The organism is Oscillospiraceae bacterium (assembly GCA_035380125.1).
GTDB lineage: Bacteria > Bacillota > Clostridia > Oscillospirales > JAKOTC01 > DAOPZJ01.
Genome location: DAOSWV010000024.1, coordinates 1 through 50236, shown reverse-complemented (window position 1 = coordinate 50236; position 50236 = coordinate 1). Strand labels below are relative to the sequence as shown.

Sequence of the window (50236 nt, the reverse complement as noted above, 5' to 3'; positions counted from 1 at the left end):
CATTCGCTACTCTTTTTTTCCTCCTCCCTTTTGTAACACATCAATTGTAATCCTATAACACAAACGCCGCAAATTGCAAAAAAATACTTGCAAAAGGGGCAGGGGTATGGTATAATGGCTCAATGTTGAAGGGGGAGGCGTTCTCCCGGGAAGTCGGATTCAAGACGAAAACCATCCCGAAAAAACGCTCAAACATTGCAAATGATGAAAGGGAGTCAAATATAATGGCAAACATCAAGTCCGCCCAAAAGAGAGTTGTGTCCAACCAGAAGAAAGCCGTCGTTAACAAGGCGGCCAAGTCGGCACTGAAAACCGAAATTAAAAAGGGCAAGCTCGCGATTGAAAGCGGCGCTGCAGATATGGACGTCACAGTTAAGAACACCATCAAAGCCGTCGACAAAGCCGCGGCAAAAGGCCTTATTGCCAAGAACACCGCCGCCCGCCGCAAGAGCGCGTTGATGAAAAAGGAAAACGCTGCAAAAGCTGCAACCAAGTAATCGGGCGGGATTTAGTTGAACAAAAAACAGACGGCTTTCGGCCGTCTGTTTTTATATTCGTATCAAATTTAAAGAACTTTGGCAAGGAAGTTTTTTAAACGGGGATTCTTGGGATTTGTAAAGAATTCATTCGGCGGGGCCTGTTCGAGTATTTCACCGCCGTCCATAAACAGGACGCGGGTGCCGACCTCACGCGCAAAACCCATCTCGTGGGTCACGACGATCATTGTCATGCCGTCTTCGGCCAGTTCGCGCATGACCTCAAGCACCTCGCCGACCATCTCCGGGTCAAGCGCCGAGGTGGGTTCGTCGAACAGCATCACTTCGGGATTCATCGCCAGTGCCCGCACAATGGCAATACGCTGCTTCTGACCGCCCGAGAGCATGGAGGGGTAGTCGTTTGCTTTTTCGCTCAAACCAACGCGAGCGAGCAGCCGTTGGGCATTCTCTTTGGCTTCGGCCTTCGTTTGGATTTTAAGCTTGACGGGCGCCAACGTAATGTTGTCGAGAATGGTCAGGTGAGGGAAGAGGTTGAAATGCTGAAAAACCATACCCATCTTCTGACGCAGTTTGTTGATCTCACGGGAGGTATAAATCAGTTTTTCGCCTTTGTAAAAGATTTCGCCGGAAGTCGGTTCCTCCAGCATATTCAGGCAGCGCAGAAAAGTTGATTTCCCCGAACCGGACGGTCCGATCACGACGACTTTCTCACCGGCTTTGATCGTCTCGGTAATGTTGTTCAATACGAGATTGTCACCGAATTTTTTCGAGAGATTCCTAACGTCGATCACTTCTGGCCAACCTCCTTTCAAGGGCTCTCAGGCCTAAAGTCAGAATCCAAACGACTATAAAATAGATCACGGCCACGATAATCAGCGCAAAAAACGGCTCGTAAGTACGGCTGCGGACGATATCGCCCGCTTTTGTGAGGTCGATGATCGGAATATAACCGGCGATGGAGGTCTCTTTAATGACCGTAATAAACTCATTGCCGAGCGCCGGCAGGATGTTTTTCACGGCTTGGGGTAAAATGATGTGGAGCATTGTCTGGAGTCTTGTCAGCCCTAAAGAGCGTCCGGCTTCCATCTGTCCGCGGTCGACTGCCATAATGCCTGCGCGCACGATCTCAGCGACATAAGCGCCGGAATTGATACCGAACGCGAGTACCGCCACAACGATGGTGCTTTCCACGTTTTTTAAAATGATGTAATACATAATCATCAGCTGAACGACGACCGGCGTACCGCGGATGATCGCAATATAGACCGTAAAAATTTTATTCAGCCATTTGATTTTGGAGTGTTTTTCGGTGGCGTTTACTTTGACAACGGCTACGATAACACCGATGATAATTCCCAGTATAACCGCCAGTGCGGCGATTTTAAGGGTGTTACCGAGACCGTTGATAAAGAATTTGTAGCGGTCATCGGTGATAAAAGTCTTTTCGAAATTGCGGACCATGTTTGCCGCCCATTCGGCGACGTCCGTGTTCCACCACTCGGTCAGACGCTGTATTAAATTGGCCGGAATGGCTGCATACATATACTTCACTCTTTCTGATACGACCGGCAGGAGGGATTATCTCCCTCCTGCCGATCGTACATTTAGGTGGGGTTGTTAAGCAGCGAATAAACCGCTGCTCTCAAGATACAGATTATGCCGCAGAATCCGCGGAATACTGGATCATCCAATTGGCGATGGAACCGTTGTTGATGAGTTCGGTGAGGACTTCGTCGACAAGCGCTTTCAGCGCGGTGTTTTCTTTTGCGATGGCGATGGCGTAGTTCTCTGCATCAAAGGTGCCGTCGGCATAATTCAACGGGATGGCCTTCAGACCTTCGTTGGAGTTGACGATGTTCATTGCGGTATCCTTGTCGATGACAACGGCGTCGATCTTGCCGTTTTTGAGATCAACAGTCGCTTCCAGTGCGTTCTTATACTGAATAAGCGAAGCGCCGGAATCCTTCAGACAACCGTTGGCGATAGCGTCGTCGATGGCATAGTCACCGGTTGTGGACAGCTGGACACCGATTTTGGCGCCGGCCAGGGTCTCAAAGTTGGTGGTGATGGTATCATCGGCGAGCAGAACGATGTACTGCTGGGTCTGGACATATTCGACCGAGAAGTTGACGGACTCTTTGCGCTCATCGGTGACCGAGAAGCCGGAGATGCCCAGATCGCATTTGCCCTCTTTGACGGCGGCGATGATGTTGTTGAATTCGACGTCGCTGACTTTCAGCTCGACGCCCAGTTTGGCGGCGATGGCCTTTGCGATTTCGATGTCAACGCCGGTGATTTCCGTGCCGCTGTAATATTCATACGGTGCGAATGCGGCATTGGTGTAGACCGTAAGATAGCCCTTAGCCTTAATCGCATCGATTTCAGTCAGGGCGATTTCTTCGGAGCTGACTGCGGAGCTTTCTTCGGAACTGACGGCAGAACCGGCTTCGGAACTTTCTTCGCTTACGACAGAAGAAGCTTCAGAGGACTCGGGAACGCTGCTTTCAACCGAGTCAACAGAGCTGGTTTCGGAAGGGGTGGATTCGACAGAAGACGGGGTAGATGTAACCGACGAGGCCTCGGAAGAAGTTCCGGTGCCTGCACAACCCGCGAAACCGATGGTCGCGAGAATGAGGGTCAAAAAGATTGCGAGAAACTTTTTCATGATGTAATTTCCTTTCGAAATTCGTGCAGATTTTGCCGTTGTCTTGCGGCAAACTTCATCGATAGGCGATGATGAAGGTAGTTTACACTATTTTGAATAAAAATGCAATAGCTTTTGAATAAAAATTCGAATATAACTACAAATATACTATTTTAAGCATATAAATCCAATGTAAAACTTATAAATATACATTTCAAGGGGCGCGAAAGCGTATAAATTTACATTATCGTTGCGCTTGACATATCCGGCAGGAATTATATAATAAATGTAACCGTAAAACGGTAAGGAGATTTATCGAAATGAGTTTTGTATTATCATGCTTTGCGGATGAGATCGACAGCGATCTCTCGGTACAGATTCGGGAGATGAAACGAAACGGCATCGGGCATCTGGAATTGAGGGGTGTTGACGGTAAAAATGTCGCCGATCTCACCGGGCCGGAACTGCGCGAGATCAAAAAGCGTCTGGATATCGCAGATATTCGGGTGTCTGCCATCGGTTCGCCGATCGGGAAAATCGGAATCAACGACGATTTTACACCGCACATGGCGGCTTTTGAGCGGATGCTTGAAGCCGCAAAGATTATGGGCGCGCGTTATATCCGGATTTTCAGTTTCTATATGCCCAAAGGGGAAGACCCGCAAAAATACCTTGAACCCGTCTGTGAACGGCTGGAACAGTTCAAGCGGAAGGCAAAACCGTTGAATCTGGTGCTGCTGCATGAAAACGAAAAGGGGATTTTCGGAGACATCGCTCCGCGGTGCAGACAGCTGATGGACCGTCTGAGCGACGAGAATTTCAAGATGACCTTCGACCCGGCCAACTTCGTACAGTGCGGCCAGCCGGTCATGGAGGCGTACCGGCTGCTCGTTGATTTCGTCGAATACGTCCATATCAAAGACGCCAAATTCTCCGACGGAAGTGTTGTTCCGGCGGGATACGGCGACGGCGAAATCGAAGTTTTGCTTAAAACGCTTTATGAGAAAAGCTATGACGGCTTTTTGTCGCTGGAGCCGCATCTGGGAGAATTCAAAGGCTTTTCCGCATTGGAACAGGACGATAAGAAACTGAGCTTTGACAGTAGCATGAACGCCGCCGGGCGTTTCGAACTCGCGGTCAATTGCCTCAGAGACGTGTTGAAAAAAGTAGAAGCGTAAGGAAGTATCAATTCATGGAAAAGAAGATCAAACTCTGCGTAACGGGCTATGGCAACATCGGAACCTTACACTGCAAACGCATCACCGACGGCGTCACACGCGGCGTCGAACTTGTCGCGATCTGCGACAACAATCCCGCAAAAATTGAAGCCGCGCGCAAGCTGTACGGCGAGAGCGTAAAATACTTCGACAGCGCCGAACAGGCCATCGCCTCAGGGGTCTGTGACAGTATGCTGGTGGCTACGCCGCATTATGCCCACCCCGAAATTACGATCAAAGCGCTCGAAGGCGGTTTGAACGTGTTGTGCGAAAAGCCGATCGGCGTTTATACCTCCGCAGTGCGGAAGATGAACGAGGCGGCGCAAAAGAGCGGCAAGGTGTTCGGTATCATGTATAACCAGCGCACCAATCCGCTGTATCAAAAATTGCGTAAAATGATCATGGACGGCGAACTCGGGGAGATCCGCCGCGTGATTTGGATCATCACCAATTGGTACCGCTCCCAGAGCTATTACGATTCGGGCGGATGGCGTGCGACATGGGCAGGAGAGGGCGGCGGCGTGCTGCTCAATCAAGACCCGCATCAGCTCGATCTTTGGCAATGGCTTTGCGGGATGCCCAAACGCATTCATGCACACGCCTATAACGGCAGACACCGCAATATCGAGGTGGAAAATGACGTGACGGCGTTTGCGGAATACGAAAACGGTGCGACCGGTCTGTTCGTGACCTCGACTTTCGAGACCCCGGGCACCAACCGACTCGAAATTTCAGCAGATAACGGCAAGGTCGTCTTGGAAAACGACAAGCTGATTTTTACGAAAAACAAGGTCAGCGAGACCGAATGGAATCAGACCTGCAAAACCGGTTTCGGCGAACCGGAACATGAGGTGATCGAGATCACGGCGCCCGAGGTTGAGGAGTGCCATCTAGGACACGCCGGTATCCTGACCGATTTCGCATCGGCGATTTTGAATGGTACGCCGCTATTGGCACCGGGCATCGAGGGCATCAGAGGTCTTTCCATTTCAAATTCGATTCATCTGTCGGCATGGACGGGTGAGTGGGTCGAACCGGAGCATATCGACGAAAAACGCTTTGAGATGCTGCTTGCGGAGAAGATCAATGATTCGACCGTAACCAAAGACAGCAGCGGCGTCACCCTGAACGCCGAAGGAACTTTTTAATAAGTAGGGAATGGTCTTGACCATTCCGAATGAAAAAAGATACAAAAATTCGTCCGCCGAAAGCAGTTTCGGCGGGCGAATTTTTAGTATTTAATCATTCTTTTTCTTTGCTCTCTTTCAATGCTGCCATATAACCTGCGGCGATGATGCCTGTCGGTAATGCAATAATTGCAATTCCGATAAATGAAGATAACATGCTGACGATTTTTCCAAATGCACTGATGGGATAAATATCTCCATAACCGACGGTTGTCAATGTCACAACTGCCCAATATACAGCATCGAAAAAAGTGTTAAAACTCTGTGGTTCTACTGAAAACATTACTAAAGCACAAATAATAATATATCCAACTGCCAAACCGGCGACGGTGCAAAGCGGTTTCTTTTCATTATGTATTACTTTTTTAATGATCTCAAAACTTTTAGAATACCTCAGTACCTTCAATGACCGGAACACTTTCAAGGATTTTGCGAGACGGAGTAATCTGAATAATTTGAATCCGGAACCCAGAATGGTGAGCGAGGGTAGAATTGAGAGTAAATCAATAACAGCAAATGGAGTAATGGGATAATATATAAAAGCATATTTTCCATGCTTTATGAATTTTAAATCAGCTGTTCCCCATCGAAGCAGATAGTCAATAATAAAAATCACAACAGTGATTCGGTCAATCCAGATAAAAATATTGTATGTTTCATGAAAACAGAGTGGTAAGATACTCGCGACGATGGCAATCAACATAAAAGCATCGTAAATGCTGCTTATCTTATCATTTTCACCTGCAACTTCGATGATTTCAAATATCCTCTTGCGCATATCTTTCACCCTTTGCCCATTTTTTTACATGATATCATATATTCTGATAAAAAGGAAGCGCCCGCCTAAACGGCGGGCGGATTATACTTAAATATTATTACTCATCCTGCGCAGCGGGATTGGTCAGATTCGGTTCCTGAAGCCCCTCCGGTTTTTCAGGGGTTTCGTAAACAGCATTATAGATGCGCTTGACATGTTTTCCGCCCGGAAGCATCACAAGGAACACCGCCGCTAAATTGGTCATATACCCGATCATGATGATTGCCCGAGCCGAGAAATAGTCGCCGAGTGCGCCGGAGACGAGCTGCCCCACGATCATGCCGAACGAAAGCAGCATCTGAAACGATCCGTTGAACCGGCCTCGGTAGTCGTTTGGAATATAACTCTGAGTCGCCGAGATGCGGATGTTGAACGAGGTGACCGACAGCAGGCCGGACAGAAACATTAACGCGATCATCACTCCGACCGGCGTGAACAGATAACCGCCCTCGAGCACACAGGTCGTGATATAGACCGTCAGGGCGATGGCGAATTTCCGCTTTGGCGGCAGCTTCATCTTGTAGTGGAGGAATCCACCCACCAGCCGTCCCATTAGGTTTGCACCCATCACAAAAGTGTAGGCCATAACGTCCAGCCCGGGCGTGGTCTTAAAATAGGGCAGGGCAAGCGCACCGGTGGAATAGGAGAGGTTTGCGATCAGAAAATAGGCGGTGATGACCAAAAGCCCTTTTTCCGAACGTATGTAATCAACGCCGGCTTTGAATTCATTAAAATAATATTTCGCGGTGAATTTCTGCGTACGGTGCTGAACATGTGTTTCGGGGGCCTTGATGAATACCTCCATAATGGCTGCAATCAAAAAGGTGGCGGCGTTGAACAAAAACAGCGGCGCGATATTGCCGAGTTTCTGGTAGGCAAATGCGGCTACCGGCACCATGACTGCGGCAAGCGGGTAGATGATGCTCGAAATCGAATAGGCCTTGGAGTAGTGTTCTTTTCCGATCAACTTGGGGTACAAGCTGTCGTAAGCGGTCTGATAGACACTGTCGATGGAACCGATTAAAACGGCCAGCGCCAAAAACGGCCAGAAGCTGAAGATGTTAAAATGCAGCAGGAAAAACAGCCCCAAATACAGAGCTGCCGACAAGAAGTCGAGTGTATAGATGACCTTGGCACGCGGGAAATTGTCCAAATACGGGCCGGCCACCATCGGCATGATGATTTTCGGCAGGTTGTAGGCCACCATGAACAGCGAGTATAAAAAGATCGATTGGGTGTAGTCCAGCACCAACAGACCGATGGCAAAGCCGCTGATGGCGTTGCCCAGCATCGAGATCACCGTTCCGACAGTGATGATCGTAAAGTTTTTATTCCAGAGCTTTGAAGTGCTCAATCTTTAACATCCTTTATGCTTTATTAATGCGCTTCTTACACTCGTCAGCTCCCAGCACCTGCATAATGGTATACAGATCGGGGGTCTGACTGCGGTTTGTAATGGCAATTCGGATCATCGCCGCCACGTCGGAGAGCGGGCCTTTATAGGCGTCCGGATTGGCTTTGTAGAGTTTGGTGTCGGAGGCATAGCCGATCTTGTCAGCGACCTGCTTGACTTTGGAGAACCAAATATCGCGGTCATCCGTATCATCAAACAATAAGGCATATGCGGCAAGCGCAGCCTTAAAGTCGTCGGCGGAAAGCGTTCCGAGGTCATAGCCGTCCTTGATATCGGCATAAAAGTCCTCATTGATGAAATAGCCGAAATAACTGCGTACCATGCTCCAGTTGGCGATGTCCTTGCGGGGTTTGGGCACTTCTCGGTCAATATTAAAAATTTCGCGCCAATGCTTCGGGTCGCTTCCGGCGATTTCCGCCATCTCGGGATTGAATAGCTTGGCCCAGGCGAGATAACGCGAGAGCACTTTCTCGGCGGAAAGCAGCGATATGTAATTCTTACACACGTCGTCGAGCTTGTTCCGATCGAACACCGCGCCTGAAACCGACATATTCTTGGCGCTGAATTTATAATCGTCAATCGGTGATTTGGGGTTGGCGCGCCGCCAGTCCTCAAAGCCGGAATTGGCGATTGTGTTCAGATATTCGAGCACGGCGTCTTTGTCATAGCCCATCTCGTGGTAAAAAATCAAACCGAACTCGGGGTCTTTGCGCTTGGAGAGCTTGCGCTTATTTCCGTCGTCGATGATGCTGAGCGGTGCGACATGGGTATAGCGGGGTTGTTTATAACCGAGCGCACGGAACATTTCAACGTGGATCGGTGCAGAAGCGATCCACTCATCACCGCGCACCACATCGGTCACCCGCATAAAGTGGTCGTCGACCGCGTGGGCAAAGTGGTAGGTCGGGATACCGTCGGATTTGAGCAGCACCACATCCATGATATTCTGCGGAAATTCCATCGTTCCGCGAATGTTGTCGGTGATGCGGTCGACCTTTTTGGCATCTCCGCTGCTGCGCAGACGGATGACATAATCTTTGCCCTCGGCGAGATTCTTTTCGACTTCTTCGAGCGTCAGATTGCGGCACTCAGCCCACTCGCCGAAATAACCCGGCGCGGGTACGTTCGCTGCCTTCTGCTTTTCGCGAATGACATTGAGCTCTTCGGCGGAGCAGAAGCACGGATAAGCCAGTCCCTGCTCAATCAGCCATTTGGCACAGGACTGATAGAGAGCCTTGCGTTTGCTCTGGGTGTAGGGGCCGTAATCCCCTTTTTCTTCGCCGTTAAGCGAGGGTCCTTCATCAAAGAAAATTCCGAATTCACCCAGCATTTTCACGATTTTAGCGACGCCGTCTTTCACCGTGCGTTTGGCGTCGGTGTCCTCGATGCGCAAAAAACAGACACCGCCGCTCTGGTGCGCAAGCCGCAGATCGACATTGCAGGTAAAAACGTTGCCGAGATGCGGCAAGCCGGTCGGACTGGGCGCAAACCGGGTTACTTTAGCCCCCTCGGGCAGCGTACGCAGGGGATATTGATTTTCCCAAACGGATAAGTCGCTGTTGACGTTGGGCATAACTAAATCCGCGAGTTTTTGATAATCCATTCGAATAACCGTCCTTTGCTGTTTATTGAGCCGTTTGACTCAGATCCATCCGCATGATGATATTCAGCGATAAAATCAGATCTTTGGTGTTGACCGAGGCGTAACCGCTGTGTTCAACCAACAGGGCACGCGCTCCCTGAGACTTGGCATAGCCGTATAAATATCCCTGACGCGTGCCGTATTCCTCGCTGACGTGCGCAAGGCCTAGATTTGCCGCAAACGCACGCCCGAGTTCGGCGTCGCCGTAAGATTCGTCATACCAGCCGTGAAAATCGATGAAGACGTCGGGGGAGAGTTCTTTCATCAGATTTCGGAGAGCAACCGTTTCCTGGGCTTTGAATTGCCCCTTGAGAAAATCGCGATTCATATCGATACCCTGGGACTGCCCACGCCCGAATTTTTCTCCGCCGTTGCGGTTCATGACGCCGTCGGGATTGACCATCGGCACGATGAACAATTCCGCATCCTCGAGATATTGGGGCTTGAGGCAATAGAAAAATGCGATCTGATAGGCCTGTTCGGCCAGATAAGCGCCGTCGCAGGAGGCCTCGCCCTCATAACCGTGAATCGCAAAGGTCAGCATGACTTTTTTGGTCGGCTCACGGTTTGGATTTTTGATATGATAATAGTAGAGCGGACGGCCCAGAACGCTTTCGCCGTATTGAATCAATTCCGGAACAATCGTATTCTCATCGCCGAACGAGGTGAAATAATCATCCAAGTTCTCGATCTCGGAGTAGAGCGTTTTTGTCAGCTCCAGCAGCGACTCATGCGGTGTGAAACGGCCTGCAACGGCGTAGACATCCTTTTCCTCGGTGGTGAATAAAAATATCTCGTCGGTCGTGTAGCCCTGATCGATCAGCGCTTCAACGTCGCTGTAGGTGAATCCCAGTGAGAGCATCATCTGCCGGGTTTCCCGGGTATAAATACCATCGAATCCCACCGTTTCCGGAATACCGAGTTCGGCGAAGAAATCCAATGGGACGGAGGAAATCTCCGAAGAGGGATGTGCATTCGCTGCAATGGAACTGGGAGCGGTGGTATCCGCACAGGCACAGCAAAAAAGTAGACAGGCCAGCAGCGGCGCAAGCAGTCGAGTGGATGTCATGTTGTCTATCTCCCGCGTTTTGTTATCTCAAAACCGACGTTTCTCGAAGATCTGGGGCGGCGGTTCAGGACTTATCTTTTGCGCTATCTTGGCCTTTTATGATGACATTCATATAATTATAAGGGATTTCGATGCCGTTTTCGGGGAAAACCCTGAGAATTTCCTTTCTCAGATCGCACAGCATGACGAATCCGGAACCCGGATCGGCCGACCAGATAAATCCGCGCAGTGCTACGCCGGAATCTTTAAATTCGACCACCCGCACGACCACGACCGATGCGTCTGCTTCGATTTCTTGGGGGCTTCTGGCGTCAATGCAGTTGGGGTGTGCGAGCGCAAGTTCCTGCAGTACGGAGACGGCTTTGTCAATATCGGCGGTATAGGCGACATCGACGTCGAGGTAATTGCAGACCCGCGTTTCGCCCAGCATCCGGTTTTCAAGTACGGAGCTGTTAGTCTTGGCGTTGGGTACGATGATCCGGTTATTTTGAAAAGTTTTAAGCACTGTGTGGTGCAGGGTGATGTCCTCCACGATACCGGTCACGTCGATATCCTTGATCGTGATGATGTCCCCAATCACAAACGGTTTAAAAATCGAGATAAACAGACCGTGGACGAGATTTGAAAAAGCCTCCTGCGAAGCCAGGCCGATGATCACTGCCAATACGCCGGAGGTTGCCAGCAGAGAGACAGTCAGCGTCTTCAGGGGGAGAATCTGGAACAATCCGCCTGTGACCGCAATAATATAAACCAGTGCGCGCAGCAGATGTCCCAGCAGCGGGTAGGTATTCTTTTTGCCGCGTTTTTCTTTTTCCTTTAAAATACGGTTGATAATATGCAGTAAGATCCAAGCTGCGATAAAGACGCAGATCCACACCAGCAGCGTCGTAAAGATGCCGCCCTCAAAAGTGGTATTTGTTTTTTCGTTGAAATCCAGAATCCACTGCCAGAAGTCTTTCACGATGGGCGCTCCTTTCTCTGAGATAGGTAAAACAATTTTTAGGTATTATTCCTTTTTTGGATGCGGTATTTGCCGGTGTCCGTGTTGTGTTGCACGGCAATATAGATTACCCAGCCGAGCAGTGCGCCGAGGGTATTGAGCCACAGATCGTCAATGTCGGTGCCTCGTTCAAGCGGGAATTGTGCCAGTTCGATGGCCAGCGAGGTCAATAAGCCGGATAATAGTGCTTTTAAAAACGAGGGTTTTCTCCACAGCAGACAGGCGAAAAAGCCAATGGGGACAAACACCAGGATATTTCCGACGATATTGATCAGAAAGAAATTGATTTTGCCGCGTTCGATGGTCTCGATTTCAACGAGCCGGAATACGTCGAATAATTTCAGATTCAGGCCGCCTCCGCCGGGTCGGTGGACGATCTCAAAACCGGTGGCCGTCAGGGTGATTTCAGACAGCACCGTCTGGGAGACCAATCCCACAAGGAACATCACGAAAATCACCATTAAAATTTCCCGGCACCGGGGACTGATCAGATTGCGTTTTTCCAATTGCTTTACGCGCAGCCAACGCCATAATAGGATGAACGGCAGAGAGATCAGCATATACGGAAGCATGTTCAGGAAATATCCAAATGCTGTAGCCATTGCCGTCCTCCGTGTGTGTTATTGGGGTTTGTAAGATGATTTCAGTGATACTGTGCGGATAAAGATGGGATCGTCTGAGAATTTTGTATCCCGGCAGAAGTATCCCTGCCGCACGAACTGGAACTTGTCACCGGGTTTCGCTTCATTCACACAGGCCTCGGCATATCCGTCGGTGGTGATTGAGGAATTGTGGTTGATCACGGATTGTTCGAGATCGGTGTTGTACTCGGTCTCGAGCAGACGATCCAACAGCCGGCATTTGATCGGGAAAGCGGTCTTGGCATCCACCCAATGGATGGTGCCCTTGACTTTGCGGTCGGCACCGGGCGTTCCGCTTTTTGTGTCGGGATCGTAGGTGCAGTTGATCTGAACAACTTTTCCGTTTGCATCTTTAACGCAGCCGGTGCATTTGATGATATATGCACCCATCAGCCGGACTTCATTTCCGGGAAAAAGGCGGTGAAACTTGGGCGGAGGAACCTCAAAAAAGTCCTCGTTTTCAATATATAGTTCCCTGCTGAAATGGACCGGGCGTGAGCCGAGTTCGGGTTTTTCCGGGTTATTCGCAATCTCAAACTGTTCGGTTTGACCTTCGGGATAATTGGTGATAACAAGTTTGAGCGGATTGGTCACCGCCATCACACGGCTGCATTTGAGTTTTAGGTCCTCACGGGTGCAGTAATCCAAAAAGTCAATCTCGATGACCGCTTGTGTCTTGGCTACGCCGGTTTTGATGCAGAATTCGCGCAGGGCTTCGGGGGTGACGCCTCTGCGGCGAAGACCCGACAGGGTGGGCATACGGGGATCGTCCCAGCCGTCGACAACACCTGTTTCAACGAGTTGGCGCAAATACCGCTTTGACATGACAGTATATGTCACGTTGTATTTGGAAAATTCGATCTGACGCGGCGGCTGGTCAATAAAACCGGTTTTTAGCAGCGACCACTCATAGAGCGGCCTGTGGTCTTCAAACTCAAGTGAGCACAGCGAATGAGTAATACCTTCGATGGCATCCTGCAGCGGGTGGGCATAGTCGTACATCGGATAGATGCACCACTTGTCGCCCTGGCGATGGTGATGCGCGAACTTGATGCGGTAGATAACCGGGTCGCGCATATTCATATTCGGTGAGGACATATCAATCTTCGCACGCAGCACATGGCTGCCCTCGGGGAATTCGCCGTTTTTCATGCGCAAAAACAAGTCGAGGTTTTCCTCGGGTGTGCGGTTACGGTAAGGACTTTCGACGCCCGGCGTGGTCAGCGTGCCGCGGGTCTCGCGGATCTGGTCGGGTGTGAGGTCGCAGACGAATGCGTCCCCGTTTTTAATCAAATCGAGCGTCAGCTCGAAGGTCTTTTGAAAATAGTCGGAGGCGTAAAAAAGATGATCCCATTTTGCCCCCAGCCATAAAATATCATTTTGAATGGATTCGACGAATTCCTCTTCCTCTTTTTCGGGGTTGGTGTCGTCAAAGCGCAGATTAAATTCACCGCCGTATTTTTTGGCGATGCTGTAACTGATCATAATGGCTTTGGCGCTGCCGATGTGGATATAGCCGTTGGGTTCCGGCGGAAAACGGGTGTGTACCTTTTTGACAAAACGGCCGGTGCGGTAGTCCTCTTCGACGAATGCCTCGATAAAATTCAGAGGGGTTTTTTCGGCGATGTCGCTCATTTCTCAGATCTCCTTTTTGCCAATCCTTACGCAGGAACTGTGCGGAAGAAATTAACCTTATAATCATAGCATATCCGGCCTCGTTTTGCAATATTTTGACTTTAATCATTAAAACAATTTCGGCAGGATGTGTCGATTCGATTGAATTTGAGGGTAAAATATGCTAAACTGGATCAAAACGGCAGCAGTACAGCTGCAGCCGATTTCAGTAAATGAACGCGCGGAGGAACTATCTCGGTATGGACAACAGATTAGATGCTTTTTTTGCAAAACTTCGTTCGAAAAAAGTTGTTATCATCGGTATCGGCGTGAGCAATACGCCACTAATTAAATTATTATTAAAAAAAGGCGTTCCCGTCACGGTTTGCGATAAAAAAGACGCAGACGCACTCGGACAGATTTGCGATGAAATCCGCTCCTGGGGCGCAAAACTGCTGATCGGAGACGAATACCCGGAACAATTCGACGCCGACGTTATTATCCGTGCACCCGGGGTTTATTTCGATTCGCCCGCGCTTGTCGCCGCCAGAAAACGCGGCGTTGTCGTGACCTCTGAAATGGAACTGTTTTTCGATTATTGCCCTTGTCCGATCTACGCAGTAACCGGCAGCGACGGCAAGACGACGACTACTTCGATTATCGCCGAATGTCTGACCAAACAGGGCAAGCTCGTCCATTTGGGCGGCAACATCGGCCGCTGTCTGTTTGACAAGGTCGAGGAGATGTCGCATAACGATATTGCGGTTGTTGAATTGTCAAGCTTCCAGCTGATGTCGATGCGCAAAAGCCCGGACGTCGCGGTCGTAACCAATATGAATCCGAATCATCTCGACATTCATAAGGATATGAACGAATACATCACCGCCAAGAAAAATATTTATCTCCATCAAAACGCCTTCGGACGCTGCGTGCTGAACGCCGAGAATGCGATTACCCGTTCGTTCGCAGGTGAAGTCCGAGGACAGACGGCGTTCTTTTCCTCATCGAATCCAGTGGAAAACGGCGTTTATCTCAAAGACGGAAAGCTCGTCCATGTCACAAACGGCGAGGAGGAGGAGATTATGGCCGCCGACGAGATTTTATTGCCCGGCACACACAATGCCGAGAATTATATGGCAGCCTTTGCCGCAGTCTGGGGCGTAGTCGACGTCAAGGTGATGTCCGAGATTGCAAGAACCTTTAAAGGCGTCGAACACCGCGAGGAATTTGTGCGTGAACTCGACGGCGTGAAATATTATAACGACTCCATCGCAACCACCCCGACCCGTACCATCGCCGCACTGAACGCTTTAAAGCAAAACGTCATTTTAATCGGCGGCGGATATGATAAAAAAATCCCGTTTGAACCGCTCGGAAAGCCGGTGGCCGACACCTGCAAAGCCGTAATTTTATTCGGTGACACCGCGAAAAAAATAGGTGATACTATCACTGCCACACCCGGTTATAACGCAGAAAAAACGCCGATTTTCTATGTCGGCAATATGTTTGAAGCGGTACAAAAAGCCCATTCGCTTGCAAAAAGCGGCGATTTTGTCACGCTCTCGCCCGCCTGTGCGAGTTTCGACCGCTATCCCAATTACGAAACCCGCGGCGAGGAATATAAGACGCTCGTGAATAAACTTTAGGGGTGGTATATTGAACACGAAAGAACTCCTTGCGAAGCTCTGTGAGCCGTTCGGCGGTTCCGGCAGCGAAAAGGGTATCAACGATGTGATCTGCGGTATTTTAGAAGGTTATAAGACCGCGACTGACGCGATGGGCAATCTCGGGGTTGAAATTGTCCCCAAACGCGCCGACAGACCGGTCGTCATGCTGACCGCGCACACCGACGAAATCTCGTTTATTGTCAATGAGGTGCGCGGCGACGGCACGCTTTCGCTCGGTACGGTCGGCGGTATTGACCGCCGTACGCTTCACGGTGCAAAAATCGCCGTACATACCAAAGACGGCGAAATCACCGGTGTCATCACCAGCGGCGAAAATGAAACCAGCCCCAAAGATAATATCACCGCAGAAATCGGTTATAAAAAAGATGATTCGCCTGTCAGACAGGGGGACCGCGCGGGTTTCATCGCACCGGTTTTTGAACTTTCAAACGATGTTTTGTGCGGACACGCCCTTGACGACCGCATCGGGTGCGCCGTAATCATCAAAGCGGCACAGAATCTGGCCAAAAATCTCAATATCGGCGTCTATCTGCTGTTCGCGGTGCAGGAGGAAATCGGCTGCCGCGGCAGCGGTGCGGGTACGCACAACATCATGCCCGACATTGCCATTGCGATTGACGGCAGCTTTGGTGAAAATCCGATTGCCGATTCGTCCAAGACCGGAAAGAGCGGGGAGGGGCCGATGATCGGCGTGTCTCCGATCTTATCCCAAAAACATACCGACGGACTGATCATAGAGGCCAAAACGCGGAAAATCCCTTACCAACTTGAGATTATGGGTGGAGGAACCGGAACCGACAGCGACCGCATCACCTTCACCGACGGCGGCGTCGAGACGGCGCTGGTTTCGGTGCCGATGCGCAATATGCACACTGCGGTTGAGACCGTTCTGGTCTCCGATATCGATAAAAGCGCGAAATTGATTGCGGCTTATATAAACACGCTGGGAGGTGCGGCGAATGTTTGACCTGATCGAAAAACTGGTCGCCATTGACGCGCCGACCGGGCGGGAAACCGCGATGCAGTCGTTTTTATCTGCTTATCTGAATAAAAAATGCGAATTTTACATCGATATTCTGGGCAGTGTAATTGCCCATCGTCAAGGCAATGGCCGAAAAATCATGCTCACCGCTCCGATGGACGAACCGACCTTTATTCTCAAAAAGGGCGAAAATCCGTATTATAAATTCGAGACGGTCGGAAAAGCAGGCACGGCACAGCTGTTCGGCAGAAAGTTGAAGTTCGGCGATAAAAAAGGCGTCGTTGCGGTCTGTCCGGTGCATCTTTCAAACGGCGACGACAAGTTGCCGAAAACGGAGTCGCTCTATTTCGAGTATTATGACGAGCCGGAACAGGGCACTTTCGGCGTATTCGACTCCGAATTTTTCACCTGGGGAAAAGATAATGGAATCATCGGCGGGAAAGCGCTTTCCTCCCGTTCCGCAATCGCCGCCCTGTTAAAAATCCTTGACGAACCGGGTGATGATGATCTGTATTTGGTATTTGCTGCGCGCGGCAACCTCAGCGGCGGAGGCGTCAAAGCGGCTGCCGAGACAATCAAGCCCGATATCGCAATTGTGGTGCAGGGTTATGAGAGCGGCACGCTCGATTCCGAAAAAGAGCCGGAACTTGCGCTGCCGGTCATCGACAGCGGCGCGGTTCACGACGAAGAACTTTTAAAAGAAATCAATACCGCCGCCGAGAATTCGGAAATTAAAATCGTCATTCCTACGGCGCGTTTGAATTGCCCCGCGGGAATGGTCGCTCAGTGCGCGGGCGGTATTAAAACGGCATTTTTGGCATTGCCGACACGGCTGCTTGGTTCTGATACCGAGAGCTGTCGTAAAAAGGATGTCGAAGCGCTCTCCAAACTTCTGAACGCGGTGGTGCAAAAATGAACGGAAAAGTCCTTTCCGCCGCACAAAAAGCGGATCAAAAAATCAAACCGCAGTTTGAGAAAATCGAACAAACCGAACGCATCTGCACCGAGCGGGTTTTAAAAGCATTTTCAGAAAATCGGGTCAGCGAAGCGCATCTGCTGGGTACGACCGGTTACGGCTACGGCGATCTCGGACGGGAAACGCTCGACAGGGTCTATGCGTCGGTTTACGGCACCGAGGACGCCTTTGTCCGTGTTCAGATGGTCAGCGGTACCCATGCAATCGCCACCGGATTATTCGGTGTGCTGCGCCCCGGTGATCAAGTACTTTCCATCACCGGACAGCCGTATGATACGATTCTGCCGACGATTTTGAAAAAAGGCGGCGGGTCGCTTGCCGACTTCGGCATACAATTTGACTGGCTGGAGTTTGACGGGACATTTGATCTCGATAAAATCCTCAAATCAACAGATGGAAAGAGAATGATCTACATTCAGCGTTCACGCGGTTATACCCTGCGGCGTTCGCTGACTTCTGATGACATCACGGAAATCACCAATTTGATCCATGCGAAATATCCGGACATCATCGTATTTGTCGATAACTGCTACGGCGAATTCGTCTGTGAGAGCGAACCCGAAGCCGATTTACTGGCGGGTAGTTTGATTAAAAACGCAGGCGGCGGCCTGTGTCCCTGCGGGGGGTATCTGGCGGGAAAAAAAGAGCTGATCGACGCTTGTGCCGATCGTCTGTTCGCGCAGGACATCGGGCGCGAAGTCGGAGCGACGTTGTTTCAAAACCGCAGCATGTTCATGGGACTGTTCATGGCGCCGCATGCGACCGCGGAAGCGCTCAAAACTTCGGCTTTCGCGGCTGCTCTCTTTGACGAACTCGGTTTTGAGACCGAACCCGCATATGACGCACGGCGCGCCGACATCGTACAGCTGTTAAAACTGGGGAATCCGGATTTATTGATCAAGTTTTGCAAAGGGCTTCAGAGCGGTTCCCCGGTCGATAGCCACGTCAGCCCCGAACCGTGGGATATGCCCGGTTATGACAGCAAGGTCATCATGGCGGCGGGCGGTTTTATCTCGGGTTCGAGCGTCGAAATTTCAGCCGACGCGCCGCTGCGGGAACCGTTTGCAGTCTGGCTGCAAGGTGGATTGACCTTTGCGAGCGGGCGATATGCAGTACTTCGTGCCGCAGAAGCGATCTTGTCATAACATCGTGTCATTGCAGCTTTGACTTATATCGGCATAAGTGGTATAATCTGTCCATATTAGAAACAGCGGTTCGGCAGACGAGCCGTAAAAAGAGCGGGTGTGACATTGAACGGGAGCAAACAGCGCGCTACGGCGACGATTCATCTTTCCGCGCTGCGGAAAAATTTCCAATATATCAAGGCTTTGACCGGCGGTAATTGTAAAATCTGCGCGATGGTCAAGGCCGATGCCTACGGCCACGGAGCGGTCGGTATAGCCGAGGAATTGGCACGCTGCGGCGTCGATTATCTCGGTCTTGCCGATATCTACGAAGCGCAAACCCTGCGTGAAGCGGGTATCGAGACTCCGATTCTGATGATGGGATATACCCCGAAATGTGATATGCCCCGTCTTTTGGAATATCAGCTGACGCAGACTGTTTTTGACTTGGATTTCGCCGAGACGCTCAACAATACCGTCGGGGGCCCCATTCGCTGCCATTTGAAAATCGACACCGGTATGGGGCGGCTCGGATATGTCTGTCCCGACGGTTTTCCGACCAAAGACCTGCTGCGGACGCTGGAACTTCCGAACCTCGAGTTCGAGGGGGTCTATACCCATTTCGCCAAAGCCGATGAAACCGGCAGCGACTTGACCCGCCGCCAGTTTGAAAATTTTATGACGGTGCTCGGCAATCTAGAATGCGCGGGGCATACTTTTCAAATCCGTCATGCGGCCAATAGCGCCGCGATTATGAATTATCCCGAAATGCATCTGGATATGGTGCGTCCGGGGATCATGCTTTACGGATTGATGCCCGACGGAAGCAAAAACAAAAATCTCGCACCGATTCTCGACTATGCCGGTGCGGTGGAACTGGTCAAGGAAGTCGAAGCCGGAACCACGATCAGTTACGGCGGCACCTACCGCTGCGAGACCGATAAGCGCATCGCGGTGGTCAGTTTGGGTTATGCGGACGGTGTCAGCCGGACACTTTCGAACCGCGGTTTTTTATTGGTCAACGGAAAACGCGCCCCGATTCTCGGCAAAATCTGTATGGATCATTTGATGATTGACGCGGATCATTTGGGCAATATTGAATGCGGAGCGCCCGCCTATATTATCGGCGGCGGCAAGGACGGAAATACCGCTGACGATCTGGCAGAACTTGAGGGCACCATCAGCTACGAGGTTTTGTGCCGCATGGTCGGCAGCCGGGTCAAGAAAATCTATTCGGAGTAAAGTTTGAAAATAAATTTTCAAACGAAGGAGTTTTATCCTCAGGAGAGAAATTCAAATCTCAATGAAAGACGAGCAAAGACATGAGCACGACGGTTTTAAAGGTCATCGCAATCATCTCGATGTTAATCGATCACCTCGGCGCCTCCGGGATCGTGCCTGTAGGCACCCCCTGGTATACCGTCTGCCGCGTCATCGGGAGGCTGGCATTTCCGCTGTTTTGCTTCTGTGTTGCCGAGGGACTCAAACACAGCAAGAACCGAAAAAAATATATCCTGCGGTTGTTTATTTTCGCTCTGATCAGTGAGATACCATTTGATCTGATGGTTTATAAAACCTGGTTTACTTGGCAAAGTCAAAACGTCATTTTCACATTGCTGCTTGCCGTGGTCGGTATTACGGTCTTTGAACAACCGGAGCTGCTCGGTAAAGTGATGCAGAAATACGAAAAAAACCCCGACACGTATGCCTATCAAAATGCCGATTGGGTTGTCAAATCGTTTATTCTGGGCATCTGTGCGCTTTTGGGCTTCATTTTAAAAACAGATTACGCCTGGTTCGGCGTCTGTTTGGTCTATGTGATGTATTTCACGGGCAGGTTGTCAAAGCCTAAACGCTATTCGATTATCGCTGCGGTTTTAATCGGTTACGGTTTAATCAACACGCTTGCGGGTGCCGGAATGATGACTGCTTTATACTGGCTCGCGGCGAGTTCTTCATTGATCTTCATCATGATGTATAACAACCGGAAGGGTAAAGGGTTAAAGTATCTGTTTTATATCTTCTATCCGGCACATATGCTGATCTTGGCGGTTTGTTATTTTATTATGAACCCGGTAATGCTTTTTAAGCTTGGTATCACGCTGGGTATATCCTGAACCAATGAGAGGTGGTTTTTTATGGAATTCAAAGAACTAAAAATTGAACAGCTTGATTTTAACCCGTTTGAAATGATCGGCGGTTGGGCGTTGCTTGCCAGCGGAAAGCCGGATAATTTCAACATGATGACAGTGAGCTGGGGGCAGGCCGGCGTACTGTGGAACAAAAACGTCGTGACCGCCTATGTGCGTCCGCAGCGCTACACCAAGGGCTTTATGGATACCAACGATATCTTCACATTGAACTTTTTCGACGCGGATTGCCATGACGCTCTGTCGCTGTGCGGCAGCAAGAGCGGACGGGACGTCGACAAGATGAATAAAAGCGGCCTGACCGCAGAACATCGGGGCGGGGCGGTTTTGTTTACCGAGGCCAAATTGATTTTGGTCTGTGAAAAGCTCTATATCGGGCAACTTGAAAAAGACGGATTTTTAGACGAAAAACTGGTCACGGCCAATTATCAAAAGGCGGATTTCCATACGTTTTATATCGGTGAAATCAAAAAGATTCTCTCGAAATAACAATTCGGGAAACTTGACTTCGGATTGAAAGGATGTCCATGAAAATGGGTTTTAAAAAGGCGGTTTTGGAGAAATCGGACAGCACAAAAATTCAATTTCTGCGTTCGCTGGTGGTCGGCGGTATCGCTACGGGTGTTGATGTCGGTATTGCGATGCTGCTCATCTACGGTTTTTCGGTCAACGAACAGTTGGCCGCCGCTATCGGATTTACCTTCGGACTGGTCGTCAATTATCTGCTCAGCGCGCTTTGGGTGTTTCGCAAGTCACAGGTTACCAACCGGTTTGGCGAGTTTGTGGTGTTTACGATCATCGGATTAATCGGACTCGGCCTCAAGGTCGGATTGATTACGCTGTTTGTGCGTTGGATGGAAATGCCGTTTTTTGATGCGTGGTTTTTTACTAATTTAAATGAATTGATTCGTAACATCGCGGCCACTATGATCGTCTTTATCTTTAACTTCGCAGCAAGGAAGTTGGTTCTGTATCGCTATAATCCGGAAAAAGAAGAGAACAAGGAGATAGAAAAATGAAACAAGTAATCGTGATCGGTGCGGGTCCCGCGGGGCTGACTGCGGCGGACGAGCTGCTGCGCAGAGGCGGTTATGAGGTGACCGTGCTTGAAGAAAGCGATGAAATCGGCGGCATCTCAAAGACGGTGCGTTATAACGGCAACCGTATGGACATCGGCGGACACCGGTTCTTTTCCAAATCCGATGAGATTATGAAGCGGTGGGAGCAGCTGATGCCGCTGCAGGGCGCATTGGCCATCGACGACAAGCTGCTTGACAGGGAGAGACCGGTATATCCGGGTGGACCCGATCCCGAAAAAGAAGACCGCGTCATGTTGGTCCGCCACCGGGTCTCACGCATTTATTACTTAAAGAAATTCTTTGACTATCCGATCTCGATGAAGGCCTCGACCATTAAGGGGATGGGTTTCGGGCGTACGATGAAAGCCGGATTTTCCTATTTAAAATCGGCAATGATCAAAAAGCCGGAAACCTCGCTTGAAAATTTCTATATTAACCGTTTCGGTAAGGTGCTTTACGGAATGTTCTTTGAGGGTTATACCGAAAAGCTCTGGGGCCGTCATCCGTCCGACATCTCCGCCGACTGGGGCGCACAGCGGGTCAAGGGTCTTTCCATCCGCACGCTGCTCAAAGATATGTTTTCCAAAGCATTCGGCAAAAAGAATAATCAAAACGCCGAGACCTCGCTGATTGAGGAATTCTGGTATCCCAAGTTTGGCCCCGGTCAGCTCTGGGAAGGCCTTGCCGACGATATCGTAAAGCGCGGTGCGGTTTTGAAAAAGAACTGCGGTGTGAAACGGCTGATCGTCGAAAACAGCAAAGTCACCGGTGTGGTCTGCGCAACCCCCGACGGCGAAAAGACAGAGAGTGCGGACATTGTGATCTCGTCAATGCCGCTGCGCGATCTGGTGCTGGGCATTGAGGGCGAAAAACCGTCTGATGAGATGATCCGGATTGCCGATGGTCTGCCGTACCGCGATTTTGTGACGGTCGGCTTGCTTGTCAAACGGATGAATCTCAAAAACGAGACGGATATCAAAACCCTGGGCAACATCGTGCCCGATTGCTGGATTTATGTGCAGGAGACCGAGGTCAAACTGGGCCGGATCCAGATTTTTAACAACTGGTCGCCGTACATGGTCAAGGATCCCGAACATACCGTCTGGATCGGATTGGAATATTTCTGCGCCGAGGGCGACGATTTCTGGAATATGCCGAATGATGAGCGGGTGAAATTCGCGGCAAAAGAACTTGAGAAGATGGGCATCATCGGGGCGGAAGACGTACTCGACAGCCATTGCGAGCGGGTCAAGAAAGCATATCCGGCTTATTTCGACACCTACGCCGAGATCGACAAACTGATCGATTATCTCAACTCAATTGAAAATCTATACTGCATCGGTCGTAACGGTCAGCATCGTTATAATAATATGGACCACTCGATGATGACCGCAATGGTCGCCGTTGACGCCATCGAAAACGGCGGTGAAAAAACCGCGGTCTGGAGTGTCAACACCGAAAAGGAATACCACGAGAAGAAGGAGTCGGAGGAGGGTAAATAGGTGAGCGCAGTATCGCTTCGCCCAACCGAAAATTTTAAGTCGTACACCCCGTATTTTGTGGTTTTCGGAGTTGCGGCTTTTATTGCCGCGTTGGTTTTTGATCCGACCTCGTCTTCTTTGATCGGTATAATCGGGGCGATTGCACTGACGATCCTGGCTGTAATTATTACTGCGGGGCTTGCGGTGAAATATCGCAGGACAGAGGGATTTGCGACCTATTTGGTTGCCGGTATCGCTACGGTTTTGATTTTTGCGCTGACGTTGTTCTTTATGCCGAAGTTGGAAAACGCAACAGCGATTCTCGCCTCTTGCGGCGTCATGATTCTCATGATTTGGTTCACGGTCTTTTCCGTGAACGGAAAGCTGAACGCGGAAAGGGCGATCTTGCTTTTACTCGCCGCGGGGTTTCTGATTCGGCTGCTTTACGGTCTGAATACGCCGATCACCGTACGCCAGCACGACGTCGAGCAGTTCGGCGTCGGATACGGCCATGCCGGGTACATCGAATATTTCTTCAATAATATGAAACTGCCCGATTTCGATCCGACCACGGTTTGGCAGTTTTATCATCCTCCGCTGCATCACATTTTAGCGGCGTTTTGGCTCAAAATCATGACCGCTTTCCGGCTGCCTTGGGAACGTGCACTGGAGTCGATCCAATTCCTGACCGCGTTTTATTCGGCGGCTTCGATGATCATCTGCGTCAAGATTTTCGAGATTCTCGGATTGAAGGGCAAAGGTTTGGTCATCGCCACGGCGTTGATTGCATTCAGCCCGTCGTTCATCATTTTTTCGGGCAGCATCAACAACGATATTTTATCGATTACTTTCACTTTGGCTGCGATATATGCCACATTAAAATGGGTTAAGACGGGGAAATGGTCTGACATTATTCAAATCGCGCTGTTCATCGGGCTCGGTATGTCGACAAAACAGTCCATCGGCGCCATTGCGCCGGCCATTGCGTTGGTTTTTATATTCGAACTGATGGCGAGAAAAGGAGAACGTCTGCGGATGATCGGCCAGTTTGCGGTTTTTGCCGTGATCTGTATCCCGCTGGGTTTGTGGTGGCCGGTGCGCAATCATCTTTTATACGGTTCACCGTTGGCGTATGTCCCAATGCTCGCCGAAAACAGTTTTCAGTACATCGGCAATTACAGTTTCGTCGAGCGGTTCCTGTTTCCGCCGTCGGTCAGCTTCAGCAGCAATTTCATTCTCTGGGGTTCGGCTTGGAATCAACCCACCTGTGAGTTTAATGTCTGGAGCGGCTTGTTCAAGACGGCTGCATTCGGGGAATACAATATTGCTTATGCAAGTTCGGCGGGAGAGTGGCTTACAACGGTGCTGGCGGTCGCCAACATCGCAATCGGATTGATCGGATTCGGCGCGTTGGTGTATTATCTGATCAAAAAGCGGTCGATGACGCCCCGGCAAAAACCGCTTATTTACGGCGTCTATGTGTTTGTTTTACTGTCGTATCTGTCGTTTTGCTATACCTTCCCGCACACTTGCACCATGAACATGCGTTATGCATCGCCGCTGCTCGTGATCGGCTCTTATTTCTTTGCGCGGCTGGCGGGGGACCTCTTAAAAAACGAAAAAAAGCCTGTCAAAGCGATCGGATATGGTATGGCCGGAATTACGGCGGTGTTCTGTATCTCATCGGCGATTATTTATACGACTTTGGGTGGCTGACCTATTGAAAAATATCTGAAAAAATGTTACTATAGAAAAAGTGGATGTCGCTTTTCGGCGAATTTTCCGCTTTTGGTTTTTGTTTGAAAATTTGATTTTCAAATAGGGGCATTTGTGCCAAAACAGGTATAAAATTGCACAAGATGTCCCGGTTTTACGAGAAAGGATGGACAAAAAATGGAATGTTCTCATGAAGTACAATGCATGAGCTATGTGAAAAAGGGCTGCAACCACGGCCCCGCGCCCATTCCCGAAGAAGGGCGTTGGGTACGGGCCTATGAGATCAAAGATATCAGCGGGCTCTCGCACGGAATCGGTTGGTGCGCACCACAGCAGGGCGCATGCAAACTCACATTAAATGTTAAAAACGGCATCATTCAAGAGGCGTTGGTCGAGACGCTGGGCTGCTCCGGCATGACCCACTCGGCGGCGATGGCGTCCGAGATTCTGCCGGGTAAAACACTGCTTGAAGCGTTGAATACCGACTTGGTTTGCGATGCGATCAACGTCGCTATGCGCGAGATTTTCAAACAGCTGGCCTACGGGCGTAGCCAAACCGCATTTTCCGAAGGTGGTCTGCCGATCGGCGCTTCTCTCGAGGATTTGGGCAAGGGTCTGCGTTCCCAGGTAGGAACCATGTTCGGCACACTCGAAAAAGGTCCGCGTTATCTCGAGATGGCCGAGGGTTATGTTCTCTCCGTGGGGCTGGATAAAAACAGCGAAATCATCGGTTATAAGTTTGTCCGCCTCGGCAAGATGCTCGAGGCCATACGCAAGGGCGTCGATCCGAAAAAAGCTTTTGAGGACAACGTCGGACAGTACGGCAGATACGACGATGCGGTCAAGAAAATTGACCCCCGTCAGGAATAAGGAGGCATCGATATGGCAGAATTTGAAGGAAAATCCAGAAGGATGGCCGGAATCGAGGCCTGCCTCAAGGAATATGGATTCTCAACGCTCGAAGATGCGCGCGACCTCTGCACAAGCAAGGGTATTGATCTTGAAAAAATCGTTCGCGGCGCACAGCCCATCGCATTTGACAACGCGGTATGGGCTTACACATTGGGCGCAGCGATCGCAATTAAAAAGAATTGCAAAAAAGCCGCTGATGCAGCCGAGGCCATCGGCATCGGCCTGCAGGCGTTCTGCATTCCCGGCTCGGTTGCCGAACAGCGTAACGTCGGCAGAGGCCACGGCAATCTGGGCGGTATGCTGCTCAGAGAAGAGACCAAGTGCTTCTGCTTCTTGGCCGGTCATGAATCGTTTGCGGCAGCCGAGGGCGCTATCGCCATCGCAAAGACTGCGAACAAGGTCCGCAAAGAACCGCTTAAGGTTATCCTGAACGGTTTAGGCAAGGATGCGGCATATATTATCTCCCGTATAAACGGCTTCACCTACTGCCGCACCGAGATGAACTACGAGACCGGCAAGGCCAAGATCGTCGAAGTCATTCCGTTCTCCGACGGCGACCGCGGTAAGGTTCGCTGCTTCGGCGCGGACGACGTGGTCGAGGGTGTTGACATCATGCGGCAGGAAGGCGTAGATGTCTCCATCACCGGCAATTCCACCAACCCGACGCGCTTCCAGCATCTCGTCGCGGGTACATACAAGAAGTGGTGCGTCGAAAACGGCAAGAAATATTTCTCGGTTGCATCCGGTGGCGGTACAGGCAGAACCCTGCACCCCGACAACATGGCGGCCGGCCCGGCTTCCTACGGTCTGACCGACTCGATGGGCAGAATGCACGGCGACGCGCAGTTTGCGGGATCGTCCTCGGTTCCGGCACACGTCGAGATGATGGGTCTGATCGGCATGGGCAACAATCCCATGGTCGGCGCGACGGTGGCCTGCGCGGTAGCAATCGAAGAAGCGTTGAAATAAGACAGTATAAAATAAATAAAAAGGCAGAGAGTAAAATCTCTGCCTTTTTTTTATTTACAATTTAGCGGTATGGATGTATAATTTATCCATCCCTTTGATTTTTATTTAACGAGGTTTTTATGTTGATGATCGAGAATGTTTTAAATACCGACGAATTGTTCCAAAACAAACTGGCATCTTTCGAACCGGTGACCGGTGGTAATGTCAATAAAGCATATAAAGTCAGTTGTGAAGGTAAGGCTTATTTCGTCCGAATCAACGGAAATCAGTCCAAATTGTTAGGTTTGGGAGGAAAAACGGAAGCAGATGCATGCCGACAGGCCGGTGAGATGAAGATAGCGCCGGTCGTATACAACAGCAAAAACGAAGATTTGTACCTCATTACGGACTTTTTTAAGGGAAAATGCCTCTCCAAAGAAGAAGCACGCCGTCCGGATATTATCAAAAAATACATGTCCGCCATAAAATGGATTCACACTGAAATTCATGTCGACAGACAATTCAGCATCTATGATTTAATTGACAAATACGATTCGTTTATCAAGCATTCAAGCATATCACTTCCGAATGATTTCGATAAGATCATGGCGAGATATGAGACTATAAAGAAAAAAAGATCGGCTGACAGACAATACGGAAACGTCTTTTGTCATAATGATATATGGCAAAACAACATTCTGTTCGACGGGGAAAATATATGCATCATCGACTGGGAACTCTGCGGTTACAGCGATGCTTTTAATGATTTGGCTCATATTCCGTGTTTGATTAACACGTCGTTTGAAGAGGAAAAATGGATATTGACATGTTACTTTGGGTATTTCGATATGGATATGTGGCACATATTACAGGACTTAAAGTATGTCTGTATGATCGAAGAAGCTGTTTGGTCTTTTTTTCACGCCGGAATAACGGATGATATGCACAATCAAAATTTTGATTATATAAAATACGGCAATCGAGTAACGGATATTCTTCTCAGCGGTAAAAATCATTTTTAATATAAAAATAATCAATCCTCTGTAAAGTTTCAAACCCCCGCTTTTTAAAAGCGGGGGTTTGGTTATTTGAATGCCCGGGCGGCGAGGAAACAAGACGCTCGGGCTTATATGTTTAAAACGGAAACGGCAGCGGCAATGGTTTTTTCCATGGCCTCTTTGCCGTATTTATCGACATCGGCTCTGTTTTTGTCACCGTGGGTCAGGCAGCCGGCGCCGTTGATGCAGCCGCCGACACAGGCCATTCCCTCGATGAAATTGCCGTCGGCTTTGTTTTTCTGGGCTTTGAGCAGCGCAATACGGCATTCCTCGATGCCGTCGCAGCGAACGGGTTTCAACTCAAATTCCGTCAATCCCTGTTCGAGCAACGCTTGTGCGACCGCATCCGAAAGACCGCCGCTGCGTGCGAAAATCCGTCCGAAATAGGAGGCGTTGTCCAATACGTCTTCCTCACACGAGGTGATGTCGAAATCGCGGCTGTCGAACAGCGCCTGCAGTTCTTCGAACGTGATCACGCTGTCCACATACGGGCGGACTTCCTTTTGCAGAAATTCCATCTTTTTGGCGGTGCAGGGGCCGATGAATACAATTTTCGAAGCCGGGTCGTTTTCCTTGATGAACTTGGCAATGGTTGCCATGGGCGAGAGGTTATGTGAGATATGCTGTGCAAGATCGGGGAATTGATTACGAATAACACCGACGAAAGCGGGACAGCAGGAACTGGTCAAAAAGCCCTTTTCATTTAATTCTCTCGCCTCGGAAAAAGCGACCATATCCGCGCCGAGGGCGGCTTCAACGACGTGGAAAAAGCCGAGTTTTTTGATTGCCGCAATTACCTGTCCCAGTTTCGCATAGACAAATTGACTGGAGATACTCGGTGCAACGACGGCGTAGACCTTATATTTCCGATTGTTATCGCTTTTTTTGATCAGATCAATCACGTTTAGAATGAAGGATTTATCGGAAATTGCGCCAAACGGGCATTGATAGACGCAAGCCCCGCAGGAGACGCATTTTTCGTTGTCAATTTTGGCGCTGCCGTCGTCATTGGCGCTGATGGCTTTCAGTTTACAGGAGTTTTCACAAGGACGCTTGCGGTTGACGATGGCAAAATAGGGGCAGACCTGTGCGCATTTTCCGCAGTTGACGCATTTGGACTTGTCGATGCGGGCTTTCTGATGCTCATCATAGGTGATGGCGTTTCTGGGGCAGGCCTCCTCACATCGGTGCGCGAGGCAGCCTCTGCAGGCGTCGGTGACGATATAGCCGCCGGCGGGGCAGTCGTCGCAGGCGATATCGATGACCTCGATGACGTTGGCGTTGTTTTTGTCGCCGCCCATGGCCAATCGGACGCGTTCGGAGAGGATGGCGCGTTCTTTATAAACACAGCAGCGCATGGTGGGGGTTTTCCCCGGGATAATTTCCTTGGGAATGGTCGTGATATGTTCAAGCAAATCGTCGTCCCAGGCATGCCGGGCGACTTCTTTGAGCACTTTGTATTTTAAATACTGAACTTTGGTGTCGAACTTTTGCAAGCATTTCGCCCCCCTAAAAATAACTCGTCTTAATTTTTTTGCCCATTTTCTCTAAACAATCGGCCAGTTCTTTGACAAGCTGCATCTTGATGGTGAAAGTGATCGGCAGATCGGAGTTCTGATGAGCGGGATTGACCGCTTTTCCGACAAAGAAGTTGATGTCGGTCGCATCTTCAAACAACATTCGGGCGATCAGCGACGCGCCGTCTTTTTTATAGCACCATTGCTCGAAGGACTTGTTGTCATCGAGATAGTTTTTCGCATATTCCAATACACGATTGATGGTAACAACGCCCTCTGTGACCAGTTCGGCGCCGTCGAGCTGTGCAACGGGCGGGATTTCGGGATCGTCGAACGATAGGCTCGGATGCAGTTGCTTATGCAGATAATCCGCCGCGAGCAGTGAAGTCGTGCCTCCGCAGACAATATGCTTCCCCTCTTTGGCAAAAAACAGCGACATCATCCTTTTGCAGTCGTCACGGTTGGCGGGCGGTCCGATGATCAGATTGACCGGTTCGCGTTTTCGGATACGGACGGTACAGACCGTCGCGTCGTCGCCCGGTTGTCCCTCGTAAAGTTTATTGGTTTCATCAATCAAGATGGTGGAGAGGGTTTTGGCCGTGAAACCGACGTGCCAAAAGGTGGTCATATAGTTGATAATGTCGTTCCGGCTCCAGCCGAAATTGTAGCTCAGTCCCACGCCTGCGTGCTCCACGCCGTCCGAAAAAGCGAGGAAGACGTCGTTTTCGCAGAGATCCGTCTCGGTTTTAATGATTTTTTTATCCGCAATACTGATCTCATTGAATGGCAGCTCACGGTTTTTCCCGTCACGAAGCATAACCACCTTGGGGTTGTCATATTGGATGATCTCGGCTTTCTGGTTGTTGACGATGCGAATCACGGTAAAGGTCGAATAGGCGATCCCACGGGTCGAGCAGACGGGCAGGGTGGCTACGACAGTTTCCACGGCGTCCTCCAGCTTCATTCCGGCGGCGAGCATCGTAGAGATGATTTTGGAAGTCAGAGTCGAAAGAATGTTGGCTTTGACGCCGCTGCCGAGTCCGTCCGCAAGCACGATGATTGTGGAGTTACCGTTATCGGGCTCCACGATTTCAATGTGGTCGCCGCAGAGTTGTTCGCCCGCGTGGTTGACGGCCAGATATCCGATATCGGTGCAGAGGTTATTTGCCGTCATATGAGATCGACTCCTTCAGCTTGGTCAGTGCGATTTTGGTTTCGGCAGCCGTTTCACCCAGCAGTGAAGCGATTTCCTGGACGATGCGCATCTGCTTGTCCACAACCCGGTCGGCCGTCTCAACCGTCTGTTGGCTGAGCGCTTCTTTGCTCCTGCGTTCGTTCTCCTCGTCGGTGACGTCCCGAAAAATCGAAATCAGGTTCCCGGATTTTTTATCAGGCACGATGGTGAGTTCCAGATAGCGGTCGAATTCGGCGTAGTAATCACGCTTATTGACCGTACGCTTGCCTTTTTGCAGGGCGTCGAGAAACACCGCCGGATCCATGACGCGGATCACGGGGCCGCCGAGTACGTCGGAGCGGGCGTTGATATTCAGCATTCTCATGGCCGCAGGGTTGATCTGCTGAATCTCGCACGCCTCGTTGACGACCATGATGCCGTTGGGGGTATTGTCGAGAATGTTGTTGGAAAACCGCTCGGACTTCTCCATCAGATAGGGCAGGCACATGTTGATTTCGGCTTTGCCTTGATAGACGGCGACTGCTTTGTCGCGGCAGGTGTCATATCCGCAGGTGCCGCAGTTCAGCTCGTCATCGGGTGAGAGTTTGCCCATTTTTTTAAAAATTTCATTGATTTCGGCCTCACTCGGACAGAGCTTTTTCACCTCAATGCAGGCGTGTTCTTCCGACAGCAAACAACTTTCCGGTTGTTCGATGTCAAAGTCCTCTGTACCTGCATATTTTGTGATTGCCTGATAGTGGCGCAGCGGGGAATTGTAATGTTTTTCTATAATCGGGCCGCCGATGCAGCTTCCGACACAGGATGACATTTCAATGAAACAATGATGAATACTGCCGGCGGCGATGTCATTCAAGACGCTTTTGCAGTTTTCTATCCCGTCGATGCTGAGATAGGTATAAGCGGAGTTCTTTTTCAGCAGGGTCTTTAAAATGCCGCCTGTGGTCGGGAATAACCGTGCCAAACCCTTGCCGTTCCGGTCATCCCCGCGTTCCAATTCAACTTCCGCCTTTTCCAACATAAACGTGAGTTCGTCGAAGGTAAGTGCGGCGTCGACGGAGCTGAGGGCAGCTTCATCCTTTTTGGAAATACAGGGACCGATAAATACGGTTTTGGCGTTCGGATACCGGCGCTTGATGTCGGCGCAGTGTGCCTGCATCGGCGTTACGACGGGCGCCAAATAACCCGCGAGCTGCGGATAATACTTTTCTACGAGCAAGTTAATGGTGTGGCAGCAGGATGTGATGATGATGTCCCGTTCACCCGAGAGCGCCAGTTTCTCATATTCGCGCTTGACCATCGTCGCGCCGATTGCGGTTTCCTCAGCATCGAAGAAACCGAGCTTCTTCAGTGCTTTTTGCAGTGCCGAAATCCCGCAGCCTTCGTAATAGGCGGCGAAGGAAGGTGCGATACTGGCAATCACCGGAGCTTCCTCTTTTAAAAGCACGCCCACAATCTCGGTTTCGTCGGCCACCTTTTTGGCGTTTTGCGGGCAGACGACATAACACCGGCCGCACAGAATACACTCATCGGCGATGACGTTGGCCTGATTGCCCGAAAATCGGATGGATTTAACCGGACAATTGCGGATGCATTTATAACAGTTTTTGCAGTTTGATTTTTGAAATTTCAAAAATTCGGTCATGATTTATTCAGCTTCAATCTTTTCATAACTTCCTGTTCGAAAAATGCTTTTGTTGTCTCAGGGGAGACCGAAAAGCTCTCTTCGTCGATCGTGACGTTGACGCCGCTTTGGCATTTGCCCATGCAGAAAGTACCCGCAAGATCAATTTGGTCCTTGAGATTGTTTTCCGCAATCAGATATTGAAGTTGTTCCACCACCTGGCGGGAACCTTTGATGTGGCAGGAACTGCCGATGCAAACGGTGATTTTCATGATTACAGCCTCCGTTTTATTATTCATAGTCCACGACGTTGACCCACCGCAGCAGAAATTCGCGCTCCTGCGGTTTGCCTTTGACCGACTGCGACGCGGCCACGATCGGCATCCACTTCTGAACATATTGCCGGGCGGTATCGGTTTTTTTGCAAAACAGGTTCAAATATTTCTCGGCGCCGTCAATGTCGCCTGCCAGCCAAAACAACAGATAGGTGCGGGCGGCATCGGCGGATGCGTTGCCCTGTGTGACGTGCGACCAGTCGAGGATATAGTGCGCGCCGTCGGGTTTGATGATGATGTTGGACGGATTAAAATCCCCGTGGCAGATTTTTTTATGCGTCGGCATTGCATCAAGGCGGGTATGCAGTTCATAGCGGGTGGTGGCATCCAACGTACTTTCGCTGATTTTTCGATTCATTTTGTCTTTAAGCTTATTGAGCAGAGGGGCTTCGTGGGAGAAGATCTCCGTCTGGATGTCGACGAACAGATTCAAATAGCGGTCAAAATCCTTCGGCTTTTCGTCCATCTGCTGTTGGAGCGTCTTGCCCTCGATAAACTCGGAGCGAATCGCCCATTTGCCGTCGAGTTTCATAACCTCGATGATCTTCGGCACATTCAAACCCGTCTCCTCGATGCGCGCCTGATTCAGCGCCTCGTTGAGAATGTCGGATTTCGAATAATCCGCATCGAATACCTTGAGCACGGTTTCACCGTCCCGGTAGACGGTTTTCCCCGTCCTGACGGCGATGATTTTGTCGGCGTTGATACTCATCCCATGTTCCTCCTTATATTAATTAAAATTGTTCAGATATCTTTATGTTCACCGTAATAGGCGTTCAAATACATCTGCTTGATCTCGCTCATCAGCGGGTAACGCGGGTTGGCTGAGGTGCACTGGTCGTCAAATGCCTGCTCGGTCATTGCGTCAAGCCGCGCCAAAAAGTCCTCTTCGTTCGCAACGTAATCTTTGATCGTCGGTTTGATGCCGATATAGGCTTTCAATTCGTCGATCTTTGCGATCAGTCCGTTCAGCTTGTCGGTATCGGTCTTACCCTTAATGCCCAGGTAATCGGCGATTTTGGCATAACGTGCAAGGGTGTGCGGGTGATCGTACTGCGGGAAAGTGCCCATCTTAACAGGGATATCAACCGCGTTATAACGCAGCACTTCATCCATCATCAGCGCGTTTGCGACGCCGTGCGGGATGTGGTGGAATGAACCCAGCTTGTGCGCCATCGAGTGCATCACGCCCAAGAAGGCGTTGGCGAATGCCATACCGGCCATAGTTGCGGCGTTGGCCATTTTCTCTCGAGCTACAGGGTCGGGTGTGCCGGAGCAGGCGCTGTCATAAGCACGCGGCAGGTATTCGAAAATCATCTCTAAGCTCTTGAGCGCGAGTCCGTCGGTGAAATCGGTCGCCATCATCGAGGCGAAGGCCTCGAGGGCATGCGATACCGCGTCGATACCGGAAGCGCTGGTCAGACCGCGCGGCGCATTCATCATCATATCCGCGTCGACAATTGCCATTTTGGGCATCAGTTCATAGTCGGCAAGCGGATATTTAACGCCGGTCTTTTCGTCGGTGATAACGGCGAACGGCGTGACTTCGGAGCCGGTACCCGCAGAAGTCGGAACCGCGATGAAGTAGGCCTTTTCGCCCATTCTCGGGAAGGTATAGACCCGCTTGCGAATATCCATAAAGCGCATGGCCATGTCCATGAAATCGGCCTCGGGATGTTCATACAGCACCCACATGATCTTGGCCGCATCCATCGCCGAGCCGCCGCCCACCGCGATGATCACATCGGGTGCAAAAGCGGTCATCAGCGCCGCGCCCTCTTTGGCGCAAGCCAGCGTCGGATCGGGTTCGACATGGGAAAACGTCGTGTGCATCAGGCCCATCTCATCGAGCTTTTTCTCGATGGGTTTGGTGTAACCGTTGGAATATAAGAAACTGTCGGTGACAATAAAGGCCTTTTTCTTGTGCAGGACATTGCCGAGTTCGTCGAGTGCGACGGGCAGGCAGCCTTTTTTGATATAGACCTTTTCGGGTGCGCGGAACCAGAGCATATTTTCTCTCCTCTCGGCTACGGTTTTGATGTTGAGCAGATGTTTGACACCGACGTTTTCCGAGACGGAGTTACCGCCCCAGCTTCCGCAGCCCAGCGTCAGCGACGGTGCAAGCTTGAAATTGTACAGGTCGCCGATACCGCCTTGCGCCGACGGAGTGTTGACGAGAATGCGGCAGGTTTTCATGCGTTCGGAAAAACGCGCGAGTTTTTCGGTTTCGGTCAAGGCATTCAGATAAATCGAAGCAGTGTGTCCGTAGCCGCCGTCCGCAATCAGGTGATCGGCTTTGTCAAACGCATCGTCGATGGTTTTTGCACGATACATGGCCAGTACAGGGGACAGCTTTTCGTGTGCGAATTCTTCGGATAAGTCCACACTCTCGACTTCACCGATCAAAATCTTGGTCTTTTCGGGCACTTCGACATTTGCCAGGGCGGCAATTTTATAAGCGGTCTGACCAACGATTTTGGCGTTCAGTGCACCGTTGATTAAAATGACCTTACGAACTTTTTCGGTCTCTTCTCTGTTCAGAAAATAACAGCCGCGATCGGCAAATTCCTTTTTGACCTGTGTATAGACTTTATCGAGGACGATGACCGACTGCTCGGAAGCACAGATCATACCGTTGTCGAAGGTTTTGGAATGGATGATTGAATTGACCGCCAGCACGATGTCAGCGGTTTCGTCGATGACGGCGGGTGTGTTGCCCGGGCCGACGCCGAGTGCGGGTTTGCCGGAAGAATAGGCCGCTTTGACCATGCCGGGGCCGCCGGTTGCGAGAATGATGTCGGCTTCTTTCATCACAAGGTTAGTCATGTCCAAATTCGGTGCGTCAATCCATGCGATGATGTTTTCAGGCGCACCGGCTTCCACAGCCGCTTCATGAATAATACGGGCCGCCTCGACGGTACATTTTTTAGCCCTGGGATGCGGGCTGAAGATGATTCCGTTGCGGGTTTTCAGGGCGATCAATGCCTTGAAAATTGCAGTGGAGGTCGGATTTGTCGTCGGAATGACTGCGGCGATGACGCCGATCGGCTCGGCAATTTTTTTCATGCCGAAAGCAGCGTCCACTTCGATGACACCACAGGTTTTTGTGTTTTTATAAGCGTTGTAAATATATTCGGATGCGTAATTGTTCTTGATGACTTTGTCTTCTGCGATGCCCATCCCGGTTTCTTCCACAGCCAGCTTTGCCAGCGGAATGCGCGCCTTGTTTGCAGCCGAAGCCGCAGCGAGAAAAATCCGGTCGACCTGTTCCTGGGTATAGAGTGCAAAGCGTTTTTGTGCCGCACGCACTTCAGCCAGACGCTGTTCCAGTTTTTCTACACTGTCGATGATCGGATAAGTGATTGCCTTCATACGAACCCCTCCTGATGTTTATGGCTTAATCATAACATCGGGAATCGGGTTTGTGAAATGCCTATCTTGAATATCGATATAACAATATCGATATAATACTATCTAATTGGAATTCAAGTTAAATTACGCTTGATTTTCATCAACTCGTCAATGAAGAGCTTGTCAACCTGAGACAGATGATAATCCTTTTTATAGATCAAAACGTCTTTATACTTTCGGTCATTCTCGGCGCAGACGCGCTGAACCAGCGAATATCTGTCCAGCAGCCGTTGCGGGATCGGCGAGACCCACATAAACGTGTCGGGGACTTCGGTCAAGAGATCCATCTGGCTGCCGCGTTCGAATACATAGATGTGTTTTTCCACATCATCGATGATCTCGTTCTTGCGGACGGTGCTCAACGGCAGCGAAGGGACAAAGGGATCGGCGTGGGCAATCTCGACGTACGGAGTCAAATCGCTGATAAAAATCTCTTTTTTCGAAGCGAGCGGATGAGATTTTGACATCAAAAGCATATAGCTGAATTCATAGATCAGTTCGGAGGCGAGTTCTTTTTCCTTAAGCACCTCTTTGAAATTTTTATCATAAGTCGATTGATACCGCAGAATACCCAGTTTATAATCCGCGTTTAAAATATTGCTGATTACGCGCTGGGTGTTGGTTTCCTTATAAAAAATCTCCATATTCTCGGCATGGTCGAGCTTTCGGATGAATTCGGTAAACGCGCAGGAAATATAGCTGGCCCGCGGAGTCGAAATTGAAAACTGCTGCGGGATCTTTTCGCCCTTTTGATACATGGCTTCAATCTCATCGACCTGTGCGAGTACCTTGCGGGCATAGCCAAGAAACTCTTCGCCTTCCAATGTGGGATAGATGCCTTTCGATGTGCGCTTAAACAGGGTGACGCCGAGTGTGCTCTCCAACTCCCGTATCGCACGGCTCAGATTCGGCTGGGATGTATACAACCGATCGGCGGCTTTGGTCATGGAGTTGGTCTCGGCGATTTCGACGGCGTATTTCAAATGCAGCAGATTCATAAGTTCTCCTCCGAATAGCCCTCACGCAGATGCTTTGAGAGAATGGCTAACGACGAAGCGAGATTTTCGTTTTCGATCAGCACATGTTCCGGCGCTTTCAATATGGTGGGGGCGAAGTTCCAGATGGCTTTGATACCACAGGAGATCAGACGGTCGCAGGTCTCCTGGGCAAACTCAACGGGTGTGGTGATGATACCGAGTTTGATATTTTTGTTCATACATACGACCTCAATGTCGCCGAGCGGCAGCACGGGTTTTGCGTTAATCAGTGTTCCTACCACTGCTTCGCTTGAGTCGAACGCCGCGATAATGTTCAGACCGTAATCCGAAAAGCCGCGATACGATAAGAGCGCTTTTCCGAGGTTCCCGGCGCCAACCAGAATGGTCTTTGTTTCACTTCCGTAACCGAGGCAGTATTCAATTTGCCCGATCAGCTGTTCCACGTCATATCCGGTCTTAGGACGCCCCGAACCGCTCACGGCGCCGAGGTCTTTTCGAACCTGGACATCGTTGAGGCCGAACGCCGCCGCAATAGTTGCGGATGAAATATTTTTTCGTGTGTTTTTAATGGTATTCAGATAATGCAGATAAACCGGCAATCTTCTCAACGTTGTGACCGAGATTTCTTTTTCTTTCAAAGGCAAGAGAATCACTCCATTCTGTTTTTACTATAACATCTTTTTTTAATAAGTCAATATATATCGATATAAAAATATCGAAATCCAACAATTACAAGGATTTACATTTAAACACGGGAGTGATATAATACTTGATGTTTTGAAAGGAGATATCTTATGCGATTGATCGTTCTGTTTGCAAAGATGATGATGCGCGCCATGGCCTCTATTCCGATTCTTGCCGTTATTTATGTGATTGTTTATTTTCTTATCACCGGAGTGAGCGCGGTCAGTACACATACATGGTTGATTATCGGATTGGCGCTTGCCGCAGTAGCGATTTGTATCGGTATCATTTATGCGGGTTGGGCGTTCCATGTGCCGATAAAGAGAGCGATTCATTCGGCACAGAAGAGAATTCGTCTTTCTTATTTTGAGAATACGGCTAAATTTGCATATGAGCGCCTGTTTGAAAAAGCAAATGAATATATAAAACTGTGGCGGAGTTCATCCGGGAAAATCAATTTATTCAGTATTTTCTTTTTGCCTGTTCGCTTTTTTGTCTTTGTTTCGATTTATATTGTGGGCTTTTTAGTTTTGTCGATTGCGATTTTGCTTTTTGCGCCGATACAGGCATGGATTTTTAAATCAAATCTAAAAGGTACCGGAGCTGTAAAAGTATAATAAGATATTCAAATCAGAATCTTTAAGAGAGAATGCGCTTAAACCGCATGTCTTTTCTTTTGGAAAGGACGGTGTTCAATATGATATATGACGTCGCAGTGATTGGTGCGGGCCCTGCGGGTTCGACGCTTGCCCGATTGCTGCCGGAAACGTTAAAATCCGTCATCATCGATCGGAAAAACGACGGGCCGGACAGCTTTTCCAAACCCTGCGGCGGCTTGTTGTCCACCGATGCGCAGAAATCGCTCTCGGCCTTTGCGCTGACGCTGCCCAAGGAATTTCTCGTCGATCCGCAGATTTTTTCGGTCAAGACCATCGATTTGAAAACCGGCTTGATCCGCCATTATCAGCGTTTTTACATCAATCTCGACCGGCATAAATTCGACCGCTGGCTGTTTTCGTTGATCCCCGCCTATGTGGAAAAACTCGAGGCGGAAGTCACCGATATTTCCCGGGAAAACGGCGTTTTTCTCATTATCTGCAAGACGCCGGACGGCAAAACGCGGCAGATCACAGCCAAACAAATTGTCGGTGCGGACGGCGCAAACTCGATTGTGCGCAGAACCTTTTTCCCGTACCGAAAGATGCGCAGCTATATTGCCATTCAACAGTGGTTTGCCGAGGCGCACCGAAATCCGTTTTACTCCTGCGTCTTCGATCCTGAGACTAGTGACTGCTGCTCGTGGTCCATTTCTAAAGATAATCATTTCATCTTCGGCGGGGCATTCAGCCCGAAAAACTGCCGGGAGAGTTTTGAAAAGCAAAAGAAAAAACTCGAAAAGTACGGTTTTAAATTCGGCGAACCGATCAAAACCGAGGCCTGCATGGTGCTGCGTCCGAAGTCCTTTTTCGATTTTACAACAGGAAAGGACGGCGTGTTTTTGGTCGGAGAAGCGGCGGGATTCATCAGCCCGAGTTCGCTCGAGGGAATCAGTTTCGCCATCGACAGCGCCACGGTATTGGCCGATGTGTTGTCGGGAAAGGCAAAAAATCCGGAACGCGTCTATCATATAAAAACGCGTAAAATCCGTTTGAAACTGTTGGCGAAAATCTTAAAATGTCCGTTTATGTATGGACCGATTTTGCGGCATTTGATTATGGCAAGCGGTTTGAATACGATCAAAGTCCGTGAATAACCGTTCGCTTGACATATATATTGAATATGGTAGAATAATCCCAAATAAAAGCAAAGGATTTGAGCAGATGAAATTTTCCGAAATGCAGTATGTCCGCCCCGATCTTGAAAAAATCGGCGCATCTTATGAAAAATTGATCGCACAGGTCAAAAACGCCGAAAATGCGCAGACTGTTTTCGACGCCATTCTGGAGCATGAAAAGGTATTGATGGACTTTTCGACGGCGCAGTCCCTTGTGAACGTTCGCCACTCCATTGACACCGAAGATCAATTTTACGACGCAGAAAACGACTTTCTCGATCAGGCGGGACCGCTATATGAAGAGAAGATGCAGCCGTTCGTTCAGGCGCTGCTCGACAGCAAGTTCCGTCCCGACTGCGAAAAGCGTTTCGGCAAGCTGCTGTTTGTCAATGCGGAACTGGCGGTCAAGTGCTTCTCTCCGACGATTGTCGATCTGTTGCAGGAGGAAAACAAACTCGTCAGCGAATATGACAAATTGGTTGCAAGCGCGAAAATCGAGTTCGACGGCAAGACGTTGAATTTGGCGCAGTTGGGGCCGTATAAGGAAAACGCCGACCGCGCTGTGCGCAAAGCGGCTTACGAGGCCGATGGCAGCTTCTTCATGGCTAATGCGGAGAAGTTCGACGAACTCTATGACAAGCTCGTTAAGGTGCGCACCGAGATCGGCAAAAAACTCGGCTACGAGACCTTTACCCCGGTCGGTTATATGCGCATGCAGCGCAACTGCTACACCCCCGAGATGGTTGATACCTTCCGAAAACAGGTGATCGACGATCTGGTGCCGGTCGCAAACCGCCTGCGCGAACTGCAGGCCAAGCGCATCGGGCTTCCGAAATTGTCGTTGTACGATCTGCTGTATACTTTCAAAGAGGGCAACCCGAAACCCGACGGCACATCCGACGAATTGGTTGCGGCAGCCGTGAAGATGTATCATGAGATGTCGGAACGCACCGGCGAGTTTATCGATTTCATGACCCAAAACGACCTAATGGATCTGTTGACCAAGCCCAAAAAGGCCGGCGGCGGGTTTTGCACGCTGTTCGCCAACTACAAAGCGCCTTTCATCTTCGCCAATTTCAACGGCACCCAAGGCGACGTCGGCACGCTGACCCATGAAGCCGGGCACGCCTATGCGTTTTACATCGCCGGAAACGATGAGATTTATGAGACCGCCGGACCTTCGTTGGACGCCTGTGAAATCCACTCGATGTCGATGGAGTTTTTCGCATGGCCGTGGCTCGAAAATTTCTACGGCAAAGACGCCAAACGCGCACGGCTGGCGCATCTCGAGGAGTCGGTCACGTTCATCCCCTACGGCACGATGGTTGACCACTTCCAACATATCATGTACGAAAAACCCGAATTGACGCCGGCACAGCGCCATGAAGAGTGGATGAAGCTCGAGAAACTGTATCGTCCATATATCGATTTCGAAAGCGTGCCGTGCTATTCGCAGGGTAGGGGTTGGCAGCGGCAGTCGCACATCTATGAGGTCGCGTTTTATTATATCGATTACTGTTTGGCGCAGAGCGTCGCGCTGGCGTTTTGGGCATTGAGCCGCAAAGACCGGAAGAACGCTTGGGAACGTTATAATCATCTCGTGGACTGCACCGGTAAAAAGACCTTTATCGAACTCTGCAAAGTCGCCGATATCAAGGACCCTTTCACCGACGGCTGTCTGAAACAGGTCGCATCCACCGCAGTCGACTATCTGAATCAATTATAAAAAATTTCCCTCTGCGAACGGGGTTATGATTCAAAAAAAGAACGGCGGGTTATAGCCCGCCGTTCTTTTTTATTCGATAAAATTTTATACTTTGTCGTTTTTCATCTTTCGGCTGAAAGCGAAAATTGAAATTCCCAGCATGACGGCCGCATAGCCGATCACCCACCACAAATCGGGCATGATGGCCGCGTAATCGCCCGAGAGCGCAGCTCTTCCGGCGTCGACGGCATGCGCAAAGGGCAGGGCATAGGCGATGGATTCAAAGGCGCCGCCCACGAGTTTCAAGTCAAACCAGGTGCCGGACAGCCACGCGCTGAGGTTCGTTAGTAATGCGCCGCAGATACCGCCGACCTGTTTGTCATTAAACACGCTGCCGCACAGCAGCCCGATGCCGATAAAGAAAATCATCGTCGGAATCTGCACGACAATCGAGAGCAGAATGTTCACCGTCAACGTCAAACCGAGTGCAAGCGCAAAAGCAAAGCAAACGGCGACCTGAACGAGCGCCATCGGGAAAATCGGCAATATGTAGCCCAAAATGAAGTCCGAAGATGTCATCGGCGAAGTGAACAGCCGCAGCAAAAACGAACCGGTGCGGTCTTTGGAGATCAACGTGGCGGAAAACAGCGAGACGAACGACAGACCGAACACCGCGATGCCCGGTGTGAGGTGGTCGATTTCAAACATCTCGATCGGGATATTGGCTTGAATCGCCGAGAGCAGCAGCATAATGGCGATGGGGAATCCGAGACCGAATGCGATATTCAGCGGGTCGCGCAGCATCTCTTTGCGGTTGCGGGAAGAAAACCACAGCATTCTCATAAAGCGGTCGCCTCCGTTTCGGTCGCCAATGCAATAAAGGCGTCTTCGAAATTTTTTGCGTTGGTTTGCGCAATCAGTTCTTTGGCGGTGCCGACGGCTTTCAGATGCCCGTCGGACATAATCCCGATACGGTCGGAGAGCGCTTCGGCCTCTTCCATGTAGTGGGTCGTCAGAATCATCGTGACCTTGCCCTTTAAAGCGCCGATGGCTTTCCAGAGTTCGCGGCGCGCGAGCACGTCCAACCCGAGGGTCGGCTCGTCTAAAAACAAAATTTTCGGGTCTGAGATCAACGCCATCGCAATGCTCAGGCGGCGTTGAAATCCGCCGGATAAGATTTTTGCCTTTTTGTCGGCGACCTCGCCGAGTGCAAAGGATTTGATCATGTTTTCGGCTTTTTCTTTAGCTGCTTTCTTATCCGCGCCGTAAATCCCCGCGATCAGTTCGAGGTTTTCACGCACGGTCAGATTGCGGGCGACGGCGGTCTCCTGCGGGGAGACATTGGTGTTCTCCTTGACCTTGTGCGCGGCCTTGACAATGCTGTCTCCGAGCAGAACCGCATCGCCGGAGGTCGGTGAACAAAGCCCCGAGAGCATTTTGATGGTCGTGGTCTTACCCGCGCCGTTTACGCCGAGCAGCGCGAACAGTTCGCCGTTTTCAATCGATAAATTCAGATTATCGACGGCGGTTTTATCTTTGAATCTCTTGGTCAGCCCGGTCGTTTGAATCGCAACCATCGCTTAATCCTCCTTGATTTCGCGCGCGTTCATAATCTGTTCGGCAAACGCCTGCAAAACGTCGCTTTTGACAATCCCGATGCCTTGCTGCTCATCGCCGAGCACCAACAGCATATCGCCCGGCTTGATGTTGAAGACATCACGGGCTTCTTTCGGGATGACAATCTGTCCCTTTTCGCCGACCTTAACGGTCCCGAAGACATATTTTCCGTTGGGTGCACTCATTCCCACACCTCCCACAAGTATGAAATGCAAGAATAGTATAACATGTATAAAAGCATATGTCAATAAATAGAGTAGGGGCGGATATTATCCGCCCGTCAATATGTACTGTTGTATTTTTATATTTGTAATAATTTATGCGGGCGGATAATATCCGCCCCTACATTGTGGTTACTTCCACACCCTCCGGTGCTTTGACATCAGTGGTTAGCTTTCCATTTTCGTTTTTCACTTCGACCAAGACCATGCCGCAGGGGGTGGGGAAGGTGCCGTGCGCGAATTTCAAGTGCCCGAGGTGCGGCTCGATTTTCAGCTTTTTGCAGCCGGGTTCGAGAATTTGAATGCCCAACACATGATGGGTCAGCCAAGGCGCGGGGCCGGACGCCCAGCCGTGACACAAACTGTGGCGGAAATTCTTGTAGCAATACGCGCCGAAATCCCCGTGGATGTCGTTTTTGCCCGCCGGGACAAGTTCGTCGATGCCCGCAGAGTTCTCCATCCAGTCGATATTGAAGTCCTCCCAGAAAGTCGTCGCGCCCATCTTCAGCATCCCGCCCCAGTATTCGCGCATCAAATCGAGCGCCCCGTCGGTATCGCCCGCCGCAGACATAGCCGCAAGCGTCCAATAACCCAAGAACGTCGAAAGACCCTTCGCACCGCCGACGGTCAGCAGATTCTGCGCGGTCTCTTTCGCGTCCGCAAGCCCGACGCAGACCAGCAGCGAACCGGCCTGCTTAGAGCCGCAGGGGTCTGGGATATGCTTTTTCAGCTTCGCGGCACAGGTATCGCAAAGTTCGGCGGTCTCTTGGTCGCCGAGAAGACCGCAGAGCGTTCCGCCTTTTTCAAATGCCAACAGCATCATGGCCTGAAGACCCGCATGGGTCGCGCCGGAATTCGCCTGATTCGGCCAGTCGATGAATCGTGCGTTCGGCAGCGTCTCCGAGCCGTTTTCGTCGATGTATTCGGCGAGTTTTTGCAGCAGTGGAATCAGATAGTATTTTTGCGCATTCAAATAGTCAAGATCGCCGGTGTAGGAAAACCACTCGTCATGCAGCAAAATCCACCAGATCGAATAGGAGGAAATGCCGTTCATCCAGCTGCCGACCGGGGTCTCGTCGCGCACCAGATCGAGCGATTTCGGAATGACGGGATTCGCGCCGAACACCGACAAAATCGTCATGACTTCGGTGTGCATATCGCCGATCCAGACCAGCCGGTCACGCTTGATGCCGTCCCATAGGTATTCCTGCATATTTAAATGCGCGGTGTAAGCCGCCGCCTTCCAAATCTGATTAACGACCGGGTCGTCGCACTCAAAGCTGCCGAGATAGTCAAGGTCACGGAAGATAAAGACACCCTGTACGGCTTTTAACTCGATTTTTGCGTCCTCGTCGAGCAATTCTATATAAACAAACCGAAAGCCGGTCTCATTGGTCTCGTTGGCCGAGAGAAAGCCGACATTCAGCACCATATCGCGGTTGGCATGGTCGTTGGTCGTATTCTTTTCTCCGATGGGCGTCATGGCTTCCATCGCCGATTCGCCGAACCGCACGCGCAGATTGACGCGCTTGCTCTCCGAACGGACGCTCTGGACATAGATTCGCGCTGCGCCGTTTAATTCGATGCCGAAATCCAATAGTACAAACGCTTTTTCCGAACCCGGTGCGTTTTCGAGCGCACAGACCTCACCCCTGACCAGTGTGATTTGCGAGGGTTTGGGCGCAAGCAGCGCTTGTGCGTTGGTAACATTGCCGCCGGTTGTCAGCACGCGGGACGGGGTCAGATAGCGGCGGACGCGGGGATCGGAATCGGTTCCCGCAAGCCGGGGAAATAAATCGGATATATTCGACATAACAGTCCCTTTCAAATTAGGAATTTTAAGATTATTATACACGCCGAATCTTCTGCGTGCAAGTCAAAATGCGTTTGTTGCGCGGCTTGCGGAAAACTGTTATAATAAAGTCCATAAATGAATCGGGAGGGATAGGATGAAACGAATCGGAACATTTGTCGGTCATGCGCTTTGTATCGGAAAAGCGCGGCTATTGTATGATTCCTTATGCCAAAATACCGATCTGATCGGGCAATACCAATTCACTGTTATGACGCCCGAACATTTAAATCTGACGGTGGAAGTACGCGGAATTGAGCAGATCAATTTCGACCTGCCCGAGGAATACAAGCCGATTCCTTTTGTCGATAAATTACTCGCCGCCGCCGAATTCGAACGCTGCTGCGACGATGAATACCTCTGGATCGACGTGGACAGCTGTTTTTTCAAAACTCCCGTTTTTCCCGATGCCCAAATCTGCGTCAATCCCGTCGATATGAAAAACATTGGTGTTTCATATGGCGAACCGCTCAGCCCGATGTGGCGATTGATTTATGATGATTTCGGATTGGATATTCACGGTGTCGGGTCTGTTAAAACAATCATTTCAAAAGATGAAATTTATCCTTATTACAATGCCGGAATGATTCGGGCAAAAAAGCCGGACGGGCTGTTTTCCGAAGTGCGAACGGCGATGACAGCGTTACTGAAAACCAATGAAATCAAAAATCAGATTTCATCACCGCTCAATCGGATTTTCTTTCATCAGGCCGTTTTTTCGTGTGCGATCATGAAAAAATACGGCAAAACGGTCAGCCCGCTGCCATACGGCGTCAATTACCCATTGCATCTGCGCAGTAAAGATACTACGCCTATCCCGTTGGAGGACATCGTCAGCATCCGTTACGACGACTATTTCGACGAAAACGAGCCGCCGGAACGCTGGGCGGATTTCTTCAAGGGCAGGGAAGACGCCTTAAAATCGGTCTGGTATTATCAAATGTGATTGTCATTCTGAGCGCAAGTCGAAGAATCTCGGCATCATAAAGGGGCAAACAAAAAACGGTATCGCAAAAGCGATACCGTTTACTTTTTCAATTTTCACTTGAGAATCTTTTTCAGCCGTTCCACGGCTTCTTTGGTACGTTCGGCGTTTCCGAATGCGGTCAGGCGAAAATAGCCCTCTCCGTTTTTGCCGAAGCCCGCGCCTGGTGTGCCGACCACCTGCGCTTTTTCAAGCAGCAGATCGAAGAATTCCCAGGACTTCATGCCGTTCGGGCATTTGAGCCAGATATACGGCGAATTTTTGCCGCCGCAGTACCAGATGCCGAGTTCGTCGAGCGCCGCGCCGATGACAGCGGCGTTATTTTTATAATAGGCGATCTGTTCGCGGGTCTGGCGGAAACCGGCGTCGGAGAAAACGGCTGCCGCACCGCGCTGGATGATGTAACTGGTGCCGTTGTACTTGGTGGTCTGACGGCGCTGCCAGCGTTTATTTAATGAGGTGCCGTCAAAGACAAGATCGCTCGGAACGATGGTGTAGCCGCAGCGGGTACCGGTGAATCCGGCGGTCTTGGACAGCGAACAGATTTCGACCGCGCATTTCTTTGCGCCTTCGACCTGATAAATCGAAGTGGGCAGGGAAGAATCGCCGACAAAGGCCTCGTAAGCCGCATCGAAGATGATCAACGCCTTCTGCGCAAGCGCATAATCAACCCACGCTTTAAGCGCGTCGAATCCGTAAACCGCACCGGTCGGGTTGTTCGGCGAACAGATATAAATCACGTCGGCTTTGACGCTTGGATCGGGCAGCGGTACAAAACCGTTGTCGTAATTTGCGTTTGAAAAAATCACCTTGTGTCCGGCGATCACGTTGACGTCGAGATAAGCCGGATAAACCGGATCGGGCAGCAGAATAATATTATCGGTATCCAGCAAATCCATAATGCTGCCGAGGTCGCTCTTTGCGCCGTCGCTGACGAAAATCTCATGATCTTCGAGCGAGATGTTTTTCTTGGCATAATATTTTTTCAGCGCGTCGGTCAGAAAGTCGTAGCTGTAGCAGTTGGTCTCGGGGCCGTAACCGCGAAAACCCTCGGGTGTGCCCATTTCACGGACGGCTTTGGACATCTCGGTGACAACCGCCTCGCAAAGGGGCAGGGTAACGTCGCCGATGCCGAGCCGGATGATGTCGGCGTTCGGATTGGCTTTTTTATATTCGTTCACCTTTTTGCCGATGTTGGCGAACAAGTAACTCTCGGGGATGTTATCGAAGTTGTTATTGAGCTTCATTTTAATCTCCTATAGTGAATTTATTCGACCTCGACGGTGCCGTCGAAGGCCTTGACTGCGGGTCCGGTCAGAAGGACCCGTTCGTCGGTGTAGTTGACGGTCAGATCGCCGCCGCGCAGATGGACGGTGATGTCCTTGCCTTTTTCGCAGATGCCGTTCAGCACCGCCGCAACCGCCGCCGCGCACGCACCGGTGCCGCAGGCCAGCGTTTCGCCGCTGCCGCGTTCCCAAACCCGCATCGCGATCTCGTTTTTGGCGATCGGTTTGACAAATTCGGTGTTGACGCTCTCGGGGAACAGATGGCAGGTCTCGAAAACCCGGCCCGTGCGTTCCAGATCCATCGTGTGAATCTCGTCGCGGAACAGCACACAGTGGGGATTTCCCATGCTGACGCAGGTGATCAGATATTGAATGCCCCGGAAGGTCTGCGGTACCGCAATGGCGGTTTCCATCGGCAGGCGTACCGGGATTTTGGCGCATTCCAGAATGGCTTTACCCATATCAACCGTCGCCCCGACGCAAACGCCATTTTCGATTTGCAGCTCAAGCGTCTTGATGCCGGAAAGGGTCTCGATCTTGACGACCGGCTTTTTGGCGATGCCGGTGTCGTAGATGTATTTACCCACGCAGCGGATGCCGTTTCCGCACATTTTGCCCTCGGAGCCGTCGGCATTGAACATGCGCATTTTGGCGTCGGCGACGTCGCTCGGGCAGATCAGAATCACGCCGTCGGAACCGACCGAAAAGCGTCTGGGGGACAGTTCAATCGCAAGTTTAGAGGGATTTTCGACTTTCTGGTCAAAGCAGTTGATATAGATATAGTCGTTGCCCGTACCCTGCATTTTTGTGAATTTATACAGCATCTTTGTTCCTTCCTTTCGTGCCGTTCCTCTTTTTAATCCGTTTTGTTTACCAAATCACCTTTGAAGCGATGTCCTTTTGAGCCAATGCGATAAAATCTTCGACAGGCATGGAGCCGATGTCGCCTTCGCCGCGTTTTCTCACCGAAACCGTGCCCTCCTCGAGCTCTTTTTCGCCTACAACCAGCATATACGGAATCTTCTGCAGTTGTGCTTCGCGGATCTTGTAGCCGATTTTTTCGTTGCGGGTATCGAGTTCGCAGCGCAGTCCGGCGGCGACGAGTTTATCGTTGATCGCCTGTGCGCCGTCAAGGGTTTTATCGGAGATCGGCAGCACCTTGGCCTGTACCGGAGCCAGCCACAGCGGGAATGCACCGGCAAAGTGTTCTGTGATGACGCCGATAAAACGTTCGATCGAGCCGAAAACCACACGGTGAATCATGACCGGACGGTGTTTTTCGCCGTCAGCACCGGTGTATTCGAGTTCAAAGCGCTCGGGCAGCTGCATATCCAGCTGAATAGTGCCGCACTGCCATGTGCGTCCGAGACAGTCGGTCAGATGGAAATCGAGTTTCGGGCCGTAGAATGCGCCGTCGCCCTCGTTGATGATATAATCTTTTCCCATCTCGGTGATGGCTTCTTTCAAGATATCCTGTGCGGAATCCCAGGTTTTTTCATCGCCCATGTGATCTTCAGGCATTGTCGAGAGCTCAATTTGGTATTTCAAATTGAACAGGGAATAGACCTCGTCGAACAGGGAAACCACGCCTTTGATCTCATCTTTCATCTGTTCCCATGTCATAAAGATATGCGCGTCATCTTGTGTGAAGCAACGAACGCGGAATAAGCCATGCAGTGCACCCGAGAGTTCGTGGCGATGGACAAGACCGAGTTCACCGACCCGCAGCGGCAGTTCGCGGTAGGAGTGCGGCTCGGATTTATAGACCAACATACCGCCGGGGCAGTTCATCGGTTTAATCGCAAAGTCCTGTTCGTCGATCACCGTGGTGTACATGTTGTTTTTATAGTGAGACCAATGTCCGCTTGTTTCCCAGAGCTGGCGACTCAAAATAATGGGCGTACTGATTTCCACATAGCCGTAACGCTTATGCACTTCGCGCCAATAATCAATCAGCGTGTTTTTTAACACCATACCTTTGGGCAAAAAGAACGGGAAGCCGGGGCCTTCGTCCATCAGAAGGAAAAGACCGAGATCTTTGCCCAATCTGCGGTGGTCGCGTTTTTTGGCTTCTTCGAGCATTGCAAGGTATTGTTCGAGATCTGCGGCTTTTAAAAATGCCGTGCCGTAAATGCGCTGCAACATCTTATTTTTGGAATCGCCGCGCCAATAAGCGCCCGTCGCCGAGGTCAGTTTGAACGCCTTGACCATGCCCGTGGCGAACAGGTGGCTGCCTGCGCACAGGTCGGTGAAATCGTCCTGTTTGTAGAAGCTGATTTCTTCACCCTCGGGCAAATCTTGTATCAATTCGACTTTATACGGCTCGTTTTTCTCCTTAAAATAAGCGATGGCCTTATCGCGCGGCAGGGTGAAGCGCTCGACTTTATAGTTTGCTTTCACGATTTTTTTCATTTCGGCCTCGATTTTTTCGAGGATTTCGGGCGTGATCGGGAAATCAACATCGATGTCGTAATAAAATCCGTCGTCGATAGCCGGGCCGATGGCGAGTTTGGCCTGCGGATACAGATGTTTGATCGCCTGTGCCAGAATATGCGAAGCGGTGTGGCGGAATGTCCATCTGCCATCGGGGTCGTCCCAGGTCAGAATCTGCAGGGTGCAGTCGTGGTCGATGATATAGGTCAAATCAGCCCGTTTGCCGTCGACAAGCGCGGCCAACGCGTTGCGCGCAAGTCCCTCGGAGATTGATTTGGCGACCTCGTAGCAGGAGATCGGCTGTTCGAACTGCAGCACTTTTCCGTCTTTCAGCGTGATGTTCATAGTTATGACTCCCTTCAAAAATAAAAACACCCCCGCAGGCAAATACCTGCAAGGGGTGAGAAAAATCTCACGGTTCCACCCTTGTTCATCAAAGAACCGAAAAAGTTCTTTAACCTTATTGGGGCTTCTTAACGCGAAGAGACGTCCGCGCCTATTGACGCCGTAAAGCGCTTTCGGGCGGAAGCTCGGGAGTGGTCGTACCGTTCTTGCGAAAAGCCGCTCACAGCGAATGCGGCTCTCTCTGATTCGTCGGACAACGGTCACATCTCCGTCAATACCTGTATAATATATTATATCACCGAAAAGTTGAAAATGCAATAGCGGTTTTGCGGAATTTTGGAAATAGTTTGTAGGTTTGTCAATGATGTGTTACAAAAAGGATAAAGAAAAAAGGATTACGG

Annotated in this window: 45 protein-coding genes; 20 read left to right on the top strand and 25 right to left on the bottom strand. The window is 50.4% G+C overall.

The window, feature by feature from the left end; all coding sequences use genetic code 11:
• Nucleotides 1–224 precede the first annotated feature (224 nt).
• Nucleotides 225–497 (top strand): 30S ribosomal protein S20, encoded by a 273-nt coding sequence (gene rpsT, locus PK629_10230; GenBank protein ID HOP11855.1) that lies wholly within the window; start codon nucleotides 225–227, stop codon nucleotides 495–497.
• A gap of 68 nt (nucleotides 498–565) precedes the next feature.
• Here the strand turns inward: rpsT and PK629_10225 are convergent, their stop codons facing one another.
• The 3 genes from PK629_10225 to PK629_10215 form a co-directional block, all read right to left on the bottom strand.
• A complete protein-coding gene (locus tag PK629_10225) occupies nucleotides 566–1288 on the bottom strand; it encodes an amino acid ABC transporter ATP-binding protein (protein HOP11854.1) in 723 nt (240 codons plus the stop codon).
• Nucleotides 1275–1958 (bottom strand): amino acid ABC transporter permease, encoded by a 684-nt coding sequence (locus PK629_10220; protein ID HOP11853.1) that lies wholly within the window; start codon nucleotides 1956–1958, stop codon nucleotides 1275–1277. Before PK629_10220 ends, PK629_10225 begins: the two co-directional genes overlap by 14 nt.
• Before the next feature lie 193 nt (nucleotides 1959–2151).
• A complete protein-coding gene (locus PK629_10215) occupies nucleotides 2152–3162 on the bottom strand; it encodes a transporter substrate-binding domain-containing protein (GenBank protein ID HOP11852.1) in 1011 nt (336 codons plus the stop codon).
• A 299-nt stretch (nucleotides 3163–3461) separates the two neighbouring features.
• Between PK629_10215 and PK629_10210 the strand changes: the two genes are divergently transcribed.
• Both PK629_10210 and PK629_10205 read left to right on the top strand, forming a co-directional pair.
• A complete protein-coding gene (locus PK629_10210) occupies nucleotides 3462–4319 on the top strand; it encodes a sugar phosphate isomerase/epimerase family protein (GenBank protein HOP11851.1) in 858 nt (285 codons plus the stop codon).
• A gap of 14 nt (nucleotides 4320–4333) precedes the next feature.
• Nucleotides 4334–5506, top strand: coding sequence for a Gfo/Idh/MocA family oxidoreductase (locus PK629_10205; protein HOP11850.1), 1173 nt, complete (start codon nucleotides 4334–4336; stop codon nucleotides 5504–5506).
• 94 nt (nucleotides 5507–5600) lie between these two features.
• Here the strand turns inward: PK629_10205 and PK629_10200 are convergent, their stop codons facing one another.
• The 7 genes from PK629_10200 to PK629_10170 all read right to left on the bottom strand — a co-directional run bounded on the left by PK629_10200 (nucleotide 5601) and on the right by PK629_10170 (nucleotide 13763).
• Nucleotides 5601–6323: an ion transporter gene (locus PK629_10200; protein HOP11849.1), complete on the bottom strand. Its 723-nt coding sequence runs from the start codon at nucleotides 6321–6323 to the stop codon at nucleotides 5601–5603.
• A 97-nt stretch (nucleotides 6324–6420) separates the two neighbouring features.
• Nucleotides 6421–7716, bottom strand: a complete 1296-nt coding sequence (locus PK629_10195) for an MFS transporter (GenBank protein ID HOP11848.1) — start codon at nucleotides 7714–7716, stop codon at nucleotides 6421–6423.
• 13 nt (nucleotides 7717–7729) lie between these two features.
• Nucleotides 7730–9379, bottom strand: a complete 1650-nt coding sequence (locus PK629_10190; GenBank protein ID HOP11847.1) for a glutamate--tRNA ligase — start codon at nucleotides 9377–9379, stop codon at nucleotides 7730–7732.
• A 22-nt stretch (nucleotides 9380–9401) separates the two neighbouring features.
• Nucleotides 9402–10487, bottom strand: a complete 1086-nt coding sequence (locus PK629_10185; GenBank protein HOP11846.1) for a M14 family zinc carboxypeptidase — start codon at nucleotides 10485–10487, stop codon at nucleotides 9402–9404.
• Nucleotides 10488–10551: 64 nt separating this feature from the next.
• The gene (locus PK629_10180; GenBank protein HOP11845.1) at nucleotides 10552–11448 is read right to left on the bottom strand and encodes a mechanosensitive ion channel; all 897 of its coding nucleotides are present in this window, start codon (nucleotides 11446–11448) and stop codon (nucleotides 10552–10554) included.
• 38 nt (nucleotides 11449–11486) lie between these two features.
• Nucleotides 11487–12089, bottom strand: coding sequence for a VanZ family protein (locus PK629_10175; protein ID HOP11844.1), 603 nt, complete (start codon nucleotides 12087–12089; stop codon nucleotides 11487–11489).
• Nucleotides 12090–12107: 18 nt separating this feature from the next.
• Nucleotides 12108–13763, bottom strand: coding sequence for a glutamine--tRNA ligase/YqeY domain fusion protein (locus PK629_10170; protein HOP11843.1), 1656 nt, complete (start codon nucleotides 13761–13763; stop codon nucleotides 12108–12110).
• Nucleotides 13764–14002: 239 nt separating this feature from the next.
• Between PK629_10170 and murD the strand changes: the two genes are divergently transcribed.
• From murD to PK629_10105, 13 genes are all read left to right on the top strand, one after another.
• Nucleotides 14003–15388 carry a UDP-N-acetylmuramoyl-L-alanine--D-glutamate ligase gene (gene murD, locus PK629_10165; GenBank protein ID HOP11842.1) on the top strand — a complete coding sequence of 462 codons (1386 nt, stop codon included), beginning with the start codon at nucleotides 14003–14005 and terminating at the stop codon, nucleotides 15386–15388.
• Between the two features lie 10 nt (nucleotides 15389–15398).
• Complete coding sequence (locus tag PK629_10160) at nucleotides 15399–16397, top strand: hypothetical protein (protein ID HOP11841.1); 999 nt, start codon at nucleotides 15399–15401, stop codon at nucleotides 16395–16397.
• Nucleotides 16390–17328: a hypothetical protein gene (locus tag PK629_10155; GenBank protein HOP11840.1), complete on the top strand. Its 939-nt coding sequence runs from the start codon at nucleotides 16390–16392 to the stop codon at nucleotides 17326–17328. The genes PK629_10160 and PK629_10155 overlap by 8 nt, the downstream gene beginning before the upstream one ends.
• Complete coding sequence (locus PK629_10150; protein HOP11839.1) at nucleotides 17325–18533, top strand: methionine gamma-lyase family protein; 1209 nt, start codon at nucleotides 17325–17327, stop codon at nucleotides 18531–18533. The genes PK629_10155 and PK629_10150 overlap by 4 nt, the downstream gene beginning before the upstream one ends.
• Nucleotides 18534–18638: 105 nt before the next feature.
• Nucleotides 18639–19754, top strand: a complete 1116-nt coding sequence (gene alr / locus PK629_10145; protein HOP11838.1) for an alanine racemase — start codon at nucleotides 18639–18641, stop codon at nucleotides 19752–19754.
• A gap of 80 nt (nucleotides 19755–19834) precedes the next feature.
• The gene (locus PK629_10140; GenBank protein ID HOP11837.1) at nucleotides 19835–20629 is read left to right on the top strand and encodes a TraX family protein; all 795 of its coding nucleotides are present in this window, start codon (nucleotides 19835–19837) and stop codon (nucleotides 20627–20629) included.
• A gap of 21 nt (nucleotides 20630–20650) precedes the next feature.
• Nucleotides 20651–21151, top strand: coding sequence for a flavin reductase (locus tag PK629_10135; GenBank protein ID HOP11836.1), 501 nt, complete (start codon nucleotides 20651–20653; stop codon nucleotides 21149–21151).
• Nucleotides 21152–21189: 38 nt separating this feature from the next.
• Complete coding sequence (locus PK629_10130) at nucleotides 21190–21681, top strand: GtrA family protein (protein ID HOP11835.1); 492 nt, start codon at nucleotides 21190–21192, stop codon at nucleotides 21679–21681.
• Nucleotides 21678–23243: an NAD(P)/FAD-dependent oxidoreductase gene (locus tag PK629_10125; protein HOP11834.1), complete on the top strand. Its 1566-nt coding sequence runs from the start codon at nucleotides 21678–21680 to the stop codon at nucleotides 23241–23243. Before PK629_10130 ends, PK629_10125 begins: the two co-directional genes overlap by 4 nt.
• Nucleotides 23244–24938, top strand: coding sequence for a TraX family protein (locus PK629_10120; GenBank protein HOP11833.1), 1695 nt, complete (start codon nucleotides 23244–23246; stop codon nucleotides 24936–24938). It abuts the gene before it with no gap.
• 177 nt (nucleotides 24939–25115) lie between these two features.
• Nucleotides 25116–25808 carry a hypothetical protein gene (locus PK629_10115; protein HOP11832.1) on the top strand — a complete coding sequence of 231 codons (693 nt, stop codon included), beginning with the start codon at nucleotides 25116–25118 and terminating at the stop codon, nucleotides 25806–25808.
• A gap of 12 nt (nucleotides 25809–25820) precedes the next feature.
• On the top strand, nucleotides 25821–26819 hold the full coding sequence (locus tag PK629_10110) for a GGGtGRT protein (GenBank protein ID HOP11831.1): 999 nt from the start codon (nucleotides 25821–25823) through the stop codon (nucleotides 26817–26819).
• Nucleotides 26820–26938: 119 nt separating this feature from the next.
• A complete protein-coding gene (locus PK629_10105; GenBank protein ID HOP11830.1) occupies nucleotides 26939–27820 on the top strand; it encodes a phosphotransferase in 882 nt (293 codons plus the stop codon).
• Between the two features lie 104 nt (nucleotides 27821–27924).
• On the opposite strand, the gene PK629_10100 is transcribed toward PK629_10105, so the two are convergent.
• From PK629_10100 to PK629_10065, 8 genes are all read right to left on the bottom strand, one after another.
• On the bottom strand, nucleotides 27925–29352 hold the full coding sequence (locus PK629_10100; GenBank protein HOP11829.1) for a 4Fe-4S dicluster domain-containing protein: 1428 nt from the start codon (nucleotides 29350–29352) through the stop codon (nucleotides 27925–27927).
• Nucleotides 29353–29365: 13 nt separating this feature from the next.
• The gene (locus PK629_10095) at nucleotides 29366–30547 is read right to left on the bottom strand and encodes a SpoIIE family protein phosphatase (protein ID HOP11828.1); all 1182 of its coding nucleotides are present in this window, start codon (nucleotides 30545–30547) and stop codon (nucleotides 29366–29368) included.
• Nucleotides 30534–32210, bottom strand: a complete 1677-nt coding sequence (locus PK629_10090; GenBank protein HOP11827.1) for a [Fe-Fe] hydrogenase large subunit C-terminal domain-containing protein — start codon at nucleotides 32208–32210, stop codon at nucleotides 30534–30536. Before PK629_10090 ends, PK629_10095 begins: the two co-directional genes overlap by 14 nt.
• Nucleotides 32207–32461, bottom strand: coding sequence for a (2Fe-2S) ferredoxin domain-containing protein (locus PK629_10085; protein ID HOP11826.1), 255 nt, complete (start codon nucleotides 32459–32461; stop codon nucleotides 32207–32209). The genes PK629_10090 and PK629_10085 overlap by 4 nt, the downstream gene beginning before the upstream one ends.
• A 19-nt stretch (nucleotides 32462–32480) precedes the next feature.
• On the bottom strand, nucleotides 32481–33230 hold the full coding sequence (locus tag PK629_10080) for a phosphotransferase (protein ID HOP11825.1): 750 nt from the start codon (nucleotides 33228–33230) through the stop codon (nucleotides 32481–32483).
• Nucleotides 33231–33268: 38 nt separating this feature from the next.
• Nucleotides 33269–35896 carry a bifunctional acetaldehyde-CoA/alcohol dehydrogenase gene (gene adhE / locus PK629_10075; GenBank protein HOP11824.1) on the bottom strand — a complete coding sequence of 876 codons (2628 nt, stop codon included), beginning with the start codon at nucleotides 35894–35896 and terminating at the stop codon, nucleotides 33269–33271.
• A gap of 113 nt (nucleotides 35897–36009) precedes the next feature.
• Entirely contained in the window at nucleotides 36010–36933 is a 924-nt protein-coding gene (locus PK629_10070) for a LysR family transcriptional regulator (GenBank protein HOP11823.1), read from the bottom strand.
• Nucleotides 36930–37577, bottom strand: coding sequence for a redox-sensing transcriptional repressor Rex (locus PK629_10065; GenBank protein HOP11822.1), 648 nt, complete (start codon nucleotides 37575–37577; stop codon nucleotides 36930–36932). The genes PK629_10070 and PK629_10065 overlap by 4 nt, the downstream gene beginning before the upstream one ends.
• A gap of 150 nt (nucleotides 37578–37727) precedes the next feature.
• Between PK629_10065 and PK629_10060 the strand changes: the two genes are divergently transcribed.
• The 3 genes from PK629_10060 (at nucleotide 37728) to PK629_10050 (ending at nucleotide 41117) form a co-directional block, all read left to right on the top strand.
• A complete protein-coding gene (locus tag PK629_10060) occupies nucleotides 37728–38234 on the top strand; it encodes a hypothetical protein (protein HOP11821.1) in 507 nt (168 codons plus the stop codon).
• Nucleotides 38235–38314: 80 nt separating this feature from the next.
• On the top strand, nucleotides 38315–39370 hold the full coding sequence (locus PK629_10055) for an FAD-binding protein (protein HOP11820.1): 1056 nt from the start codon (nucleotides 38315–38317) through the stop codon (nucleotides 39368–39370).
• A gap of 67 nt (nucleotides 39371–39437) precedes the next feature.
• Nucleotides 39438–41117: a M3 family oligoendopeptidase gene (locus PK629_10050; protein ID HOP11819.1), complete on the top strand. Its 1680-nt coding sequence runs from the start codon at nucleotides 39438–39440 to the stop codon at nucleotides 41115–41117.
• An 84-nt stretch (nucleotides 41118–41201) separates the two neighbouring features.
• On the opposite strand, the gene PK629_10045 is transcribed toward PK629_10050, so the two are convergent.
• The 4 genes from PK629_10045 to PK629_10030 form a co-directional block, all read right to left on the bottom strand.
• Nucleotides 41202–41939: an ABC transporter permease gene (locus tag PK629_10045; GenBank protein ID HOP11818.1), complete on the bottom strand. Its 738-nt coding sequence runs from the start codon at nucleotides 41937–41939 to the stop codon at nucleotides 41202–41204.
• Nucleotides 41936–42673: an ABC transporter A family member gene (locus tag PK629_10040; protein ID HOP11817.1), complete on the bottom strand. Its 738-nt coding sequence runs from the start codon at nucleotides 42671–42673 to the stop codon at nucleotides 41936–41938. Before PK629_10040 ends, PK629_10045 begins: the two co-directional genes overlap by 4 nt.
• Before the next feature lie 3 nt (nucleotides 42674–42676).
• Entirely contained in the window at nucleotides 42677–42898 is a 222-nt protein-coding gene (locus tag PK629_10035; GenBank protein ID HOP11816.1) for an AbrB/MazE/SpoVT family DNA-binding domain-containing protein, read from the bottom strand.
• Between the two features lie 157 nt (nucleotides 42899–43055).
• A complete protein-coding gene (locus tag PK629_10030) occupies nucleotides 43056–44747 on the bottom strand; it encodes an alpha-L-rhamnosidase C-terminal domain-containing protein (GenBank protein ID HOP11815.1) in 1692 nt (563 codons plus the stop codon).
• 136 nt (nucleotides 44748–44883) lie between these two features.
• Between PK629_10030 and PK629_10025 the strand changes: the two genes are divergently transcribed.
• On the top strand, nucleotides 44884–45732 hold the full coding sequence (locus tag PK629_10025; GenBank protein ID HOP11814.1) for a hypothetical protein: 849 nt from the start codon (nucleotides 44884–44886) through the stop codon (nucleotides 45730–45732).
• A gap of 95 nt (nucleotides 45733–45827) precedes the next feature.
• Here PK629_10025 and PK629_10020 read toward each other — a convergent pair whose 3' ends face one another.
• The 3 genes from PK629_10020 to thrS are packed head-to-tail and all read right to left on the bottom strand — an operon-like array spanning nucleotide 45828 to nucleotide 49835.
• Nucleotides 45828–47018 (bottom strand): LL-diaminopimelate aminotransferase, encoded by a 1191-nt coding sequence (locus PK629_10020; protein HOP11813.1) that lies wholly within the window; start codon nucleotides 47016–47018, stop codon nucleotides 45828–45830.
• A 20-nt stretch (nucleotides 47019–47038) separates the two neighbouring features.
• Entirely contained in the window at nucleotides 47039–47881 is an 843-nt protein-coding gene (gene dapF, locus PK629_10015) for a diaminopimelate epimerase (protein ID HOP11812.1), read from the bottom strand.
• Between the two features lie 46 nt (nucleotides 47882–47927).
• Nucleotides 47928–49835: a threonine--tRNA ligase gene (thrS, locus tag PK629_10010; GenBank protein ID HOP11811.1), complete on the bottom strand. Its 1908-nt coding sequence runs from the start codon at nucleotides 49833–49835 to the stop codon at nucleotides 47928–47930.
• Nucleotides 49836–50236: the final 401 nt, after the last annotated feature.

Bases quoted from the DNA above. Each gene is read 5' to 3' on its own strand.
- rpsT (HOP11855.1), top strand. From the start codon at position 225: ATGGCAAACATCAAGTCCGCCCAAAAGAGAGTTGTGTCCAACCAGAAG.
- PK629_10220 (HOP11853.1), bottom strand. From the start codon at position 1,958: ATGGTCCGCAATTTCGAAAAGACTTTTATCACCGATGACCGCTACAAA.
- PK629_10215 (HOP11852.1), bottom strand. From the start codon at position 3,162: ATGAAAAAGTTTCTCGCAATCTTTTTGACCCTCATTCTCGCGACCATC.
- PK629_10210 (HOP11851.1), top strand. From the start codon at position 3,462: ATGAGTTTTGTATTATCATGCTTTGCGGATGAGATCGACAGCGATCTC.
- PK629_10205 (HOP11850.1), top strand. From the start codon at position 4,334: ATGGAAAAGAAGATCAAACTCTGCGTAACGGGCTATGGCAACATCGGA.
- PK629_10200 (HOP11849.1), bottom strand. From the start codon at position 6,323: ATGCGCAAGAGGATATTTGAAATCATCGAAGTTGCAGGTGAAAATGAT.
- PK629_10190 (HOP11847.1), bottom strand. From the start codon at position 9,379: ATGGATTATCAAAAACTCGCGGATTTAGTTATGCCCAACGTCAACAGC.
- PK629_10185 (HOP11846.1), bottom strand. From the start codon at position 10,487: ATGACATCCACTCGACTGCTTGCGCCGCTGCTGGCCTGTCTACTTTTT.
- PK629_10175 (HOP11844.1), bottom strand. From the start codon at position 12,089: ATGGCTACAGCATTTGGATATTTCCTGAACATGCTTCCGTATATGCTG.
- PK629_10170 (HOP11843.1), bottom strand. From the start codon at position 13,763: ATGAGCGACATCGCCGAAAAAACCCCTCTGAATTTTATCGAGGCATTC.
- murD (HOP11842.1), top strand. From the start codon at position 14,003: ATGGACAACAGATTAGATGCTTTTTTTGCAAAACTTCGTTCGAAAAAA.
- PK629_10155 (HOP11840.1), top strand. From the start codon at position 16,390: ATGTTTGACCTGATCGAAAAACTGGTCGCCATTGACGCGCCGACCGGG.
- PK629_10150 (HOP11839.1), top strand. From the start codon at position 17,325: ATGAACGGAAAAGTCCTTTCCGCCGCACAAAAAGCGGATCAAAAAATC.
- PK629_10140 (HOP11837.1), top strand. From the start codon at position 19,835: ATGAGCACGACGGTTTTAAAGGTCATCGCAATCATCTCGATGTTAATC.
- PK629_10135 (HOP11836.1), top strand. From the start codon at position 20,651: ATGGAATTCAAAGAACTAAAAATTGAACAGCTTGATTTTAACCCGTTT.
- PK629_10130 (HOP11835.1), top strand. From the start codon at position 21,190: ATGAAAATGGGTTTTAAAAAGGCGGTTTTGGAGAAATCGGACAGCACA.
- PK629_10125 (HOP11834.1), top strand. From the start codon at position 21,678: ATGAAACAAGTAATCGTGATCGGTGCGGGTCCCGCGGGGCTGACTGCG.
- PK629_10115 (HOP11832.1), top strand. From the start codon at position 25,116: ATGGAATGTTCTCATGAAGTACAATGCATGAGCTATGTGAAAAAGGGC.
- PK629_10110 (HOP11831.1), top strand. From the start codon at position 25,821: ATGGCAGAATTTGAAGGAAAATCCAGAAGGATGGCCGGAATCGAGGCC.
- PK629_10105 (HOP11830.1), top strand. From the start codon at position 26,939: ATGTTGATGATCGAGAATGTTTTAAATACCGACGAATTGTTCCAAAAC.
- PK629_10095 (HOP11828.1), bottom strand. From the start codon at position 30,547: ATGACGGCAAATAACCTCTGCACCGATATCGGATATCTGGCCGTCAAC.
- PK629_10090 (HOP11827.1), bottom strand. From the start codon at position 32,210: ATGACCGAATTTTTGAAATTTCAAAAATCAAACTGCAAAAACTGTTAT.
- PK629_10085 (HOP11826.1), bottom strand. From the start codon at position 32,461: ATGAAAATCACCGTTTGCATCGGCAGTTCCTGCCACATCAAAGGTTCC.
- adhE (HOP11824.1), bottom strand. From the start codon at position 35,896: ATGAAGGCAATCACTTATCCGATCATCGACAGTGTAGAAAAACTGGAA.
- PK629_10070 (HOP11823.1), bottom strand. From the start codon at position 36,933: ATGAATCTGCTGCATTTGAAATACGCCGTCGAAATCGCCGAGACCAAC.
- PK629_10060 (HOP11821.1), top strand. From the start codon at position 37,728: ATGCGATTGATCGTTCTGTTTGCAAAGATGATGATGCGCGCCATGGCC.
- PK629_10055 (HOP11820.1), top strand. From the start codon at position 38,315: ATGATATATGACGTCGCAGTGATTGGTGCGGGCCCTGCGGGTTCGACG.
- PK629_10050 (HOP11819.1), top strand. From the start codon at position 39,438: ATGAAATTTTCCGAAATGCAGTATGTCCGCCCCGATCTTGAAAAAATC.
- PK629_10045 (HOP11818.1), bottom strand. From the start codon at position 41,939: ATGAGAATGCTGTGGTTTTCTTCCCGCAACCGCAAAGAGATGCTGCGC.
- PK629_10040 (HOP11817.1), bottom strand. From the start codon at position 42,673: ATGGTTGCGATTCAAACGACCGGGCTGACCAAGAGATTCAAAGATAAA.
- PK629_10035 (HOP11816.1), bottom strand. From the start codon at position 42,898: ATGAGTGCACCCAACGGAAAATATGTCTTCGGGACCGTTAAGGTCGGC.
- PK629_10030 (HOP11815.1), bottom strand. From the start codon at position 44,747: ATGTCGAATATATCCGATTTATTTCCCCGGCTTGCGGGAACCGATTCC.
- PK629_10025 (HOP11814.1), top strand. From the start codon at position 44,884: ATGAAACGAATCGGAACATTTGTCGGTCATGCGCTTTGTATCGGAAAA.
- PK629_10020 (HOP11813.1), bottom strand. From the start codon at position 47,018: ATGAAGCTCAATAACAACTTCGATAACATCCCCGAGAGTTACTTGTTC.
- dapF (HOP11812.1), bottom strand. From the start codon at position 47,881: ATGCTGTATAAATTCACAAAAATGCAGGGTACGGGCAACGACTATATC.
- thrS (HOP11811.1), bottom strand. From the start codon at position 49,835: ATGAACATCACGCTGAAAGACGGAAAAGTGCTGCAGTTCGAACAGCCG.